The following is a 51,463-nucleotide window of genomic DNA, read 5'->3' as shown; positions in this document are numbered from 1 at the left end:
GGAGCGCAGCGACCGTTTGGCGCAGCCAAACACAGCGAGAGGAGGTGCAGCGAAGCAAACCGTAGGCGCTGCGCCCGGATCGATCCCGGAGCGAAGGAACCCCGAGCCCCAGCGAGCGGGCCGCACGTAGGAGCAAGCCTTTTTGGTTACTTTTTCGGCGTCTGGAAAAAGTGACCCGCCGTAAGGGCGGAACCGTAATCAGCAACACCCGCAACAACGGATATGTACCCAACGAAACTGACAGCGCCGACAGCCAGCCGTCACCCTCCTGACCCCCAAACAAGTTTATAAAGACCCTAACCCTGCCCAAAATCCGTCCGGCGCCCACCCCGCATGCGAATCCAAAAGAACAAAGCCCTGCTCGCCACCCTATTGATCGTCCTCGCAGGCGCAGGTCTGTGGTACGCCCTGAAACCCGCCCCGACCAAACTCGCCACCCCCACGGCCATCCCGGTGCGAGTCATCGCGGTCAGCGAAAAAGACGTCCCCCGCTACACCAGCGGCATCGGCTCCGTACTCTCCCTGCACAGCGTGGTAGTGCGCCCACAAATAGACGGCATCCTCACCAAAATCCTCGTCAAAGAAGGCCAACTGGTCAAAACAGGCGACCTGCTGGCCACCATCGACGACCGCTCCATCCGCGCCAGCCTCGACCAGACCCGCGCCCAACTGGGCGAAAGCCAGGCACAATTGCAAGTCGCCCTGGTCAACCTCAAACGCTACAAACTGCTCACCGTCGACGACGGCATCTCGAAACAGACCTACGACCAGCAACAAGCCTTGGTCAACCAACTCAAAGCCACCGCCCAAGGCAATCAGGCGTCGATTGATGCCGCGCAGGTACAACTTTCCTACACGCAGATCCGCTCTCCGGTCACCGGCCGCGTCGGTATTCGCACAGTCGACGAAGGCAACTTCCTGCGCATGACCGACACCGCCGGCCTGTTCACCGTCACCCAGATCGACCCGATCGCCGTTGAGTTTTCCCTGCCCCAGCAAATGCTGCCGACCCTGCAAGGCCTGATCAACGATCCGCAACGCGCCCAGGTCAAGGCCTACATCGGCGCCGACACTGATGGCGAAACCGGCAACCTGCTCGGCGAAGGTCACCTGACCCTGATCGACAACCAGATCAACGCCAACACCGGCACCATCCGCGCCAAGGCCAAATTCGACAACGCCAGCCAGAAGCTCTGGCCCGGCCTGTTGGTCACGGTAAAAATTCAGACAGCCCTCGACAAAGATGCGCTGGTCGTCCCACCCACCGTCGTACAACGTGGCCTCGACCAACACTTCGTTTACCGGGTGAATGGCGACAAGGTCGAAGCCGTACAAGTGCAGATGGTTTACCAAGGCAGCGGCCAGGACATCATCAAAGGCGTGAAGGCCGGTGACGTGCTGGTCACCGACGGCCAGTCGCGGCTCAAGCCCGGCTCGACCGTGCAAGTGATGACCGAGCCGGCGCAGGTGGTGCAAGCGGAGCCAAAACCATGAAGGCGCACAAAGGCGTCTCCACGTGGTGCATCGATCACCCGGTCGCCACAATCCTGCTGACCATCGCTCTGGTGCTGGTCGGTTTGATTGCCTTCCCGCGCTTGCCGATTGCCCCACTGCCGGAAGCGGAATTTCCGACGATTCAGGTTTCCGCGCAGTTGCCGGGCGCCAGCCCCGACACCATGGCTTCATCCGTGGCCACGCCGCTGGAGGTGCAATTCAGCGCCATCCCCGGCATGACCCAGATGACTTCAAGCAGTGCGCTGGGCTCAAGCCTGCTGACCCTGCAATTCACCCTCGATAAAAGCATCGACACCGCCGCGCAAGAAGTCCAGGCGGCGATCAACACCGCCGCCGGCAAACTGCCCAAGGACATGCCGACGCTGCCCACCTGGAAGAAGGTCAACCCGGCCGACAGCCCGGTGCTGATCCTCAGCGTCAGCTCGACGCAGATGCCCGGCACCGAACTCAGCGACCTGGTGGAAACCCTGCTCTCGCGTCAGATCAGCCAGATCGACGGCGTAGGCCAAATCAACATCACCGGTCAGCAACGTCCGGCGATTCGTGTGCAAGCCTCGGCGGACAAACTCGCGGCGATCGGCCTGACCCTCGCCGACATTCGTCTGGCGATTCAACAGACCAGCCTCAACCTCGCCAAAGGTGCGCTGTACGGTGAATCGAGCATCTCGACGCTGTCGACCAACGACCAGTTGTTCCATCCTGAGGACTACAGCCAACTCATCGTTTCCTACAAGGATGGCGCCCCGGTTCACCTGCGCGATGTCGCCAAAGTCGTCAACGGTTCGGAAGATGCCTACGTGCAAGCGTGGGCCGGTGACCAACCCGGGGTGAACCTGGTGATCTCGCGCCAGCCCGGCGCCAACATCGTTGAAACCGTCGACCGCATTCAAGCCGCCCTGCCCGGCCTCGAAGCGATGTTGCCGGCCTCGGTGCAAGTGAAAACCCTGATCGACCGCACCCAGACCATTCGCGCCTCGCTGCATGAGGTCGAAATCACCCTGTTGATCGCGATCATGCTGGTGGTCGCGGTGATGGCGCTGTTCCTGCGCCAGCTGTCGGCGACCCTTATCGTGTCGGCAGTGCTCGGCGTGTCGCTGATCGCCAGTTTCGCCTTGATGTACATCCTCGGCTTCAGCCTGAACAACCTGACGCTGGTGGCGATCGTGGTGGCCGTGGGGTTTGTGGTCGACGATGCGATTGTGGTGGTGGAAAACATCCACCGGCATCTGGAGGCCGGCGACGACATGCGCGAAGCGGCGATCAAGGGCGCAGGCGAGATCGGATTCACTGTGGTGTCGATCAGTTTCTCGTTGGTGGCGGCGTTTATTCCGCTGCTGTTCATGGGCGGCGTAGTCGGGCGACTGTTCAAGGAGTTCGCCCTGACCGCGACCTCGACCATCATGATTTCCGTGGTGGTGTCGCTGACCCTCGCGCCTACGCTCGCCGCACTGTTCATGCGCAAACCGGTGCACCACGCCCACGACAAACCGGGCTTCAGCGAACGCCTGCTCGGCTGGTATGAACGAGGCCTGCGCCGCGCCCTCGCCCATCAGAAATTGATGATCGGCGTATTCGGTTTGTCGCTGGCAATGGCCATCGGCGGTTACATCTTTATCCCCAAGGGTTTCTTCCCGGTGCAGGACACCGGTTTCGTCCTCGGCACCACTGAAGCCGCTGCGGATATTTCCTACGGCGACATGGTGAAAAAACACTTGGCCATGGCCGAAATCGTCGCCGCTGATCCGGCGGTTCAGGCGTTTTCCCATTCAGTCGGTGTCTCCGGCAGCAACCAGACCATCGCCAACGGCCGCTTCTGGATCGCCCTGAAAAAACGCGGTGACCGTGATGTTTCAGCCAGCCAGTTCATCGACCGCATCCGTCCGCAACTGATGAAAGTCCCCGGCATCGTGCTGTACCTGCGCGCCGGCCAGGACATCAACCTCAGCTCCGGGCCGAGCCGTGCGCAATATCAATACGTGCTCAAGAGTAATGACGGCGCGACCCTCGCGACATGGACGCAACGCCTCACGGAAAAACTGCGCAGCAACCCTGCATTCCGCGACATTTCCAACGACCTGCAACTGGGCGGCAGCATCACCCACATCAGCATCGACCGCAGCGCCGCCGCGCGTTTTGGCCTGACCGCCAGCGATGTCGACGAGGCGCTGTACGACGCCTTCGGTCAACGCCAGATCAATGAATTCCAGACCCAGGTCAACCAGTACAACGTGATTCTGGAACTGGACACCAAGCAGCGCGGCAAGGCCGAAAGCCTCAACTATTTCTATCTGCGCTCACCGCTGAGTGGCGAGATGGTGCCGTTGTCGGCGCTGGCCAAATTTGATGCGCCGACCATTGGCCCGTTGTCGATTGCCCACGACGGCATGTTCCCCGCCGCCAACCTGTCGTTCAACCTCGCGCCCGGCGTGGCGTTGGGTGATGCGGTGATTCTGCTTAATCAGGCCAAGGCCGAGATCGGCATGCCGACGGCGATCAGCGGCAATTTTCAGGGTGCGGCGCAGGCGTTCCAGAGTTCGCTGGCAAGTCAGCCGTGGCTGATTCTCGCGGCGCTGGTGGCGGTGTACATCATTCTCGGTGTGCTTTATGAAAGCTTCGTACACCCGCTGACGATCATTTCGACATTGCCGGCGGCAGGCTTGGGCGCGGTGATCATGCTGTGGATCTGCGGCCAGGACTTTTCGATCATGGCGTTGATCGGCCTGGTGTTGCTGATCGGTATCGTCAAGAAGAACGGCATCCTGATGATCGACTTCGCGCTGGAGGCGCAGCGCCATCGAGGGCTGTCGCCGCAGGATGCAATTTTCGAGGCATGCATCACGCGGTTCCGGCCGATCATCATGACCACCCTCGCCGCCCTGCTCGGCGCGCTGCCGCTGATGCTCGGTTACGGCACCGGCGCCGAGTTGCGCCAACCGCTGGGGATCGCGGTGGTCGGCGGCTTGCTGGTCAGCCAGATGCTGACGTTGTTTACCACTCCAGTCATATACTTGTGGCTTGAGCGGCTGTTTCACCGGCACTCACACCCACCAGCCCCAACGCCCGCACCGGCACTGGCGACCACAGACTGAGGCAGGGTCATGCGCGTTCTGATTATCGAAGACGAGGAAAAAACCGCGGATTATCTGCACCGCGGTCTGACGGAACAGGGTTACACCGTGGATCTGGCCCGCGACGGCGTCGAGGGTCTGCATCTGGCGCTGGAAAGCGACTACGCGGTTATTGTCCTCGACGTCATGTTGCCGGGCCTCGATGGCTTCGGCGTGCTGCGCGCATTGCGGGCGCGCAAGCAGACCCCGGTGATCATGCTCACCGCTCGCGAGCGCGTCGAAGACCGCATCAAAGGCCTGCGCGACGGTGCCGACGATTACCTCGGCAAACCGTTTTCCTTCCTTGAACTGGTCGCGCGCCTGCAAGCGCTGACCCGGCGCAGTGGCGGCCATGAACCGGTGCAAGTGAGCATCGCCGACCTGTGGATAGATTTGATCAGCCGCAAGGCCACCCGCGCCGGCACGCGCCTGGATCTGACCGCCAAAGAGTTTTCGCTGCTGAGCGTATTGGCTCGCCGCCAGGGTGAAATCCTCTCGAAAACCGCGATTGCCGAGATGGTCTGGGACATCAATTTCGACAGCGATGCCAACGTCGTCGAAGTTGCGATCAAACGCCTGCGCGCCAAGCTTGACGGGCCGTTCGACGAGAAACTGCTGCACACCATTCGCGGCATGGGTTATGTGCTGGAGAGCCGTGGTGTCCAGTAATTCGATTGCCCTGCGCCTCAGTGGCATGTTCACGCTGGTGGCGTTGCTGGTGTTTCTGTTGATCGGCGGTGCGCTCTATCAGCAGGTCGATAAAGGCTTGGGCCTGCTGCCGGAAGCCGAGTTGGATGCGCGATACAGCGTGCTCGAATCGGCGCTCAATCGCTTCGGCACCCCGGAGCACTGGGCGAAGATCACCGCCAAGTTGAAGCTGCTCGGCGAAGAGGACAAGCGCATTCGGTTCTGGGTGGTGAGCGGCGATCCGGGTTACGAATACGGTCAACCCGATGCGGCGATTCGTGCCTTCGCCCAAGGCCCGTTGGGCATGCATGACCTGCAGTTGGCCGAGCATCCTTATCCGCTGAAAGTGCTGCTGACCGAGTTGCCGGCCAAGGACCAGCGGCCGCCGCTGCGCTTCATGATCGGCATTGATACCGAGACGTTTCACGAGACTCAGCACAACCTGTTGATCGCCCTGATCGGGCTGGCGATTGTCGGTGTGTTGATGGCCTCGGCGCTGGGTTACTGGGTGGCGCGGATCGGCCTGAAACCGCTGATCAAACTCTCCCATGAAGCCCAACGTCTGGCGCCGCCGCTGCGGGCCGGGCGCTTGCGTTTGTCACCGCTGCCGCCGGAGCTGGAGCAGTTTGTCGACTCGTTCAACTCGACGCTGGAACGGGTCGAACTGGCCTACTCGCGACTGGAGTCGTTCAACGCCGACGTCGCCCATGAGTTACGCTCGCCGCTGACCAATCTGATCGGCCAGACCCAAGTGGCGCTGACCCGTGGGCGCTCTGCCGAACACTACTTTGAAGTGCTGCAATCGAATCTGGAAGAGCTGGAACGGCTGCGTTCGATCATCAACGACATGCTGTTTCTGGCCAGTGCCGATCAGGGCAACAAGGCGACCAAACTCACCTCGACTTCGCTGGCTGATGAGGTGGCGACGACACTGGAGTATCTGGATTTCATTCTTGAAGATGCGCAGGTTGAGGTGCAGGTCAGTGGTGATGCGCTGGTGCAGATCGAGGTCGCGCATTTGCGTCGGGCGTTGATCAATCTGCTGAGCAATGCGGTGCAGCACACCGGGCCAGGTCAGGTGATCGAGGTGCGGATTGAGGTTGAGGAACATCAAGTGAGTATCGGCGTCGCCAACCCCGGCTCGCCGATTGCCAGTGAACATTTGCCACGCTTGTTCGAGCGGTTTTATCGAGTGGATGCGTCGCGCAGTAACAGCGGCAATAACCATGGATTGGGGCTGGCGATCGTCAAGGCGATTGCGCTGATGCATGGCGGGGATGTGTTTGTGCGCAGTGATCGGGGGATGAATACTTTCGGGATGTATTTGCCGTTCTGAAAAGCCCCTCACCCTAACCCTCTCCCGGAGGGAGAGGGGACTGATTGGGGGATGCTGCAGATGTGCACCGACCTGATCTTGATTTACCGAATCCATAATCGACTCGATCTTTCAGGTCGATGTACAACGCCAGACACCTCGGTCAGCTCCCTCTCCCTCCGGGAGAGGGGACTGATTGGGGGATGCTGCAGATGTGCACCGACCTGATCTTGATTTACCGAATCCATAATCGACTCGATCTTTCAGGTCGATGTACAACGCCAGACACCTCGGTCAGCTCCCTCTCCCTCCGGGAGAGGGTTGGGGTGAGGGGCTTTTGACTGACATTGAAATATCGAGTCGAACTCAGGCTTTGAAAAGCCCCCAATCTGCTCCCTTTCCCCCTTGCCCCATTGGGTGAGAGGGCTGGGGTGAGGGGGTGATCTTTGCTTGTGCTGTAACAGTCATTTATGAAAATCGCGCTGTTTCCCGTCGCCCGGCAACCTTATCTTTGCCCGCACCAAACAGCACACTCGCCAAGCGAGAAGGTTTTCAAGATGTCCAACAGTATGGGTATTGCCAGCGCTTTCGTTTTGTCCTCATTGATCCTGTCGCCGTTGGCGATGGCTGAAGAATCCCACGCGTTCGTGGCGCAGAACTCTGCCCGCGCTCAAGCGTATGACCAGCATCAGGCAGAAATGATGGCCAAGGCCAAAGACGCGACGCAGGCCCCTCAGGCTGCAACGTCCCAGGCTCAATCGCTGGAAAAAGACAGCTGAGTCGCGCACCGCACCGTTTCCCTCGACGCGGTTGTTTGGCTCTTCCCGTTCAACCGTCGTCATTCCAGGCCGCTGCCGTTCAGCGGCCTTTTTTCGTTGTGGTCTGAAAGCCGTTTGGTTCGTCTGTAACAACAAGAAACATCGAGCGCCTCAAAATATAGAGGCGCCAGTTGACCCAAGGAGCTCCATTGCACGTGCGTTACCCAGTCCGTTTCACCCCGTTGTTCATTGCAATTGCCGCAACGATTGCCCCTGCCGTTCACGCTGACGAGCCTGCCAAAGAAGGTTTCGTCGAAGGTTCGAGCCTCAACCTCAACGCCCGCAACTACTACATGAATCGTAACCGCTTGCAGCACGCGGACGACAACATCGAGTGGGGCCAGGGCTTTCTCGGGGTCTTCCAATCGGGTTACACCGAAGGCACGGTCGGTTTCGGCATCGATGCCCACGCCATGCTCGGGCTGAAACTCGACGGCGGTGGCGGCACGGACGGTTCGAGCATCCTGCCGGTCCGAGAAAATGGCGGCAAAGCACCGGGAGCTTTCTCCACCGCCGGTGGCACACTGAAAATGCGTGCGTTCGATACCGAGTTGAAGGCCGGTGATCTGTTCCTCACCAATCCGGTGATTGCCGGCGGTGACACGCGCATGCTGCCGCAGACGTTTCGTGGTGTGAGCCTGGCCAACCACAGCTTCGATGGCTGGTTGATCGAGGGCGGTCAGGCCAGCTTCACCAAGCCGTACAACCAGAGCGGTCACACGCGCATCGGCACCTCCTACGGCACCCTGGCCGATGGCGATGAGAGCCAGCACTTGAACTGGGCCGGCGTGGCCTGGAGCGGTGTCGAAGGCCTGACCAGCAGCCTTTACGCCTCTGAGCTGAAGGACATCTGGAACCAGTACTACTACGACCTGGATTACACCTGGCAGTTGAACGATCTGGTCAGCCTCAACCCGGGCCTGCACTTCTATCACACGCAAGACACCGGCGATGCGCTGCTCGGCAATATCGACAACAACACCTACAGCCTGCATTTCACCGTGGGTGTCGGCAGCCACAGCGTCACCGCCGTGTATCAGCGGGTCAACGGCAACACGCCGTTCGACTACATCAGCCAGGGCGACAGCGTTTACCTCGACAACTCGCAGCAGTACTCGGACTTCAACGGCCCGAATGAGCGCTCGTGGAAACTCAAGTACGCCTACGACTTCGCCGGTGTGGGTTATCCGGGGCTGACGTCGGCGGTGTCGTACTCGCGCGGGACGGTGGATCTGACCAAGGTCGATCCTGACGGCAAGGGCTATTCCAACTGGTACAGCGCTGAAGGGCGCAATGCCAAGCATTGGGAGCGCGATATCGATCTCAAATATGTCGTGCAAAGCGGCCAGGCGAAAGACCTGGCGGTACGCCTGCAATGGGCGACCAACCGTGGCGGCAACGGCTACGGCGCGATTGATTCGGACACGGATGAATACCGCGTGATCATCGACTACCCGATCAACGTCTTCTAAGATCAGCAACAAATCAGTTGCGATCTGATACAAATTTTGATTGGAATGTTTTTTGTGGCGAGGGGATTTATCCCCGATGGGCTGCGCAGCAGACCCTTTTTTGGGGCCGCTTCGCAGCCCGGCGGGGATAAATCCCCTCGCCACAGTAGATCTGTTTTAGTGTTATCCCCCGCAGTGTTTGTGCAACTACGCTTATAAGATCCCCTAATCGATAACCCCATCATGATCGCGAGCCGTACCCCTCCGGTTTCGGGCAAGACCGGACGCCCCGAACTGCTGCTGATTTGCGGCAGCTCGCTGACCGTGATCGCGATTTTATGCATCGTCACCTTTCTGCTGATCCGCGAGCACGCCAACGCTCAGGAATCGGCGACCCGCAGCGCCACCACCATCGCCCAGTTGATCGACGCCGATGTGTTGCGCACCGTCGAACTCTACGACCTGACCCTGCAAGGCCTGATCGCCGCCGCCCAGCGCGATGATTTGCGCGATGTCACTCCGCAGGTCCGCCACTTGGCGCTGTTCGACCGTTCCACCACCGCACGTTTCAAGGGCGACATCCTGCTCCTCGACAAGCATGGCGACGTGCTCGCCGACTCTTCGCGGGTCGAACCGAAACCGGGCAATTTCGCCGACCGCGACTACTTCCTTGCCCACGCCTTCAATCGCGATGTCGGCATGTTTATCAGCCGGCCGTTCAAGACCCGTTGCGACTGCGACGAAGCCAATCAATGGCGCATCAGTTTCAGCCGGCGCATTTCCTCGGACACCGGCGAATTCGTCGGGGTGGCGGTGGCGTCGATGAAGCTCGACTACTTCGATCAACTGTTCAAAAGCCTCGACATCGGCAAGGGCAGCACGCTGAACATCATCGACAACGACGGCGTCCTGCTGGCGCAAAAGCCTTATCTGCAAAGCGATTCGATCGGCAAGAGCTTCGGCAATCGGCCCAATGTCATTCGCATACTGCGCGACAAGGACGGCAACGGCAGTTTCAGCAGCACCTCGAGCATGGATCATCAGCAGCGTCTCTATACCTATTCGCGCGTCGGCAACCTGCCGCTGACGGTGATGGTCGCGCTATCCAGCGATGAAGTATTCGCCACTTGGCGCCGCACCGCGATCCTGATCAGCGGCGCCACCGGCGTGCTCTGCGTGGGTTTGCTGTGGCTGACCTGGCTGCTGGCCCGCGAACTGCGCCGACGCCAGCGCGCCGAACACGAACTGGCGCAACTGGCAGCCACTGATGCGCTGACCGGTGTCGCCAACCGTCGGATGCTCGATCAGGCGCTGCGTCACGAATGGTTTCGGGCCCAGCGTTCGGGCAAGCCGATGTCGGTGATGATGATCGATGCCGACCACTTCAAGGCGTTCAATGATCGCCACGGACATCAGGCCGGGGATCAGGCGCTGCGTGAGCTGGCCATGGTGATCACGGCGAATGTGCGGCGGCCGGCGGATCTGGTCGCGCGGTATGGCGGCGAGGAGTTTTCGGTGATTTTGGCTGAGACCGACGGTCATGGGGCGCAGCAGATTGCCGAGCATATTCGACAGGCGGTGGAGCAGTTGCCGTTGGTCGAGGGGGCTGAGCGGCCGATGACGGTAAGTATTGGCATCGCGACCTGGACGTCGGCGAGTGAGATGACGCTGGAGCAGCTGTTGTTTGCGGCGGACAAAGCGTTGTATCAGGCCAAGGAAGGTGGGCGCAATCGGGTGGTAATCGCAACCTGACAGATGTATTGGCCTCAACGGCCCCATCGCTGGCTTGCCAGCGATGGGCCAGATCAGGCACTAGAGAAATTGCAGGCATAAAAAAAGGCCATCCGAGGATGGCCTTCAAAAAACTAGAGAGGTTTTTTACTTACACCGCCGCAACCGGGCGCATGTAAGAGATTGGTGCGGTGCTGGCGTCATCGAACGTCACCACTTCCCAAGCATCTGTTTGCTCAATCAACTTGCGCAACAGCTGGTTGTTCAGTGCATGACCGGACTTGAAGCCTTTGAACTCACCAATCAGGCTGTTACCCAAAAGGTACAGGTCGCCAATGGCATCGAGGATCTTGTGCTTCACGAATTCGTCTTCATAGCGAAGGCCGTCTTCGTTCAACACGCCATCGGCATCGACCACGATTGCGTTTTCAACGCTGCCGCCGAGTGCGAGGTTGTGCTTGCGCAGGTACTCGATATCACTCATGAAACCAAAGGTACGGGCGCGGCTGACTTCTTTTACGAACGAAGTGCTGGAAAAATCCACGCTTGCACTTTGGGTGCGGTCCCGGAAAACCGGGTGATCGAAATCGATCTCGAAGCTCACCTTGAACCCTTCGAAAGGGACGAAAGTGGCGCGCTTGTCGCCATCTTCCACTGTCACTTCACGCAGGATGCGGATGAATTTCTTGGCGGCGTCCTGTTCTTCCAGGCCTGCCGATTGAATCAGGAATACGAAGGGTCCAGCGCTGCCATCCATGATCGGGACTTCGGACGCGGAGAGCTCGACGTAGGCGTTATCGATGCCCAGGCCAGCCATGGCCGAGAGCAAGTGCTCTACCGTGTCCACTTTCACGTCGCCGTTAATCAGCGTCGTCGACATAGTGGTTTCACCGACGTTTTCCGCGCGGGCAGGGATCTGCACCACAGGGTCGAGGTCAGCGCGACAAAACACAATGCCAGTGTCGACAGGCGCAGGCTTGAGGGTCAGATAGACCTTCTCACCGGAGTGCAGGCCTACACCTGTGGCACGGATAATATTTTTCAGTGTGCGTTGTTTAATCATGGCTTGGGCCGCTTCAGCGCAAATTGCGAACTGGTATCAACAAAGGCTGGCGATGATAGCAGACCATGCCTTTGCTGAACACCAATCACCTTCATAGCCCTGATACATTCCATCAATCGGCCTGACGACGCAGGAATGCCGGGATGTCCAGGTAGTCCAGATCATCTTGCGGATTCATCTTCGCGGCAGCCGCAGCACCGGCCTGAGCCTGGTTGCGCATGACGGTCGGACGGTCCAGATCACGGTAGTTGACCGCTGGCGCTTCCTGACGGGCCGCAGCCGGTTGTTGCACCTGAGCGGAAGCCATGGAAGTGTGAACGGTGTTGTCGATGATCTTTACAGGCTTCTCGATTTTCGCGCCCAGACCGGTGGCAACCACAGTCACGTGCAACTCGTCACGCATGTCCGGATCGATAACGGTACCGACCTTGACCATCGCGTGCTCGGAAGCGAAGGCTTCGATGATGCTACCCACGTCGGAGTACTCACCCAGGGACAGGTCAGGACCGGCGGTGATGTTCACCAGAATGCCGCGTGCGCCCTGCAGGTTCACGTCTTCCAGCAGCGGGTTGCGGATGGCCGCTTCGGTGGCTTCACGTGCACGGTTCGGACCGCTGGCGCAGCCAGTGCCCATCATCGCCATGCCCATTTCGCTCATCACGGTACGCACGTCGGCGAAGTCGACGTTGATCATGCCCGGACGCTTGATGATGTCGGAGATACCGCGAACGGCACCGGCCAGTACATCGTCGGCCTTGGCGAAAGCCGACAAGAGGCTTGCGTCTTTACCGAGGATGGTCAGCAGCTTCTCGTTAGGAATGGTGATCAACGAGTCGACGCTTTCGGACAGCATGCGGATGCCTTCATCGGCGATCTGCATACGCTTGCGGCCTTCGAACGGGAACGGACGAGTCACGACCGCAACGGTCAGAATGCCCATTTCCTTGGCCACTTCGGCGATGATCGGTGCAGCACCGGTACCGGTACCGCCGCCCATGCCAGTGGTGATGAACACCATGTTGGTGCCCTGCAGCACTTCGGCAATACGCTCGCGGTCTTCCAGAGCAGCCTGACGGCCGACTTCAGGGTTCGCGCCGGCGCCGAGGCCTTTGGTCACGCCAGTGCCCAGTTGCAGGATGGTACGCGCGCCGATGTTTTTCAGCGCTTGAGCATCGGTGTTGGCGCAGATGAATTCAACGCCTTCGATGTTGCTCTTGACCATGTGGTTGACAGCGTTGCCGCCGCCACCGCCGACACCGATAACTTTGATTACCGGGCTTGCGGGGATGTTGTCTACGAGTTCGAACATTTTCCCTCTCCTTACATTCTCTAGTTTTTTCGCCTACTGCATTTTTGTCGCGGTGCATCTACTGCTACTGCTTGCCGCTCGAAGCTTGACGCTTCCAGCTGCTTTTAAAAGTTGCCTTGAACCCACTTCTTCAATCGGTCCAGCAACGGCGCCTGTGGCTCTTCGTTGCTGTAGCTGTCGCGGCTGCCGATGCCCGAGAACGAGATCCCGTCGGACTGCTTTTGCAGGCCGTACATCAACAAGCCAACGCCAGTGGAATAAATCGGGTTGCGCACTACGTCATCCAGACCTTTGACGCCGTGCGGCACGCCCAGACGAACCGGCATGTGGAAGATTTCTTCGGCCAGTTCAGTGGCGCCTTCCATTTTCGAGGTGCCACCGGTGAGGACGATGCCGGCCGGGATCAGGTCTTCGTAGCCGCTGCGACGCAGCTCTGCCTGAATCAGCGTGAACAGTTCGTCATAACGCGGCTCGACCACTTCGGCCAGGGCCTGACGTGACAGTTCGCGCGGTGGACGGTCGCCGACGCTTGGCACCTTGATGGTTTCACCGGCACCGGCCAGTTTCGCCAGGGCGCAGGCGTAGCGGATTTTGATTTCTTCGGCGTACTGGGTCGGAGTGCGCAACGCCATGGCGATGTCGTTGGTCACCTGATCACCGGCAATCGGGATCACCGCGGTGTGACGAATCGCACCTTCGGTGAAGATCGCGATGTCAGTGGTGCCGCCGCCGATGTCGACCAGGCACACGCCCAGCTCTTTTTCGTCGTCGGTCAGTACCGAGTAGGCCGAGGCCAGTTGCTCGAGAATGATGTCGTCGATTTCCAGACCGCAGCGGCGCACGCATTTTTCAATGTTCTGTGCAGCGTTGACGGCGCAGGTGACCACGTGAACCTTGGCTTCCAGACGCACGCCAGACATGCCCAGTGGCTCACGAACGCCTTCCTGGTTATCGATCACGTAATCCTGCGGCAGGGTGTGCAGCACACGCTGGTCAGCCGGGATCGCCACGGCCTGGGCGGCGTCGAGGACGCGCTCAAGGTCAGCCGAGCTGACTTCGCGATCACGGATCGCGACGATGCCGTGGGAGTTCAGGCTGCGGATGTGATTGCCCGCCACGCCAACGAACGCCGAGTGAATGCGGCAGCCCGCCATCAGTTGGGCTTCTTCGATCGCGCGCTGGATCGATTGCACGGTGGATTCGATGTTGACCACCACGCCCTTCTTCAGGCCACGGGACGGATGGGTACCGATCCCGACGATTTCCAGCGAGCCGTCGTCGGAGACCTCGCCGACCAGCGCCACCACCTTGGAGGTGCCGATATCGAGACCGACGATCATTTTGCCGCTTTGCACGTTTGCCATGGGTCCTGCCTCTTCTTAATTCTTTGCGACAGCGGGTTTGTCTGTCGTCGGCGCTACAGGTTCCCGCCAGCCAACAGCAAGGCCGTTGGCATAGCGCAGATCGATGCGCGCAATGTTCGTAATCTGGTCTTTAAGCGTCTTGTCATAGATGGCGATAAAGCGGCGCATCTTTTCCACCAGGTTGCCGCGTCCCAGCAGCAACTCGATGCCGGTGCCGGAACTGCCGGCACCGGTGGTCAGGAACCAGCTGCCGCGTTCACGCAATTCCAGGCGCGCAATCGAGAAGCCCAACGGCCGCAGCATCTGGCTCAGCACCTGATACTGCTGCATCACTTGCTGCTGGGCCCGTTGTGGGCCGAACAGCTGTGGCAGGTGTTCGTAGTTCGCCAGCTCCTTGGGCGTAAACGCCTGGCCCTGGTTGTTCAGCAACGACTCGTCACCCCATCGCGCCACAGGCAGTTGCTCTTCGAGGCGGATCACCACTTGATCCGGCCACACCCGACGCACTTCGGCGTGGGCGATCCAGGGCATCTGCTCAAGCTCGGTGCGCATCCCGGCCAGGTCGATGGTGAAGAAGCTCGACGCCACAAACGGGGCGATCCGCTGCTGCACCGCTTGCTGACTGATGTAGCTCAGGTCGCCCTGCACGGCGATCTTGGTGATCGGCCGGTCGGCGTACGGCAGCAAACGCGTTGCCCCTTCGTACGTCCCAAAGCCCAGCACAACCAACAGCACCGGCCAGAACAGGCTTTTCAGAAAACCAAAATTGGCTTTCGGCAGGCGCGCGGACATCGGCTCTTTCGCCACCATACGGCTGGCACCCCGTGGCACCGGCTTGCGGCCGGGTGCGGGAGGCTGATGTCGGAGCTGAGCGCCTTGCATCGTCTTAACCTCTAGCGTCTTCAACACTGGCGGCCAGAATGGCCAGTACCAGTTGCTGGAAATCCAGACCGGCCGCACGGGCCGCCATCGGCACCAGACTGTGATCGGTCATGCCCGGTGCGGTGTTCACTTCGAGGAACCAGAACTGCCCGTCAGCGTCCTGCATCACGTCCGCCCTGCCCCAACCGGCGATACCCAGCGCCTCACTGGCCTTGGCCGTGAGCTCCATGAGTTCCTGTTCCTTGGCGGCATCCAGCCCGCAGGGAATGCGGTACTGGGTATCGTTGGCGATGTACTTGGCGTCGTAGTCGTAGAACGTGTGCGGTGTACCCAGGGCGATCGGAGGCAACACCTGGTCACGCAGGGTGGCGATGGTGAACTCCGGACCTTGAATCCATTGCTCAACCAAAACTTGCGAATCGTAGGTACTGGCCGCTTTCCATGCGTCGATCAACTCGGACGCAGAACTCACTTTGGCCATCCCGATACTTGAACCTTCATGCGCCGGTTTGACGATCAAAGGGAAGCCCAGTTCCGTCGCCGCCGAAATACAATCGGCTTCGCTGCACAGCACGGCGTGACGCGGCGTCGGAATCCCGAGGCTGTGCCAGACCTGCTTGGTGCGCAGTTTGTCCATCGCCAGTGCCGAAGCCAGAATGCCGCTGCCGGTGTACGGAATGCCCGCCACTTCGAGCAGGCCCTGCATGCTGCCGTCTTCACCGCCACGGCCGTGAAGAATGATGAAGGCACGGTCGATTTTTTCGCTGAGCAGACGTTGCAGAATGTCGTCGCCAACGTCGATGCCGAACGCGTCCACGCCAGCGCTTTGCAGCGCGTCGAGCACGGCATTACCGGATTTCAGCGACACCTCACGCTCGGCGCTCAAGCCGCCAAAGAGCACGGCAACGCGGCCGAAGTCTTTCGGCGCGATCGTGGAAAACAACTTGGCGTAGGCAGCAGTCATTTCAACTTCCCCTCGACCGACGCCGCCACGGCGCCAGCGAACAATTCACTTTTCAACAGCTTCGGCGCGAGACCGCCGATATCACCAGCGCCCTGGCACAGCAGGATGTCGCCGGCACGCAGCAGCGGCTTGACCAGCGGTGCCAGATCAACGCCACGCTCGATGTAGATCGGGTCGAGCTGACCGCGCTGGCGGATGCTGTTGCACAGCTTGCGGCTGTCGGCACCGGGGATCGGCTCTTCACCGGCCGGATAGACTTCCATCAACAGCAGCACGTTGGCGTCGGCCAGTACATTGACGAAGTCGTCGTACAGATCGCGGGTGCGGCTGTAACGGTGCGGCTGATAGACCATCACCAGACGGCGCTCCGGCCAGCCACCGCGCACGGCTTTGATCACGGCCGCGACTTCGGTGGGGTGGTGACCGTAGTCGTCGACCAGCATCACGTGGCCGCCGTCCACCGGCAGTTCGCCGTAGACCTGGAAGCGTCGACCGACACCCTGGAAACCCGACAGGCCCTGCACGATGGCTTCATCGCTGACGCCCTCGTCGGACGCGATGCAGATGGTCGCCAGCGAGTTGAGCACGTTGTGGTTGCCCGGCATGTTCACGGAAACATCCAGCGGCTCGCGGTCAGGGCGCAGCACGGTGAAGAAGGTCTGCATGCCTTGCTGGCGCACATTGATCGCGCGGATGTCAGCGTCTTCGCTGAAGCCGTAGGTCACGGTCGGACGTTTCACCAGCGGCAGGATTTCGCGCACCACCGGGTCGTCCAGGCACATCACCGCCAAACCGTAGAACGGCAGGTTGTGCAGGAACTCGACGAAGGTTTTCTTCAGTTTGTTGAAGTCGCCGTCGTAGGTCGCCATGTGGTCGGCGTCGATGTTGGTAACCACGGCCACCAGCGGTTGCAGATGCAGGAAGCTCGCATCGCTTTCATCGGCTTCGGCGATCAGGTAGCGGCTGGTGCCGAGCTGGGCATTGGTGCCCGCAGCATTCAGACGACCACCGATGACGAAGGTCGGATCCAGACCACCGGCGGCGAACACCGAAGCGATCAGGCTGGTAGTGGTGGTTTTGCCGTGGGTACCGGCGACGGCGATGCCGTGGCGATAGCGCATCAGTTCAGCGAGCATTTCCGCACGCGGCACCACTGGAATGCGGCGCTCAAGCGCAGTCGCCACTTCCGGGTTGGAGGTGTTCACAGCGCTCGACACCACCAGTACATCGGCGGTCGCGGCGTTCTCGGCGCGGTGGCCGATGTAGATGTGTGCGCCGAACGATTCGAGACGCTCGGTGACCGGCGAAGCTTTCAGGTCGGAACCGGACACTTCATAGCCCAGGTTCAACAACACTTCGGCGATACCGCACATGCCCACGCCGCCGATGCCGACGAAGTGGATGCGACGGATGCGGCGCATTTCCGGTTGCGGCATGGCTTTCTGATTCTCAACCATGGGCCACCTCCAGACAGGTATCGACCACGCTACGGGTGGCATCGGGTTTCGCCAGACGGCGGGCCGCTTGGGCCATATCTTCGAGTCGTTGCGGTTGCATCAAGACCTCTGTCAGGCGCGCGGCAAGGTCCGCGGCACCAGTCGTTCTTTGCGGCATCAGGAAGGCAGCGCCTTCACGGGCCAAATAATCGGCGTTGCGAGTCTGGTGATCGTCGATCGCGTGGGGCAAAGGCACCAGCATCGAGGGCAGACCGGCGGCAGCCAGCTCACTGATGGTCAACGCGCCTGCACGGCACACCACCAGGTCAGCCCAGCCATAGGCTTGGGCCATGTCTTTGATGAACGGCTGCACCTGCGCATCGACGCCGGCGGCGCGGTAGCGCTCTGCAGTCACTTCATCGTGGTTTTTGCCGGCCTGATGAAACACTTCCGGGCGCAAATCGGCAGCGACTTGGGCCAGAGCTTCAGGCAGCAATTTGTTCAACGGTTCTGCGCCCAGGCTTCCGCCAAGGATCAGCAAACGCGCTTTGCGACCGGCCAGGGCTGGTCGCGATGTGTCGAGGAACAGCTCGCTGCGCACCGGGTTTCCGGTGGTACGGCGGGTGTCCGACAGAGTAAAGGTGTCGGGGAACGCTTCACACACTCGGGCGGCGAACGGCACCAGCAACCGATTGGCGGTGCCGGCGACGGCGTTCTGCTCGTGAACGATCACCGGCACGCCGGCCAGTTTCGCGGCGAGGCCGCCAGGGCCAGTCACATAACCACCGAAACCGACCACACACACTGGCTTCAAGCGACGAATGATCGCGCGCGCCTGCCACACCGACTTGAGCAGCATGAACGGCGCCTTGAGCAGCGACAGCTTGCCCTTGCCACGCAGGCCGGTAGCGTTGATGCGGTGCAGTTCAAGACCTGCCGCCGGCACCAGTTCGTTCTCGATCCCGCGTAGCGTGCCGAGCCAGTGCACGGTGTAGCCACGCGCCTGAAACTCGCGGGCACAGGCCAGCGCCGGGAACACGTGGCCGCCGGTTCCGCCGGCCATGATCAATACGTTAGCGCCCATGATTCGGCTCCTCGGCGAAGTCGCTCTCATGGAATTCCATCTCTTCACTGCCCAGGTGGGTTCGACTCTCCCACTCGATCCTCAGCAACAAGCCGAGACAGGCACAGCAGATCACCAACGAGCTACCGCCGTAACTGAGGAACGGCAAGGTCAGACCCTTGGTTGGCAACAGACCGACGTTCACACCGATGTTGATCAGGAACTGACCAATCCACAGGAACGACAGGCCGTAAGCCACATAAGCGGCAAAGAACTGTTTGGCCTTCTCGGCCCACAAGCCGATGTACATGCCGCGAATACACACGAACACGAACAGCGCGACGGTGCACAACGAACCGACCGCACCGAGTTCTTCAGCCAATACCGAGAACACGAAGTCGGTGTGCGCTTCCGGCAGGTAGAACTGCTTCTGCACGCTGTTGCCCAAGCCCACGCCCAGCCACTCACCGCGACCGAACGCGATCAAGGCTTGCGACAGTTGATAGCCGGCGCCGAACTGGTCAGCCCACGGGTCAGCGAAGTTGGTCAGACGCGCCATTCGATACGGCTGCATCTGAATCAACAGCACCACGGCGCCGACCGCCAACACCACCATCAGCGAGAAGCGGAACAGCCCGACCCCGCCGAGGAACAGCATCGCCGCCGCAGCACCCATCATCACGACGGTGGCACCGAAGTCCGGCTCCATCAGCAACAGGCCGGCCATCGGCAGCAACACGATGAACGGCTTGAAGAAGCCCATCCAGCTCTCGCGCACTTCCTTCTGACGCCGCACCAGATAACCGGCGAGGTAGATCACCACGAACACTTTGGCGATTTCAGACGGTTGCACGTTGAAGAAGCTGAAACCGATCCAGCGCATCGAACCGTTCACTTCTCGGCCGATGCCGGGAATGATCACCATCACCAGCAAGCCGAACGCACCGAGCAGCATCAGCCAGCCGAGACGTTGCCAAGTGGCGATCGGAATCATCATGGTGATGACACACGCGCCCAGGCCCAGCACCACATAAATAAGGTGGCGGATCATGTAATACAGCGGACTGCCCGACTGTGCGGCTGCCACTTCAGTGGACGCCGAGGCGATCATGATCAACCCGAGACCAAGCAGCGCCAGGCAACCGGCAAGCATCGGGAAATCCAGGTCGATGCCGCGCCCGGTGATGATCGGCGACGGGTACGGCTTGATGATATTGAACAGGCTCATGCCAGATCCTCCACAGCGCGGACGAACTGGTGACCACGGTCTTCATAATTCTTGAACATGTCGAAACTGGCGCAGGCCGGCGACAGCAGCACCACGTCACCCGGTTGGGCGGCGGCGCGGCATTGCGCAACGGCGTCGACCAGCGAGGTCGCGCGAATCAATGGCACGGCATCACCGATGGCTGCGCCGATCTTGTCGGAGTCGCGCCCCATGAGGATCACGGCGCGGCAGTTGGCCGCCACCGGATCACGCAAATCGTTGAATTCGGCACCCTTGCCATCACCGCCGGCGATCAGGATGACCTTGCCGTCGATGTCCGCACCGAGGCCTTCGATGGCCGCCAGAGCGGCGCCAACGTTAGTGGCTTTGGAATCGTTGTAGTACGCCACGCCGTCGAGATCACGTACCCACTGGCAGCGATGTTCGAGACCGGCAAAGGTGCGCAAGGCCGAGAGCATGGCGTCGAACGGCAAGCCCACGGCATGCCCCAGCGCCAGCGCCGCAAGGGCATTGGACTGGTTATGCGCGCCGCGAATCTTCAGCTCACGCACCGGCATCAGGTTCTGGAATTCGAACGCGAGGTACTTCTCGCCATCTTCTTCGCGAATACCGAAGGCCTTGAAATCCGGTTTGCTCAGGCCGAAGGTCCAGCACGGCTGGCCCTCGCCCATCAACGGACGGGTCAGCGCATCCTGACGGTTGACCACGAACTGCCTGGCACCCCGGAAGATCCGGTGCTTGGCCAGGTGGTACGCCGGCAGACCGCTGTAGCGATCCATGTGGTCTTCGCTGATGTTCAGCACGGTCGCCACTTCGGCGTTGAGCTGGTCGGTGGTTTCCAGCTGGAAACTCGACAATTCCATCACGTACAGCTCGACGTCGTCGCTGAGCAGATCCAGCGCCGGAGTACCGAGGTTGCCGCCGACGGCGACGCGTTTGCCGGCCGCAGCCGCCATCTCGCCGACCAGGGTGGTGACGGTGCTTTTCGCGTTGGAACCGCTGATGGCCACGATCGGCGCCCGCGCGTTACGCGCGAACAGCTCGATGTCGCCGGACAGTTTCACGCCACGGGCCGCAGCGGCTTGCAGGGCCGGGGTCGCCAGCGCCAGGCCGGGGCTCACGTAGAGCTCGTCGGCACGGCAGAGGAATTCGACGTCCAGCTCGCCACAACGCACTTCCACGTGCGGATAGTCACGCTTGAGCGTGGCCAGTTCCGGTGGATTTTCCCGCGTGTCCGCCACGGCAAACGACGTGCCCCGGTTCGCCAGGAAGCGAACCAGGGACATGCCGCTCTTGCCGAGGCCGACAACGATGCGGAAGTGGTCAGAAGCGATCAGAGACACTCGTTCTACCTCAGCTTCAGGGTGGCAAGGCCGACCAATACGAGAATCACGGTGATGATCCAGAAACGGACGATCACGCGCGGCTCGGGCCAGCCCTTGAGTTCAAAATGGTGGTGGATCGGTGCCATGCGGAACACACGGCGACCGGTCAGCTTAAAGGACGCAACCTGAATGACGACTGACAGGGTTTCCATCACGAACACACCGCCCATGATGAACAGGACGATTTCCTGACGGACAATCACCGCGATCGTGCCCAGTGCCGCGCCGAGTGCCAGGGCACCGACGTCGCCCATGAACACTTGCGCCGGGTAGGTGTTGAACCAGAGGAAGCCCAGACCGGCACCGATCAGCGCACCGCAGAACACGATCAGCTCGCCCGCGCCCGGTACATAAGGGATCAGCAGGTATTCAGCGAATTTCACGTTACCCGACAGGTAGCAGAAAATCCCCAGACCGCCGCCAACCATCACGGTCGGCATGATTGCCAGACCGTCGAGGCCGTCAGTCAGGTTGACCGCGTTGCTCGAACCGACGATCACGAAGTAGGTCAGCACGATGAAACCGAGGCCCAGCGGAATGCTGTAGTCCTTGAGCATCGGCAGGATCAGCGTGGTTTCCACCGGGGTGGATGCGGTCATATAAAGGAAGATCGCTGCGCCGAGGCCGAACACCGACTGCCAGAAATACTTCCAGCGGCTCGGCAGGCCACGTGAGTTCTTCTCGATGACTTTACGGTAATCGTCGACCCAGCCGATGGCGCCGAACAGCAGGGTCACCAGCAACACAGTCCAGACGTAGCGGTTGCTCAGGTCAGCCCAGAGCAAGGTGCTGACGCCGATCGAAGACAGAATCAGTGCGCCGCCCATGGTCGGTGTACCCGACTTGGACAGGTGCGATTGCGGGCCGTCGTTACGCACGGATTGACCGATCTGACGGTTCTGCAGGGTGCGGATCATCCACGGGCCATAGCACAGCGACAAAACCAGCGCGGTCAGCACACCGAGGATCCCGCGCAGGGTCAGGTACTGAAAGACCGCGAAGCCTTTGTAGAACTGTTGCAGATACTCCGCTAGCAGCAGCAGCATTAATGTTTCTCCAGACTGGACCCGCACAGAGCCGCAACGATGTTTTCCATCGCTGCACTGCGCGAACCCTTGATCAAAATAGTGGTGTTTGTGTCCTGCTCGGCGTCGAGGGCCTGGATCAGCTCGGCTTGCGTGCCGAAGTGATGCGCCTGTTCACCGAATGCGTTCACGGCGTGAACCATGTTTGGCCCGACAGCGTAAAGCACGGAAACCTTGCCCCGGGCGTACTCGCCCACGTCGCGGTGCCCCTGCTCCGCCCAATCGCCCAACTCGCCGATATCTCCGAGCACCAGGACGGTGCGGCCGGAAAAGCCGGCGAGTATATCAACGGCCGCGCACATTGAGGTGGGGTTTGCGTTGTAAGTGTCATCGATCACGCGCATACCGTTTTTCGCCAGTTGCGCGACGGTGCGACCCTTGACCGGTTGCACGGCGCCAAGCCCGGTGGCAATGCCGAACAGCGACACGCCCAAGGCGTGAGCGGCAGCGGCGGCGGCCATGGAATTGGCGACGTTGTGGACGCCGAGCAGGTTCAACTGAACGCGCTCGACACCTTCAGGTGTGTGCAGATTGAAGGCCGGGCAACCACGGGCATCAGTGGTCAGGTCGCTGGCGTAAAAATCCGCCTGAGTGTTGCTCAGGGCGAAAGTCAGCACTTTGCGCGCGCCGGCTCGGGTCTTCCAGATGCCGAAGGCCTTGTCATCGAGGTTGAGCACGGCGATGCCATCAGCCGCCAGACCGTCGATGATTTCGCCTTTGGCTTCGACGATTTTTTCCGGCCCGCCAAACTCACCGACGTGCGCGGTGCCGGCATTGTTCAGGATCGCTACGTGCGGCTTGGTCAGGCCGACGGTGTAAGCGATTTCACCCAGACGCGAGGCGCCCAGTTCGATGACCGCCGAGGTATGTTCCGGGGCCAGTTCGAGCAGGGTCAGCGGTGCGCCGAGGTCATTGTTCAGATTGCCACGGGTCGCCAGCACCGGGCCGCGCGTGCGCAGGATGCTCGCGAGCATCTCCTTGACGGTGGTCTTGCCGCTGGAACCGGTGATCGCGGCGACTGGCTGAGTGAAAGCAGCGCGGTTCAGCGCGCCCAACTGGCCGAGAGCCTGACGGGTGTCTTTGACCAGCAGTTGCGGCAGCGTGCTGTCGGCGACTTCGCGCTCGACCAACGCAGCCACCGCGCCTTTGGCGGCGACGTCGTTCAAATAGTCATGACCGTCGAAGCGCGGGCCGGTCAACGCAATAAACAGTTGGCCTGGCTGGATCGCACGACTGTCGATGCTGACGCCGTCGAAACTGGCATCAGCAGCGATCAAACGCGCATCGAGCGCATTGGTCAGCTCGCTGAGTTTGAGGGCCTTAAGCATGGGCCACCTCCCAAGCGGTCAGGGCGTGATCGGCCTCGACCAGATCAGAGAAGGCATGGCGTTCGCCGTTGATTTCCTGATAGTCCTCGTGACCTTTACCGGCCAGGACAATCACGTCATCGGCGGACGCGCCGGCGATCAGTTGAGCAATCGCCTGACCACGGCCGGCGACGAAGGTGACTTTATCCACCGCCGTGAAACCGGCGCGGATGTCATCGAAAATCACCGCAGGATCTTCGGTGCGCGGGTTGTCGTCGGTGACCAACACTTGATCAGCCAGACGCTCAACCACTTCGGCCATCAACGGACGCTTGCCGCGATCACGGTCGCCGCCGCAGCCGAACAGGCACAGCAGTTGACCTTTGACGTGCGGGCGCAATGCGCTCAGGACTTTTTCCAGCGCATCCGGGGTGTGGGCGTAATCGACGACCACCAACGGCTGCGTACCACCGCCCAGACGCTGCATGCGTCCGGCCGGGCCTTCGAGTTTCGGCAACACTTTGAGAATTTCGTCGAGCGCGTAATCCAGACCGAGCAAGGCGCCGACCGCAGCGAGTACGTTGCTCAGGTTGAAGCGACCGAGCAAGGTGCTGCGCAGATGATGTTCGCCCTGCGGCGTGACCAGCGTGGCGCGCACGCCGTGGTCGTCGAACTGTGCTTCGCGGCAATACAGATAGGCGCTGCTGTCGAGCATGCTGTAGGTAATCAAGCGCGACTCACGTTTTTCAGCGGCCAGTTGCCGGCCGAAATCGTCGTCGAGGTTGACCACGCGGCACTTCAGATCATTCCAGGCGAACAGCTTGGCCTTGGCCTCGGCGTACGCCTCCATGGTGCCGTGATAATCCAGATGATCGCGGGACAGGTTGGTCATCACCGCCACGTCGAATGCCAAGGCAGTAACGCGGCCCTGATCCAGACCATGGGACGACACTTCCATGGCCACGGCTTTGGCACCGGCCTTTTTCAGGTCGCCCAGGGTCGCTTGCACGGCGATCGGATTCGGCGTGGTGTGCAGACCGCTCTGCAGCGCGCCATAGAAGCCGGAACCGAGGGTGCCGACGATGCCGCAATGCTGGCCGAGCAGATCCAGCGCCTGCGCAACCAATTGGGTCACGCTGGTCTTGCCGTTGGTGCCGGTGACACCCACGAGGTTCAGGTGATGACTTGGCTCGCCATAAAAACGCCCGGCGATGTCCGACAGCTGCGCAGCCAGGCCTTTGACCGGGATCAGCGGCACGTCGGTGATCGGCAGCACAGTGGCGCCTTCGACTTCATAAGCTACAGCGGCAGCACCGCGTTGCAGTGCATCAGCGATGTGCGCACGGCCATCAAATTTGCCGCCCGGCACGGCGAGGAACAGATCGCCAGCGCGTACGTTACGGCTGTCCAGCGCCAATTCACGGATCAACAGATCGTGGCCGGCGTGGGGGAATATCTTGTTCAGACTTAATGACATCAGCCGCGCCCTCCATTGGCTTTCAGCGGTATGACCGGGGTGGCGTTGGCCTGTTGTGTCGCCGGCAGATTGTCCGGGGTCACGTTCATCAGACGCAGGGTGCCGGACATCACACGGCTGAACACTGGCGCCGATACCAGACCACCGAAGTAGCCGGCCTTGGACGGTTCGTCGATCACCACAACAATGGCGTAACGCGGATCGCTCATCGGGCCGAAGCCGGCGAACAGCGAGCGGTACGAGTTCTCGGCGTAGCCCTTGGTGCCGACCGACGTTTTACGTGCAGTACCCGACTTGCCCGCCACGTGATACGCCGGCACCTGCGCACGGAATACACCGCGCGGCGCCTCGATCACTTGGGTGAGCATGCCTTGCATGGTTTTCGCCACGGCTTCCGGCAGCACTTGGGTGGTCTGCGGTGGCTTGTCGGTTTTGATCAGGGTCAGCGGCGCGAGACGACCGTTGTTAGCCAGCGCCGAGAACGCGTGAACGAGCTGAATCGCGGTCACCGAAATACCGTAGCCGTACGACAGCGTTGCAGTTTCAGCCTTGCGCCAATCACGGTAGTTCGGCAGGTTGCCGACACGTTCGCCCGGGAATCCAAGGCCGGTGTCCTGGCCGAGGCCGACTTTCTGCGCGAGGCGGAAAATCGTTTCGCCGCCGATATCGAACGCGACCTTACTCATGCCGACGTTACTGGAATTGATCAGAATGCCGGTCAGATCGAGTACCGGACCTTCGCTTTTGGAAACGTCCTTGATCGTGTATTTGCCGATCTGCAGGGAGCCCGGATACACCTCGACGGTGTCGCTCGGTTTCCAGCGGCCGGTTTCGATTGCGGCAGCCATCGAGATGGCTTTCATGGTCGAACCCGGTTCGAACACGTCGATCATCGCGCGGTTACGCATCATCGCCGGTTGCAGGTTGCGACGGTTGTTCGGGTTGTAGGTCGGCTGGTTGACCATGGCCAGAATCTCACCGGTCTTGACGTCCATGATCACCAGACTGCCGGCCTTGGCGCCGTTCTCGATGATCGCGTTACGCAGTTCGCGGTTGGCCAGATATTGCAGACGCAGGTCAATGGACAACGCCAAGGGCTTGCCGGCCTTGGCGTTTTTGGTGACCTGGACATCCTTGATCAGCCGTCCGCGCCGATCCTTGATGACCTGTCGTTTGCCCGGCACCCCGGCGAGCCATTCGTCATAAGCCAGTTCGACACCTTCGCGACCGTGGTCATCGATGTCGGTAAACCCGACCATGTGCGCGGTGACTTCACCGGCCGGATAGAACCGGCGGAATTCTTCGATGCCGTAGACGCCCGGCACTTTCAGATCGAGCACAGCCTGACCCTGCTCGGGGGTCAGCCCGCGCACCAGGTAGATGAATTCTTTGTTGGCCTGGGCTTCGAGGCGTTCGGTCAGGGCTTTCGGGTCCTGGCCCAGCGCGGCGGCGAGTGCCGGCCACTTCTCTTTGGCCGTCTGCATTTCCTTGGCGTTGGCCCACAGCGTGGTCACCGGAGTACTCACGGCCAAAGGCTCGCCGTTACGGTCGGTGATCAGACCCCGGTGAGCCGGAATCGGAATGTGACGCAGACTGCGCGCGTCGCCCTGACCTTTGAGGAAGTCACGGTCAACCACTTGCAGGTCGATGATGCGCCAGCAGATCGCCGCGACCATCACACCGAGCAGCGCGACCATCAGGCGGAAACGCCATGGGAACAGCGCGCCTTCGAGTTTCATCATGGCGCCACCATCTTCACGTCAGCCGCGCCGGGGATGTGCATTTTCAGTTGTTCGGTGGCCAGCACTTCGATGCGGCTGTGCGCGGTCCAGGTGCTCTGCTCAAGAATCAGACGGCCCCACTCGGCCTGCGCCTTGTCGCGCACGCTGAGTTCGTTGTAAAGGGTGTTGAGCAACTGCCGGTTCCAGTGCGCGCTGTACGACACGGCGATGGCCGACACGAGCACGCCGATAAACAGCAGCAGCATCAGAAAGCTGCCGCCGGGCAGTGGCTTGGCGAAAAGCTTGCTCACCGCAGCTTCTCCGCGACGCGCATGACAGCGCTACGGGAACGTGGGTTGGCTTTGAGTTCGGCGTCGGAGGCCGTCTGCGCTTTGCCATGGACTTTGATTTTCGGTTCGAACGCGACGTGGCGAACCGGCAGGTTGCGCGGCAGGTTGTCGGCTTCGCCTTTCACCAGCTTGCGCATGAACAGTTTGACGATGCGGTCTTCCAGCGAGTGGAAGCTGATCACGACCAAGCGACCGCCAATTTCCAAGGCGTCCAGCGCCGCTTCGAGGCCGGCTTCCAGATCGCCCAGTTCGTTGTTGACGTGAATACGCAAACCCTGGAATGCACGGGTGGCCGGGTTCTTGCCCTTTTCCCACGCCGGGTTGGCGACTTTCAACACTTCAGCCAGGTCGGCAGTGCGCTCGAACGGCTTGATGTCGCGACGCTCGGCGACGGCGCGAGCCATACGACCGGAGAAACGTTCTTCGCCGTATTCCTTGAACACCCGGGCGATTTCCTCAGCCGGCGCGGTGTTGACGAATTCTGCAGCGCTGATGCCCCGGGACGGGTCCATGCGCATGTCCAGCGGGCCGTCATTGAGAAAACTGAAACCGCGCTCGGCGTCGTCGAGCTGCGGCGAAGACACGCCGAGGTCGAGCAAAATACCGCTGACCTTGCCGCTCAGACCTTGCTCGGCAACCACCGAACCGAGTTCGGCAAAGCTGCGCTGCACAACGACAAAGCGGCCGTCTTCGGCCGCTAGCGTTTGCCCGGTGGCAATCGCTTGTGGATCTTTGTCGAACCCGATGAGCCGACCGTCGGTGCCGAGCTGGCTGAGGATCAGTCGGCTGTGGCCGCCGCGTCCGAACGTGCCGTCCAGATAGCAGCCATCAGGACGTACGGCGAGAGCCTCGACAGCTTCGTCAAGCAGTACGGTGATGTGGTTAAAGCCGCTATCAATAGTCACAGGATCAAATCACGCAGTTCATCAGGCATCGCGCCCGGTTGTTGAATGGCAGCAAGGTCGGCGGCAGATACCGCGTTCCATGCATCCTCGTCCCACAATTGGAACTTGTTCAGTTGGCCCACCAGCATCGCGCGCTTATCCAGCTTGGCGTACTCGCGCAAACGCGGTGGAACCAGAAAACGGCCACTGCCATCGAGCTCGAGGTCGACGGCGTTGCCGATCAATAAACGCTGCAAGCGACGGTTCTCTTCGCGAAGCGAAGGGAGTGCGCGCAACTTGGTTTCAATAATTTCCCACTCGTCGAGCGGATAGACACACAGGCACGGATCAACGGCATCAATGGTGACGATCAACTGGCCAGAACTACGCGAATCGAGCTCGTCACGGTACCGGCTCGGCATGGCGAGACGGCCCTTTGCATCGAGACTGATAGCGTTAGCTCCGCGAAACACGTCTGCGTTTCTCCAATTTTTATCGTTTTGAGCTCAAAAAACCCACTTCATGCCACTTTCCGCCACTTGCGCACACTATAGGAATGCGCCCACCACACCGTCAAGGCGCGGATTAAAGGAAAACCCTTACAGAACGGAGATTTAGGAGCATAAAAGAAGGAGTAACGACAATCTGGCGCTGACTTTGGACCTATAACTTGATGCAGCACTGATAGCTGCGCTCGAAAGTTAAAGTAATTTGTTAAGAGTAAGATTTTTTCGGTATTACAAAAGCGCTTCTGCTGTTGATTGAAGCGAGGTGGGAAATGGCTATTACTGCGCGTGCCGCTGCCGAACTTTCAGAACAGGCCTGCTGATATTACACAGCCCTGTTGCCAATGATTCAAGCAGGGAAAGAAAAAGGTGGAGAGTCGATCTGTAAGCCGGGTTCTGTCTTGAACAGTCATTCGTCTACGATGGCCATCACTGGACATCTTTAGCAACCTACCCGGTCCCAGCGCGGGCCACGCCTTGGGACCCTATTTGGTCTTGCTCCAAGTGGGGTTTACCTAGCCACGAACTGTTGCCAGACGTGCGGTGCGCTCTTACCGCACCTTTTCACCCTTACCGGCGCCGAAGCGCTTAGGCGGTTATTTTCTGTGGCACTTTCCGTAGGCTCACGCCTCCCAGGCATTACCTGGCACTTCGCCCTATGGAGCCCGGACTTTCCTCCCCCCCCTAATTTTCATAGAGGGCAGCGACTGTCCGATCGACTCTCCGCCGCGAAGGTTAACGGCAGAGCGCCCGAAGAACAAGCGCTAATAGCCGCAAAACCTGTCCGATCGACGGGTTACTCGCCCTTCTGTTTATCCAGCGCGACCTGATACAGCACGTTTTTGCGCTCGCCAGTGATCTGCGCAGCCAAGGCCGCGGCACGCTTGAGCGGCATCTCTTCGAGCAACAGATTGAGGATGCGCATCGCCTCGCTGCTGACGGCGTCTTCAGACTCCGGCGCGGTCCAGCCCGCGACCAGCACGACGCACTCGCCACGCTGCTGATTACTGTCGGATTCAACAAATGCGCGCAACTCGGCCAGCGGCAAGCCTTTCAACGTCTCGAAGGTCTTGGTGATTTCACGGGCGAGCAAGGCCTGACGCTCACCCCCAAACACCGCTTCCATATCCTGCAGACACTCAAGAATGCGGTGCGGCGCCTCGTAAAAAATCAACGTGCGCGGCTCTTCTTTAACTGCCTCAAGGCGCGCCTTGCGCCCCACCGATTTGGCCGGCAGGAAACCTTCAAAGATAAAACGGTCGGACGGCAGCCCCGCCGCCGACAGCGCTGCAATCAGCGCACAGGCACCTGGCACCGGCACCACATTGATCCCGGCAGCACGCGCCTGTCGGACCAGGTGATAACCCGGATCGGAAATCAGCGGCGTGCCGGCATCGGAAATCAGCGCGACGTTATCGCCCGCGAGCAGACGGGTAATAAAGCGGCTACCTTCATCTCGTTCATTGTGTTCGTGACAAGCGGCCAGCGGCGTGGAAATACCGAAGTGCTGCATCAGGCGCGCCGAGTGACGGGTGTCTTCGGCAGCGATCAGCGCCACTTCACGCAGGATTTTCAGTGCCCGGGCGCTGATGTCGTCCAGGTTGCCGATGGGCGTCGCCACCACATAAAGCGAGCCAGCAGCGGAATTCAAAGGACCTGGAGCAGTCAAAGCGCACACCTCGTGTTCGGTAAAAGCGGGCATTGTAGCGCGTCGCGCGACGGGCGATACGCCTGAGCCAAACCCGGTTTTGCCCGCAGTTGTGTGCTGTCGCAACATTTACTCCAGCTAAATTGCCCGTTTCACGCCACTAACATCGCGCCCCGGCCAGTGCTTGGGTACAATTCGACGCTAATTTGATCGAGTATCAGGAACACTTACATGATCGCTTGCCTGCGGCTGTTCACTGCCCTCTGCCTCGCTGCCTTGTTGGCGGCTTGTGCCAGCTCCCCTTCCTCCAGCCTTGGCGAACTTCCACGGACTCCGGATGCCAGCATCGAGCAACTGCTCGAACAGGCTACCCAGGCGAAAACCCCGGAAAAAGCTGCCCTGCTGCGCCTGAGCGCGGCGGACCTGGCTTATCGCCAAGGTAATGCCGGACAGTCCGCGCAAATCCTGCAACAAGTGCCGATGGAGCAACTCAAGCCCGGCCAGCAGATTTTTGCCAGCACCTTGAATGCTGAACTGGCGATGACGCGCAATCAGCCGAAAGCTGCGCTGACTGCCCTGAGCCATCCAAGCCTGCAGCACTTGGGTGAAATGCCTGAAGAGCAACAAGTGCGCACCGGCACCGTTCACGCCCGCGCCCTTGAAGCCGACGGTCAGACCCTCGCCGCCGCGCGCGAACGCGTGTTCATCGCACCGATGCTGCAAGGCGAAGCCGCGAGCAAGAACCACGAAGCCATCTGGACACTGATTGGCTCGCTGCCGACCGACCAGTTGCAACCTAACACCACCGACGATCTCGGCGGCTGGATGGGTCTGGCACTGGCCGTGAAATCCGCCGGCACGCTGGAACAGCAGCAAGCCGCGATCGACACCTGGCGCGCACAGAATCCAAAACACCCGGCCGCGATCAATCTGCCGCTGCCACTGACCAAACTCAAGGAACTGGCCAGCCAGCCACTGAGCAAAATCGCCCTGCTGCTGCCGCAAGACGGCCAGTTGGCAGCGGTCGGCAAAGCACTGCGTGAAGGTTTCATGGCGGCGCACTACCAGGCGCAACAGGCCGGGCAGAAGCCACCCGCCATCGTCTTCTACGACAGCTCCAAGCTGACCTCGATAGATGAGTTCTACCGCAAGGCTCAGGCTGACGGCGTGCAACTGGTCGTCGGCCCGCTGGAAAAACCACTGGTCAAACAATTGAGCACTCGCCCACAACTGCCGATCACCACACTCGCGCTGAACTACAGCGAAGGCGATCAAGGCCCGGCGCAACTGTTCCAGTTTGGTCTGGCCGCTGAAGACGAAGCTCGCGAAGTCTCGCGCCGCGCCCGTGCCGACGGTCTGCATCGCGCCGCCATCATGGTGCCGAAAGGCGAATGGGGCGACCGCGTACTGCGTGCTTTCAGCCAGGACTGGCAGGCTAACGGCGGCAGCATCATTGCCATTGAGCGCGTTGATCAGCCGGTGCAACTGGCTCAGCAGATCGCCGAGATGTTCCAGTTGCGTCAGAGCGAAGCCCGCGCCAAAAGCCTGCAAAATGCTGCCGGTACCAACGTAGCAGCACAGCCTTCGCGTCGTCAGGACATCGAATTCATCTTCCTTGCCGCAACGCCGCAACAAGCGCAGCAGATCAAGCCGACCCTGAACTTCCAGTACGCCGGTGATGTTCCGGTTTACGCGACCTCGCACGTTTACAGCGCCAGCGGCGACGTGAATCAGTACAACGACATGAACGGCATTCGCTTCTGCGAAACCCCATGGTTGCTGGACAACAGCGATCCACTGCGCCAGCAAGTGGTTGCACAATGGCCGCAAGCAGCGGGCAGCCTCGGCCGCCTGTACGCGATGGGCGTTGATGCCTATCGTCTGGCGCCACGCCTGGGCCAGCTCAAGGCCCTGCCGGACAGCCGCATCGACGGTGAGTCGGGCAGCCTCGGCATGACCCCGACCCAGCGTGTTGTGCGGCAGTTGCCTTGGGCGCAGTTCGTCAGCGGCCAGGTTCAACGCCTGCCGGACACCCAGCGCTGATGCCTGACAGGTCACGCTCGCAAAGCGGTAAAGATGCCGAGCGCCGGGCGCTCGAGCATCTGCAACAACAAGGTCTGCGCCTGTTGGCGCAGAACTGGTTTTGCAAACGTGGCGAGCTTGATCTGGTCATGCTTGATGGCGATACAGTAGTATTCGTTGAAGTTCGTTACAGAAAAAACACCCAATGGGGTGGCGCGCTCGCTAGCATCGATGAGCGCAAGCAGCAGAAACTGATTTTCGCCGCACAGTATTTTCTTCAGCGCGAGTCGCGTTGGGCCAACTCCCCCTGCCGCTTCGACGTGGTGGCCATCGACAGCCATCCGGATCAGCTGAACTGGTTGCAGAATGCTTTCGACAGTTGATCGTCGGCGTTGCGACCCGGACAATCCCACCGACAAATTTTGCTCTTTGCTTTGCGGGCTGCACATTCATGTGCCGAACAGCCGCGCTACTTAAGGTCACACAGATGGACATGCAATCCCGAATTCGCCAGCTTTTCCAGGCCAGTATCGACACCAAGCAACAGGCGATGGACGTACTTGCACCGCACATCGAGCAAGCCAGCCAGATCATGGTCAACGCCCTGCTCAACGAAGGCAAAATGCTTTCGTGCGGCAACGGTGGCTCGGCCGGTGACGCCCAGCACTTCTCTTCGGAGCTGCTCAACCGCTTCGAGCGCGAGCGCCCGAGCCTGCCGGCCATCGCCCTGACCACCGACACGTCGACGATCACCTCGATCGCCAACGACTACAGCTACAACGAAGTGTTCTCCAAGCAGATCCGCGCACTCGGTCAGCCAGGCGATGTCCTGCTGGCGATTTCGACCAGCGGCAACTCGGCGAACATTATTCAAGCGATCCAGGCCGCACATGATCGCGAAATGATTGTCGTAGCTATGACCGGACGCGATGGCGGCGGCATGGCGTCGCTGCTGTTGCCCGAGGACGTCGAGATTCGCGTACCGGCCAATGTCACTGCACGTATTCAAGAAGTCCACTTGCTGGCGATCCATTGCCTCTGCGATCTGATCGACAGCCAACTGTTCGGGAGTGAAGAATGACCCCTAATCGCCTTGGCCTTCTGGCCTTGACCCTGTGCCTCGGCATCAGCGGCTGCACCTCGGTGGTGAACGCCAGCCGTGAAGCACCGATCGACGACGACCGTGGCACGCGCACCTTCGGCAGCAAGATCGACGACTCGCTGATCGAAACCAAAGTGGGTGTGAACGTGGCGAAGGCCGACCCGGCTCTGGACAACGATTCGCACATCGTCGTCACCAGCTTCAACGGCGTCGTGCTACTGGCCGGTCAAACGCCGCGCGCAGACCTGAAAGCCAAGGCTGAGCAGGCGGCAGCTGCCGTTCAGCGGGTAAAAACCGTGCACAACGAACTGCAGGTCATTCCGCCGTCCGGTTTCCTGGCTCGCCAGAATGACACCTGGCTGACCTCCAAGATCAAGACGCAGATGCTCACTGACGCCAGCATTCCCGGCTCGCGCATCAAGGTAGTGACCGAGAACGGTATCGTCTATCTGCTGGGCCTGCTGACCAAACAGGAAGCCACCCAGGCGACCAACCTGGTGCAAGGAGTTTCCGGCGTACAGAAAATCGTCAAACTCTTCGAATACATCGACTGATACACATCTCTGCGTAGGAGCTGCCGAAGGCTGCGATCTTTTGATCTTGCTTTAAAAGATCAGGATCAAAAGATCGTCCGATCGCGGCCCGAGCCTTCGGCAGCTCCTACAGTTTTGAGATGTATGTGGAGTTTTAAGATGCGCATGCAGTTTTGAGACGCGCATGAAAAAGGCGATCCATCCGGATCGCCTTTTTTTATTTCACCACTTTCAAGCTTGGCCGGCCGCTAGGGCGCGGTGGCTCGCTGTCCGGTGGCGGCAAGTCGTCATCCGACTCGATCTCTTCCTCGTCATCCATCGGCGACTCGAGATCAAACACCATGCCCTGACCATTCTCCCGGGCGTAGATACCCAGAATCGCACTGATCGGCACGTACAAGCTGTGTGGAACACCACCGAAGCGACCTTCAAAGGTCACCACGTCGTTGTCCATGTGCAAGTGCCGTACGGCACTTGGCGAGATGTTCAGGACAATCTGCCCGTCACTGGCAAAACCCTGCGGCACTTGCACCGCCGGGTATTCGGAATTGACCAGCATGTGCGGGGTGCAATCGTTATCAACAATCCACTCGTAGAGCGCGCGGACCAGATAAGGTCGACTGGAGTTCATAGCGGCTCCTTAAGCCTTAGCGCATATCGCGTTCGACACCAGACAGACTCGCCTGGAATGCCTCACGCGCAAACGAGCGCTCCATATAATCAAGCAGCGGCTTGGCTGGCCGCGGCAGTTCAATACCCAGAATCGGCAAACGCCAGAGTATTGGCAATAGGCAGCAATCCACCAGACTTTGTTCCTCACTGAGGAAAAACGGCTTGTCGGCAAACAGCGGCGACACGCCAGTCAGGCTTTCGCGCAATTCCTTACGCGCCACGACCCGCGCAGCCTCCTTGCTTTTCGGATCCAGAATCAGATCCACCAGCCCACACCAGTCGCGCTGAATACGGTGAATCAGCAAACGGCTGTTGGCACGCGCCACCGGATAAACCGGCATCAAGGGCGGGTGCGGGTAACGCTCATCCAGATATTCCATCACCACGGTCGACTCCCACAACGCCAGGTCACGATCGACCAGCGTGGGCAGACTTCCGTAAGGGTTCACCTCAATCAGTTTAGGCGGCTGACGACCAGCCTCCACATAAATGATTTCGGCGCTGACACCCTTCTCTGCAAGCACGATGCGCACTCGGTGGGAATAGTGGTCGGCGGGGTCGGAGTAACAGGCCAACCGATTGGTCACGCCCATGGCGATCCTCCTCGCTTGTTGAATTTGTCGGAACCGGAAAAACGCGCGCGCCCAGAGGGCGCCTCCCGCAATGCCTGGCTAGCCAGACGTTGCGTTGTCGGAGGCGCCCTTGGGCGCGCGCGATTAACAGCAATGCTTGAAGCGTATCAGTGCACGTCTTTCCAGTATTCACGCTTGAGCAGGTAGGCGAACACAAAGAAGAACGCCAAGTACAGCAAGACGTAAGTACCGATGCGCTGATGTTGCAGCTTAACCGGGTTAGCCGAGTAAGCCAGGAAGGTTACCAGATTCTTGACCTTCTCATCGAACTGCTCTTCGTTCAGAGCACCGGATTTCGGCACGATGGTCAATTGATCGCACGCTTCATGGGTCAGCGGCGTGCCGGTCAGCGGGTCATATTGCTTCTTGCCGTCTTCGACGATCTGCACCTGTTTGCAGCCCACGACCTGACGACCTTGCAGACCGACCAGCACGTTAGGCATGCCGACGTTCGGGAAGACCTTGTTGTTCACACCCCAAGGGCGTGCAGGATCTTCGTAGAACGACTTCAGGTAACCGTAGAGCCAGTCAGTGCCACGCACGCGGGCAACCAGCGTCAGGTCTGGTGGCGCTGCGCCGAACCAGGTTTTGGCGTCGGTTGGCTGCATGCCGATGGTCATGTGATCGCCGATCTTCGCACCGGTGAACACCAGCTTCTCCAGCATCAATTCGTGCGACACACCGAGGTCATCGGCAACGCGCTCGTAACGCTGGAACTTGGCACTGTGGCAACCCATGCAATAGTTGGCGAAAGTACGCGCACCGTCCTGCAGGGCCGCTTTATCGGAGACGTCAATGTCGACTTTTTCCAGCTCCGGACCACCGTGTTCAGCAGCGAACGACAAGACAGGCAACGCAGCAAAAATCAGAGCAAAAAATAACTTTTTCATCAGCCAGTCACCCTTTCCGGAACCTTTTTGGTCTTCTCGAGCCTGGTGTAGAACGGCATCAGAATGAAGTAAGCGAAGTACAGGAAGGTGCAGACCTGCGACAGCAAGGTTCGCTCCGGCGTCGGCGCAAGCACACCGAGAATGCCGAGGATGACGAACGAAATGCAGAACACCACCAGCCAGATTTTGCTCATCCAGCCTTTGTAGCGCATCGATTTAACTGGGCTGCGATCCAGCCACGGCAACACAAACAACACCGCAATCGCCGCGCCCATGGCGATAACGCCCATGAGTTTGTCCGGGATCGCGCGCAGGATTGCGTAGAACGGTGTGAAGTACCAGACCGGCGCAATATGCTCTGGAGTCTTGAACGGGTTGGCTTGCTCAAAGTTTGGTTTTTCGAGGAAGTAGCCGCCCATTTCCGGGAAGAAGAACACAATAAAGCAGAAGATAAACAGGAACACCACGACACCGACAATGTCTTTCACGGTGTAGTACGGGTGGAAGGCGATGCCGTCCAGCGGGATGCCGTTTTCATCTTTGTGCTTCTTGATGTCGACGCCATCAGGGTTGTTCGAGCCGACTTCGTGCAGCGCCAGAATGTGCAGTACCACCAGACCGAGAATCACGATCGGCAGCGCCACAACGTGCAAGGCGAAGAAGCGGTTCAGGGTGATCCCCGAGATCAGGTAGTCACCACGAATCCACTGAGTCAGGTCGTTACCGATGACCGGAATCGCACCAAACAGCGAGATGATCACCTGGGCACCCCAGTACGACATCTGGCCCCATGGCAGCAGGTAACCCATGAACGCTTCAGCCATCAGCGCCAAGTAGATCAGCATGCCGAAGACCCAGACCAGCTCACGCGGTTTCTGGTACGAACCGTAGAGCAGACCACGGAACATGTGCAGATAAACCACGATGAAAAATGCCGAGGCACCGGTCGAGTGCAGCAGACGCAGGATCGAGCCGTACTCGACGTCACGCATGATGTATTCAACGGAGGCGAAGGCTTCTTCCGCCGACGGCGTGTAGCTCATTGTCAGCCAGACGCCGGTGACGATCTGGTTGACCAACACCAGCAACGCCAGCGAGCCGAAGAAATAGAAGAAGTTGAAGTTTTTTGGCGCGTAATACTTGCTGAGATGGTCTTCCCACATTTTGGTCGCGGGGAAGCGCGCATCAACCCAATCCATGAACTTGCTCATCACGCTTTCTCCGTATCGACGCCAATGACAATCAGGTCATCGGTCTCATAGGAATGCGGGGGAACTGGCAGGTTCAAAGGCGCAGGTTGCGACTTGTAGACGCGGCCAGCCAGATCGTAGTGGGAACCGTGGCAAGGGCAGAAATAACCGCCTACCCAGTCTTTGCCCAGATCCGCAGGTGCCACTTCGGGACGGAAGGTCGGTGAGCAACCCAGGTGTGTGCAGATCCCGATCAGCAGCAGAATTTCTGGCTTGATCGATCGCACTTCAGGGTCGACATAGGTGGGTTGCGTGGAGTTTTTGGAAGTTGGATCGGAGAGTTGGCCCTCGATCTTCTTGAGATTCCCCAGGATTTCCGCAGTACGGCGGACAATGAACACCGGCTGGCCGCGCCACTCAGCAATCATCTGCTGTCCTGGCTCGATCTTGCTGACATTCACTTTCACCGGTGCACCGGCGGCTTTCGCCTTGGCACTGGGAAACCATGACCCCACGAACGGGACCGCAGCCCCCACCGCTCCTGCAGCACCCACCACGGATGTGGCTGCTACCAAGAAGCGACGCCGGCCTGCATTCACGCCGTCATTGCTCATTCAGTCCTCTCCCATCAGCTTTTGTGGCCTGTTAAATCAGGCATCTACTAAATAAATCAATGTTACTTATAAAAATTTTGCCGAATGGTAATGAAAAGCCCCAATTCTGACAAGGGAATTACCCGGAGCTCTTACCCTCAAGCCTTGCAGTATAGGGGGTCTACGGAAGTGGCAAGTTGTCGCAGCGCAATTCTTTGATAAATCACAGGCATAAAAAAACGCCCGCTTCCGTGAGGAGGCGGGCGTTCTTTTTGAACGTGGAAGCGGAATTAACGCTTCGAGTACTGCGGACGCTTACGCGCTTTACGCAGACCAACTTTCTTACGTTCAACTTCACGGGCGTCGCGAGTAACGAAGCCAGCTTTGCGCAGAGCGCCACGCAGGGTTTCGTCGTAGTCCATCAGAGCGCGAGTGATGCCGTGGCGGATTGCGCCAGCTTGACCACTTACACCACCGCCGATCACGGTGACGTAGATGTCGAACTTCTCGACAGTCTCAGTCAGCTCCAGCGGCTGGCGAACTACCATGCGGGCAGTTTCGCGGCCGAAGAAGTTTTCCAGCGAACGGTTGTTGATGGAGATGTTACCAGTACCCGGACGCAGGAAAACGCGTGCGGTTGCGGTCTTGCGACGGCCAGTGCCGTAATTTTGAGTCGCCGACATAATGTACTATTCCGTTAAAACTTCAGTTCTTGGGGCTGCTGAGCAGTATGTGGGTGTGCAGCGCCCGCATAGACTTTCAGCTTACGGTACATGTCGCGACCCAGTGGGTTTTTAGGCAGCATGCCTTTAACCGCGGTCTCGATCACGCGCTCAGGGGCTTTAGCGATCAGCTTTTCAAAGTTGATCGACTTGATGCCGCCCGGGAAACCGGAGTGGGAGTAGTACATTTTGTCAGTGGTTTTAGCACCGGTAACACGAATCTGCTCAGCGTTGATTACGACGATGTAGTCGCCGGTGTCAACGTGAGGAGTGTACTCAGGCTTGTGCTTGCCACGCAGACGGCTCGCGATTTCGGTGGCCAGACGACCCAGGGTCTGACCAGCAGCGTCGACGACAAACCAGTCGCGCTTTACTGTTTCTGGTTTAGCAGTAAAAGTTTTCATTCTTTATAGCCTCAGGGGCCGCCCTGTAAATTAGACGGCGGATCTTACTGAATAGTGCGTACTTTGACAAGTCAAAGGCAGCCGGATACAGACGCTTTCGGGGGCTCGGGTCGGCGCGTCCGTTCAACGGCAAGATTCTTCGGCGGCGGCGCATCACTTCCACTGCAGAAAGAGGTCGGCAATTATGCAGATTGCGAAAAATATTTCAACCTGCTTTTATGATTGTTTTGCCCAAGGAGCACCCGATGGACTATCGCCAGCTAGGCCGTACCGACCTGAACGTGAGTGCAATCTGCCTCGGCACCATGACTTGGGGCGAGCAAAACACTGAAGCTGAAGCCTTCGCGCAGATCGAACGCGCCAAGGAAGCCGGGATCAATTTCATCGACACCGCCGAGATGTACCCGGTGCCGCCGAAAGCCGAAACCTACGCCACCACCGAGCGCTACATCGGCAATTACTTCAAAAGCCGCGGTGATCGCGCCGACTGGATCCTCGCCAGCAAAATCGCCGGCCCGGGCAACACCATCGACTACATCCGCGACAAAAACCTGCGCCACAACCGCCAGCACATCACCGCCGCAGTGGATGCCAGCCTCGAGCGCCTGCAAACCGACTACATCGACCTGTATCAATTGCACTGGCCGGAACGCAGCACCAACTTTTTCGGACAACTGGGCTACAAGCACAAGATCGAAGCCAACCTCACCCCGCTGGAAGACACGCTCGAAGCACTCGACGAGCAAGTGAAGGCCGGCAAGATCCGCCACATCGGCCTGTCCAACGAGACACCGTGGGGCACCATGCGTTTTCTCGCACTGGCCGAAGCCCGTGGCTGGCCGCGCGCGGTGTCGATCCAGAACCCGTACAACCTGCTCAACCGCAGTTTTGAAGTGGGCCTGGCGGAAATCGCCATCCGCGAACAGTGCGGCTTGCTCGCTTATTCGCCGCTGGCGTTCGGTTTCCTCTCAGGCAAGTACGAAGGTGGCGCACGTCCGCCGAAAGGCCGCCTGAGCCTCTATAGCCGCTTCAGCCGCTATTTCAACGCGCAATCGGAAGCAGCCTGCAGCCGTTACGTCGCACTGGCCCGTGAGCACGGCCTTGATCCGGCGCAGATGGCGTTGGCGTTCGTGACCCAGCAACCGTTCGTCACCAGCAACATCATTGGCGCGACGACGCTTGAGCAACTGGACAGCAACATCGCCAGTTTCGATCTGAAGCTTTCCGATGAAGTGCTGGAAGGGATTGAGGCGATTCACAAGGATCATCCGAACCCAGCGCCTTGATCAGCCGCTAAAAGCTTCGCGGGCAAGCCTTGCTCCTACAGAGAATCAAAATCCCGTAGGAGCAAGGCTTGCCTACGAAGGCGCCCGCCGCCTCACCACAACATCAGAGTGACCGCGCAATGATCTCTTTCATGATTTCATTGGTACCGGCATAAATCCGCTGTACGCGCGCATCCGCCCACGCCCGGGCCACCGGGTATTCCCACATGAAGCCGTAACCGCCATGCAACTGAACGCACTCGTCGAGCACCTTGCATTGCAGGTCGGTGCCCCAGTATTTGGCCATCGCGGCCGTCGGCACATCGAGCTTGCCTTGCAGGTGCAGTTCCAGACATTTGTCGACGAAGACTCGGCCGATCTGAATTTCAGTGGCCATCTCGGCTAGCTTGAAACGGGTATTCTGGAAATCGGCAATTGCCTTGCCGAAGGCTTTGCGATCACGGGTGTAATCCAGCGTCCACTGCAACGCCGCTTCCGCTGAGGCCAGCCCGCCAATCGCTACCGTCAGGCGTTCCTGCGGCAACTCCTGCATCAGATAGGCAAACCCTGCTCCCGCCTGCCCCAGCAGGTTTTCCTTGGGCACGCGCACGTCCTGGAAGAACAATTCCGAGGTGTCCTGCGCCTTCATGCCGACCTTCTCCAGGCGTTTGCCCTTTTCGAAGCCCGGCGTATTGGCCTCGACCAGAAACAGGCTGGTGCCCTTGGCGCCGGCCTTGGGATCGGTCTTGGCGACGACGATCACCAGATCGGCGAGAAAGCCGTTGGTGATGAAAGTTTTCGAGCCATTGATCACGTATTCGTCACCGTCGAGCACGGCAGTGGTTTTCACGCCTTGCAGGTCGGAACCGGCACCCGGCTCGGTCATGGCGATGGCCGTGACCATTTCGCCCGAGACCAGTTTCGGCAGGTACTTATGCTTCAGCGCCTCACTGCCGTAGTGCAGGATGTAAGGAGCAACAATATCGGAATGCAGCGAGAAACCGATGCCGGTCAGACCGAGCCGGCCGACCTCCTCAATCACCACAGCGCTGTACAAAAAGTCCGCCCCCAACCCGCCGTATTCCTCCGGCAGATGCGAGCAGAGCATCCCCGCCTCCCCTGCCTTGTTCCACAGATTACGGTCGATGTGGCCTTGTTTCTCCCACTGCGCATGGAACGGCACGGCCTCTTTTTCGAGGAAGGTTCGTACGCTGTCGCGAAATAATTCGTGCTCGGAGCTGAACAAGGTTCTGGGAATCATGCGGCACCTTTGTTTCTTGTTGGAGGGAGATGACCCTCAGAGACTATGCCTCCCCTCCGACACAGGACACTGGACACATCCGACAAAAAATAAGACGATCCAGCCGTCTGGTGACCACTTTCCCTTATAAAAACAAAACAAAAGTTGAATTATGTCCAAGCAAGTCTCCACGCCCTTGCGGCGCGTCAGCATCCTGGCGATCGACCAGGTTTTCGCCTTCACCCTCATGCAAGCCAAGGATTTTTTCCATGTGGCGAGCCTGCGTTACGGCAAGCAACTGGGCCACGGCCTGACGCCGGCGTTTGAAACGCGCCTCGTCAGCCCCGACGGCAAACCGGTGAAAAGCTTCAGTGACGTAGTCATCCCGGTGGACGGCGGTCTGGAAAACACCGATATCATCATCCTCCCGGCGTTCTGGGATGACTTCGATACGTTATGCAGCCGTTACCCACAAATCCTGCCCTGGCTGCGCGAACAACACGCTCGCGGCGCGGTACTGTGCGGCGAAGCCACCGGCGTGTTCTGGCTGGCCGAGGCCGGATTGCTCAATGGCAAGGAGGCGACCACCTACTGGCGTTTCTTCAATGCCTTCGCCGAGCGTTTCCCCCGGGTGCACCTCAATCAGGACAAGCACCTGACCGACGCTGACAATCTCTATTGCGCCGGCGGCACCACATCAGCCTGCGACCTTTACATTTATCTGATCGAGCGCTTCTGCGGGGCCAACGTCGCCCAGGCCGTGGCCCGCGACATCCTTTACGAAGTGCAGCGCAATTACTCCCCGGGGCGCATTGGTTTTGGCGGGCAGAAGCTGCATCAGGACGTGATCATCCTGCAGATTCAGCATTGGCTTGAAGAGCACTTCGCCGACAAATTCCGCTTCGAAGATGTGGCGCGCGAGCATGGCATGAGCATTCGTAACTTCATGCGTCGCTTCCAGACTGCGACTGGCGACAAGCCCCTGCATTACCTGCAACGCCTGCGTATCGAGACGGCCAAGGGCCTGTTGTCCGGTAGCCGCAAGAGCATCAAGACCATCAGTTATGAGGTCGGTTACGACGACGCGAGCTTCTTTGCGCGGTTGTTCCGCCAGCACACCGAGCTGTCGCCGAACCAGTATCGGCAGCAGTTCCAACAGGCTGCCTAACCCTCTGTCCACACACAAACCCTGTGGGAGCTGGCTTGCCAGCGATGGCATCGTGTCAGGTGATACTTATTTCTCTGACGAACCGCTATCGCTGGCAAGCCAGCTCCCACAGGGATCACAGTACATTCGGATTTTTATGCCGAAATCCGCTTAAGGCTTGTGCGCCCGCGACAGGAATTCGTGCGATTGCATTTCCAGCAGACGGCTCAGCGTGCGCTGGAATTCGAAATTCAAGCGGCCGCCGGTGTACAGATCCTTCAGCTCGACTTCAGCAGAAATGATCAGCTTGACGTTACGGTCGTAGAACTCGTCGACCATGTTGATAAAGCGGCGAGCGATGTCGTCAGTGGTGACGCTCATCTGCTCGACACCGCTAAGCAGCACGGCGTGGAAGATTTTGCCCAGTTCGATGTAATCGTTCTGGCTACGCGGGCCGTCGCACAGTTCGCGGAAGTCGAACCAGGCCACGTCATCACAAGTGCGCAGGGCACGAATCTCACGGTTTTCGATGATCAGCACATCGTTCTCGACCGCCGCAGTGCACTCCGGCGTCAGCGCGCGGAAGCTCTTGCGCAGGCTTTCGTGGGACGCTTCGTCGAGCGGGAAGTGGAACAGCTCCGCTTGTTCGAGGTGACGCAGACGGTAGTCGACACCGCTGTCGACGTTGACGATCTCGGTGTTCTGCTTGATCAGCGCGATGGCCGGCAGGAAACGCGCGCGTTGCAGGCCGTCCTTGTACAGTCCGTCCGGGACGATGTTCGAGGTCGCGACCAGGGTCACGCCATTTTTGAACAGTTCTTCCATCAACGTGCCGAGGATCATTGCGTCGGTGATGTCGGAAACAAAGAATTCATCGAAGCAGATCACCCGCGACTCGTCGGAGAAACGCTTGGCAATGATGGTCAGCGGGTTTTTCTCGCCGCCGAGGGTCTTCATCTCTTCGTGCACGCGCTTCATGAAGCGGTGGAAGTGGGTGCGGGTCTTTTCCTTGAACGGCAGCGCTTCGAAGAAGGTGTCGACCAGGTAAGTTTTGCCGCGACCTACGCCGCCCCAGAAATACAGACCCTTGACCGGCGTCTGATCCTTTTTGCCAAACAGTTTGCTCAGCAGACCTGGCTTGTTCTGATCAGCCGCGATCAGATCGTCGTACAGACGCTGCAAATGACGCACAGCAGTTTCCTGCGCGGCGTCATGGAAGAAGTCCGGGCGTTTCAGATCAGCTTGGTATCGTTCTAGGGGCGTCATAATTCGTTAGCAAGGCAACAAAAACGGGCCGTCACTGTAGCGACGGCCCGTGGGAATGGCAATCGGCCCTTGGTCGGACCGTGCCGCCGATTAGTCCTGAACCGGGGTCAGCGCAATGCGCAACGCCTCGATGGCCGCGTCCCGCGCAACAGCGTCGGCGAACGCCGGGCTGTCGCCGACACACTCGCCTTCCAGCCAGACGCTGAAACTCAGGTCTTCGCTGCGCACGTCCAGCGGTTGGCCGGACTGCAGTTGTTTGGTCACTTGCCCTGCGGTTTTACCGTCGGCGAAGTTGCGCGACAACAGCAATTGCTCACCATCGGCCGCCAGCAGACGGAAGCGGAAGCTGCCGTCGTCTTCACGGAAGCTGACGAAGCGTGCGGCTTTTGCAGCTTTCTTCTTGGTGGTTGCGGCAACCTGAACTTGATTGACGAACGAACGCAGGCCAACCGCTTCGCGCAGTTCGTTGAGGAACGGCGTCGCCACAGCACGGGCCTTCTTGGCGCCGATTTGCAGAATGTCTTCCAGATCAGCCGGGCGCTCGATCAACTGGTGATACTTGTCGCGCGCTTCGCCGAGATCGTTGTCGAGCAACTGGAACAGACGGTTCTTCGCCTCGCCCCAACCCAGACCACCGAGCAGTTCGCTGCGGAATTCGTCAGCCTGCGCTGGCGTGGCGAACGCCTGGAACAGGGTGAACAGGTGCGAGTTGTCCGGATCCTTGGCTTCACCTGGCGCTTTCGAGTCAGTAACGATCCGCGAAATCGCGTCCTTCATTTCTTTGGCGCTGGAGAACAACGGGATGGTGTTGTCGTAGCTCTTCGACATCTTGCGACCGTCGAGGCCTGGCAATGTCGCCACGCTTTCTTCGATCAGCGCTTCGGGCATGGTGAAGAATTCTTTGCCCTGACCGAACAAGTGGTTGAAGCGCTGGCCGATATCACGGGCCATTTCCACGTGCTGGATCTGGTCACGACCGACCGGCACTTTGTGCGCGTTGAACATCAGGATGTCCGCGGCCATCAGCACCGGGTAGCTGTAGAGGCCCATGGTGATGCCAGCGTCCGGGTCTTCACCGGTTTCGACGTTCTTGTCCACCGACGCCTTGTAGGCGTGCGCACGGTTGAGCAGGCCCTTGGCGGCAACGCAGGTCAGCAGCCAGGTCAGTTCAGGGATTTCCGGGATGTCGGACTGGCGGTAGAACGTCACGCGGTCGACATCGAGCCCACCGGCCAGCCAGGTCGCGGCGATTTCCAGACGCGAGCGCTGGATGCGCAGCGGGTCATCGCATTTGATCAGGGCGTGGTAGTCGGCCAGGAAGTAGAACGAATCGGCATTGCTGTCACGGCTGGCAAGGATCGCCGGGCGGATGGCGCCGGCGTAGTTGCCCAGGTGCGGGGTGCCGGTGGTGGTGATGCCGGTGAGGATACGGGTACGGTTCGTCATGGGTAATCGCTTGTCAGACTGCAATCAATTCGAGAGACGCGGCAGGAGCAGATCCTTGAGATCGGTCAGCTTGCCATGAAAAAAGTGTCCGCATTCTGCCACTTTCAACAGCTCATGGGGGCGCTGGAGTTTTTCCGACCAGTCGTAAACCAGCTGCGGATCGATGACTTCGTCGGTTTCCGGCTGGATCACGGTGAGTTCGCCGTGTTGCGGCAGTTGATCCTGCTCGCCAAGACGCATGACCGCCGGGGCGACCATGAACAGGTGCTTGAGCTGTACGCCCTGCGCTTCGAGACGACCGCCGAGACTTGCTGCAACAAATCCGCCAAAGGAGAAACCGAACAGGGTCAGCGGCAGATCCGGGTGTTTTTCCCGCAGCCATGCCGCAGCCGCCTGGGCATCGTCGACTTCACCGGTGCCCATGTCGTGCGAACCTTCGCTGGCGCCGACGCCACGATAGTTGAAACGCAAGGTGATCAGACCGGCGTCGCGCGCGGTGCGCTGCAGGGTCGAGACGACCTTGTTGAGCATGGTGCCGCCCTGCACCGGGTTCGGATGGCAGATCAGCGCGATGCCGCGCGGCTGCTCATTGTCGAGGTACAAGGCTTCGATTTGGCCGACTGGGCCGGCAATCACTACAGGGGTTTCACGCATCAGCAAGGAAGGAACTCCGTGACCTCGAATCGGGTCGACTCGTCTAGCAAATTGTCTGTGCCAATCTATTGCGAGTGAATCGCGGTATACAGCGCAGGTTCGAGCCGTTAACGTAAAGCAAAGCCGTTTATAGAGGAAGGACTCGTGGAACACTCGCTCTTAGTTTGGTTGTTACCGACTCTTGCCCTGGTTGTGGGTGTCGCCATTGGATTCCTGATCGCGCGCGTTGTGCCAAGCGCCGCGCCGAGCCGCACGCAGCGTCAACTGGATGATATCCAGGAGCGTTTCGACAGTTATCAAAACGAAGTGGTCACCCACTTCAACAGCACCGCGACGCTGGTCAAGAAACTGACCCAGAGCTATCAGGAAGTGCAGGATCATCTCGCCGAGGGCGCCAACCGTCTGGCCCTGGACGAGCAGACCCGTCAACGCCTGATCGCCGCGCTGCACGCCGACGCGGTACAGACCCCGCGCGAACGCCTGACGCCACCGCGCGATCAAGAGCCGCCGCGCGACTACGCACCGAAAACCCCGAATGCACCGGGGATGCTCGATGAGCATTATGGTCTGAAGAAGTAATCAGCCTTCGCTGCAAACAAAAGCCCCCGGACAGTGAAGTGTCCGGGGGCTTTTTTGTATCTGATGACTTGGCAGCCCCCAAAACCCGCAGGAGCTGTCGAGTGAAACGAGGCTGCGATCTTTTGATCTTGTGATCTTGTATTTAACCGCCAAGATCAAAAGATCGCAGCGTGCCGCAGCTCCTACAGGAACAAAAATGCCCGATCACCGGATCGGGCATTTTTTCATACGGGCAATCGTTTACGGATACTGCTGAACCGTGCCCGGCTGTTGTTGCTGCGGAGCACCATACTGCTGCCCCGGAATCGCCTTCAGGTTGACCTCGACCCGACGGTTCTGCGCCCGGCCATTGACGTCACCGTTGCTGGCGATCGGGTTATCCGGACCGGCACCACGCGCCGACAGATTGGCACCGCTGACGCCTTGAGAGGTCAGGTAGGTCGCCACGCTCTGCGCACGACGCTGCGACAGGTCCATGTTGTGCTGGCGGCTGCCAGTGCTGTCGGTGTAGCCGACGATTTCAATCTGGTTCTGGCTGAATTCCTTCAGCGAGCCCGCGAGGTTGTTCAGCGGCTGGTAGAAGCTGGAAGCGATGTTCGCCGAGTCGGTGGCGAAGGTGATATTGCCCGGCATGATCAGCTTGATCTGATCGCCCTGGCGCTGCACTTCAACACCGGTGTTGGCCATGCTCGCGCGCAGTTTTTTCTCTTGCTGGTCGGCGTAGTAACCGTAGCCGGCTGCCGAGGCACCCACCACGGCCGCGCCGATCAGCGCGCCCTTGCCACGATTGTCGTGACCGATGGCGGCACCGGCCAGAGCTCCCGCCAGAGCGCCGAGACCACCGTACTTGGCGGTTTTGCTCATGCCTTGCGAGCCGCCGTCGGCCTGGCCCTGATTGTCATACGGGTTGGGCGAGGCGCAGCCGGACAGCACGGCCACGGCAGTAGCGACAATAATCAAACGACGCGTGGTGAACATGGAAAGCTCCTACTTTTGCATTCTATGGTGGCCATTTGGCAATGGACCTGTGCGGGCGTTGGATCATGACAATGCCGAAAAATTCCGCCGACAACCCGTGACAAAATATTTAGGCACGCACAAACGGGTTCTCGCGCATTTCATCGCCCAGACGCGTATCCGGACCATGGCCAGTCACAACCGTGGCGTCTTCATCCAGGGTGTACAGCCGTTGCTTGATTGAGCGGACAATGGTCGCCTGATCGCCGCCCCACAAATCCGTGCGCCCTACGCCGCGACGAAACAGCGTGTCGCCGGCAATCAACAGCTTAGCCTCGGAAAACCAAAAGCTCATGGAACCTGGCGTATGCCCCGGCGTATGCAGCGCCACGCCGCAGCCACAGGCCAACTCCTCATCGTCGCTCAACCAGCGATCCGGCGATGGCACCGGCACGTAAGGCACGCCGAACATCTGGCATTGCATCTCCAGGTTGTCCCAGAGGAATTGATCTTCCTTGTGCAGATGCAGGGTCGCGCCAGTTTTCTCCTTCATCTGCCCGGAAGCGAGAAAGTGATCGAGGTGTGCGTGGGTGTGGATGATGCTCACCACTTTCAGACCCAACGCATCCAGGCGCGCCATGATCAGATCGGGGTTTCCGCCCGGGTCGACGACAATGGCTTTCTTGGTGATCGGGTCGCCGATGATGGTGCAGTTGCACTGCAAAGGGCCGACGGGGAAGGTTTCGCGGATGAGTGAAGACGTTACAGCTGACATGAAAATCCTCGACAGACGGCAAAGGGCGTTAGCTCAGGATTCTACTGCACAGGCCGATATAGAACGCCAGGTCAGTAATTTGACGCCACCAATCAGAAAATAGTGGCCCAATGATGTCAAATGTATAAATTCTGGTGCAAAATCGCCTTCTTTTTTGTAGCGGTCGCATTCAGGAAGGGCCGCATAGTATTCAGGAAATCCCTATGCCGACGCCCAAGACTTACTCCTTCAGTTTCCCTTCCTCACTGACCGGCAATGCTCTTGTCGACAGTCTCATTTCCGGCACTTACTGGCTGGGATCGAACTGGAGTCCGTTTGGGCCAACCAACCTGAGCTATAGCTTCATGGCGCCGGGTACCTCGTACTTCGTCACCAATTACAGCCCTGACAATGAATACAATGCGCTCTATGAACTGACGTCGGGTCAGAAAAATGCGGTGATCACTGCATTGGGTTCGTGGAGTGCGGTTGCCAACCTCAATTTCACGCTGACCAGCGATGCGCTGACCAACGTCGGTGATCTGCGTTTCGGCGGCTACCGACTGATGGATAACAAGACCGCAGCGTGGGCTTATTTCCCTGACGACACGCCGGTTGCCGGCGATGTCTGGATCGGTCCACAAACCAACGATCCGAATCCGGGCAAAGGCACTTACGACTACATGACCTTCGTGCATGAAATCGGCCATGCACTGGGTCTCAAACACCCATTCGATACCAGCCCAACCAACAAGACTCTGCTCAATCCGCAGTTTGACGACGTTCACTTCACGGTGATGAGTTACAACAGCAACTATTCCTATCAGCCGACAACGCCGATGATCCTCGACATCATCGCGATTCAGAGTCTGTATGGCGCCAACATGCAGTGGCAGACCGGTGACAACGTCTACAAATGGGACGCCAACCAGTCGATCTTCGAGACTATTTGGGATGCCGGTGGCAATGACACCATCGATGGCAGCAATCAGCTGGCTGCCGTCTCGATCAACCTGAACGAAGGCGCCTACAGCCAGATCGGCAAAACATTCATGGACCTCAACAGCAATACCGCCATCAATGACGGGCTCGGTATTGCGATGGGCGCCAAGATCGAAAATGCCGTTGGCTCGGCCTTCAACGACACGTTGATCGGTAACGATCTGGATAACACCCTTAACGGTATGGCGGGTGCCGATGCCATGACCGGGGGTAACGGTAACGACACTTACTACGTCGATAACGTCGGCGATACCATCGTTGAACTCGCGACGGCCGGTTCAGGCATCGACACTGTCATTTCGTCGATCAGCTACACCTTGGGCAACAACCTCGAAAATCTCACGCTGGCCGGCTGGGGCAACCTGAACGCGACCGGTAACGGACTGAATAACGTGCTGACCGGCAATGCCGGCAACAACATCATGGACGGTGGCGTGGGCGCAGACACGATGATCGGGGGCGCCGGTAACGACACCTACTACGTCGACAACATCATGGATACGGTGATCGAGACCAGCACCGTGCCAAACGAGATCGACAATGTCATCTCCTCTGTCGGTTTTGCGCTGGGGGCCAACGTTGAAAACCTGACCCTGACCGGTACCGACAACATCAATGCGGTTGGCAACAACCTCAACAACATCCTCATCGGCAACAGCGGCAACAACTCGCTGAGCGGCGGAGCGGGCCTGGACACCATGATCGGTGGTGCCGGCAATGACGTGTACAACATCGATCAGGCCGGTGAACTGGCGCTACTGGTTGAAAACGCGAACGAGGGTTCAGATGTCCTGAACATCACCTACGCCGCCACACCGCAGACCAATGTCATCGATCTCAACCAGACCAGCCTGCAGAACGTTGAAAACGTACTGTTGACCGGTGCTGGTGCCTTCACCGTGGTCGGCAACGACCTGGACAACATCCTGGTCGGCAACGCCTACAACAACACCCTTCAAGGTGGCGCCGGCAATGATCAACTGGACGGCGGCGCAGGTATCGACACACTGGTCGGAGGCACCGGGGACGACATCTACACCGTCGATAACGCTGCCGACATCATCGTTGAGGCGACTGGCGAAGGTCATGATCTGGTCAAGGCCTCCGCGAGCTATACCCTGGCAGCCAACGTCGAAGACGGTCTGCTCTTGGGCAACGCCTCACTGAATCTGACCGGCAATGACCTGGACAACACCCTGACCGGCAACAACGGCAACAACATCCTCAATGGTGGGACAGGCGCCGATACGATGATCGGCGGTGCAGGCAACGATATTTATTATGTCGATAACATCGGCGACAAGGTCATTGAGCAAAATTTTTCGCTGACAGAAATCGATACCGTCATGTCGACGATCGATTACACCCTGGGTGACAACCTGGAGAACCTGACCTTGTTGGGCTCCGCCAATATCAACGGCACCGGCAACTGGTTCAACAACACCCTGATTGGCAACAGCGGCAATAATACCCTCAACGGTGGGGCGGGTGCCGACACCATGATCGGTGGTGCGGGCAACGACACCTATGTCGTCGATAATATCAATGACCTGGTGGTCGAGACCGGGTTCAAGAACAACGGCATTGATACCGTTCAATCCTCCATCAGCTACACCTTGAGCGATAGTGTCGAAAATCTGACCCTTACCGGCTTCGCCAACATCAACGCTGTCGGCAACGCTGAAGATAACGTGCTGATCGGCAATGCCGGCAACAACATCCTGGTCGGCGGCGCTGGTATCGATACGATGATCGGCGGTGCAGGCGATGACGTCTACAACATTGACGACCTCCACGAGCTTGACCTATTGGTCGAAAATGCCAACGAGGGTACGGATGTTCTGAACATCACCTACAACCCTAATCGCTTGGAAACACTTGTCGACCTGACCAAGAACAATCTGCAGAACGTCGAAAACGTGCTGCTGACCGGTGTCGGCGAATTCAGGGTGATTGGTAACGCCTTGAACAACATCATCGTCGGCAACGCCAGCAACAACATCCTTGATGGCGGCCTCGGTGCCGATACCATGACCGGCGGCGACGGCAACGACACCTATTACGTCGACAACGTCGGCGACACGATTGTCGAGCAGG

The 51,463-nt window shown here is 59.4% G+C and carries 45 protein-coding genes and 1 other RNA gene; 15 read left to right on the top strand and 31 right to left on the bottom strand.

The annotated features are described in order from the left end of the window. The first annotated feature begins 333 nt into the window (after positions 1–333). The 7 genes from EJA70_RS16095 to EJA70_RS16065 all read left to right on the top strand — a co-directional run bounded on the left by EJA70_RS16095 (position 334) and on the right by EJA70_RS16065 (position 10,645). Positions 334–1,494 (top strand): efflux RND transporter periplasmic adaptor subunit, encoded by a 1,161-nt coding sequence (locus EJA70_RS16095; protein WP_158831960.1) that lies wholly within the window; start codon positions 334–336, stop codon positions 1,492–1,494. Further along, positions 1,491–4,604 (top strand): multidrug efflux RND transporter permease subunit, encoded by a 3,114-nt coding sequence (locus EJA70_RS16090; protein ID WP_158831958.1) that lies wholly within the window; start codon positions 1,491–1,493, stop codon positions 4,602–4,604. The genes EJA70_RS16095 and EJA70_RS16090 overlap by 4 nt, the downstream gene beginning before the upstream one ends. A gap of 9 nt (positions 4,605–4,613) precedes the next feature. Then, positions 4,614–5,291 (top strand): heavy metal response regulator transcription factor, encoded by a 678-nt coding sequence (locus EJA70_RS16085; protein WP_007916978.1) that lies wholly within the window; start codon positions 4,614–4,616, stop codon positions 5,289–5,291. After that, complete coding sequence (locus tag EJA70_RS16080; protein ID WP_158831956.1) at positions 5,281–6,645, top strand: heavy metal sensor histidine kinase; 1,365 nt, start codon at positions 5,281–5,283, stop codon at positions 6,643–6,645. Before EJA70_RS16085 ends, EJA70_RS16080 begins: the two co-directional genes overlap by 11 nt. A 536-nt stretch (positions 6,646–7,181) precedes the next feature. Beyond that, positions 7,182–7,403, top strand: a complete 222-nt coding sequence (locus tag EJA70_RS16075; protein WP_158831954.1) for a hypothetical protein — start codon at positions 7,182–7,184, stop codon at positions 7,401–7,403. 194 nt (positions 7,404–7,597) lie between these two features. Continuing rightward, entirely contained in the window at positions 7,598–8,914 is a 1,317-nt protein-coding gene (locus EJA70_RS16070; protein WP_158831952.1) for an OprD family porin, read from the top strand. A 222-nt stretch (positions 8,915–9,136) separates the two neighbouring features. Next, the gene (locus EJA70_RS16065) at positions 9,137–10,645 is read left to right on the top strand and encodes a sensor domain-containing diguanylate cyclase (RefSeq protein ID WP_158831950.1); all 1,509 of its coding nucleotides are present in this window, start codon (positions 9,137–9,139) and stop codon (positions 10,643–10,645) included. A gap of 130 nt (positions 10,646–10,775) precedes the next feature. On the opposite strand, the gene lpxC is transcribed toward EJA70_RS16065, so the two are convergent. From lpxC to rsmI, 18 genes are all read right to left on the bottom strand, one after another. Continuing rightward, positions 10,776–11,687 carry a UDP-3-O-acyl-N-acetylglucosamine deacetylase gene (gene lpxC / locus EJA70_RS16060; protein WP_008082763.1) on the bottom strand — a complete coding sequence of 304 codons (912 nt, stop codon included), beginning with the start codon at positions 11,685–11,687 and terminating at the stop codon, positions 10,776–10,778. 112 nt (positions 11,688–11,799) lie between these two features. Then, a complete protein-coding gene (gene ftsZ, locus EJA70_RS16055; protein WP_158831948.1) occupies positions 11,800–12,996 on the bottom strand; it encodes a cell division protein FtsZ in 1,197 nt (398 codons plus the stop codon). A 104-nt stretch (positions 12,997–13,100) separates the two neighbouring features. Next, positions 13,101–14,360, bottom strand: a complete 1,260-nt coding sequence (gene ftsA / locus EJA70_RS16050) for a cell division protein FtsA (protein ID WP_008082764.1) — start codon at positions 14,358–14,360, stop codon at positions 13,101–13,103. A 15-nt stretch (positions 14,361–14,375) separates the two neighbouring features. Further along, positions 14,376–15,242, bottom strand: coding sequence for a cell division protein FtsQ/DivIB (locus EJA70_RS16045; RefSeq protein WP_158831946.1), 867 nt, complete (start codon positions 15,240–15,242; stop codon positions 14,376–14,378). Positions 15,243–15,246: 4 nt separating this feature from the next. After that, complete coding sequence (locus tag EJA70_RS16040) at positions 15,247–16,206, bottom strand: D-alanine--D-alanine ligase (protein WP_008082769.1); 960 nt, start codon at positions 16,204–16,206, stop codon at positions 15,247–15,249. Beyond that, on the bottom strand, positions 16,203–17,663 hold the full coding sequence (murC, locus tag EJA70_RS16035; RefSeq protein WP_158831944.1) for a UDP-N-acetylmuramate--L-alanine ligase: 1,461 nt from the start codon (positions 17,661–17,663) through the stop codon (positions 16,203–16,205). Before murC ends, EJA70_RS16040 begins: the two co-directional genes overlap by 4 nt. Beyond that, on the bottom strand, positions 17,656–18,726 hold the full coding sequence (gene murG / locus EJA70_RS16030) for an undecaprenyldiphospho-muramoylpentapeptide beta-N-acetylglucosaminyltransferase (protein ID WP_158831942.1): 1,071 nt from the start codon (positions 18,724–18,726) through the stop codon (positions 17,656–17,658). Before murG ends, murC begins: the two co-directional genes overlap by 8 nt. Continuing rightward, complete coding sequence (gene ftsW / locus EJA70_RS16025) at positions 18,716–19,933, bottom strand: putative lipid II flippase FtsW (RefSeq protein WP_008082773.1); 1,218 nt, start codon at positions 19,931–19,933, stop codon at positions 18,716–18,718. Before ftsW ends, murG begins: the two co-directional genes overlap by 11 nt. Further along, a complete protein-coding gene (gene murD, locus EJA70_RS16020) occupies positions 19,930–21,276 on the bottom strand; it encodes a UDP-N-acetylmuramoyl-L-alanine--D-glutamate ligase (RefSeq protein ID WP_158831940.1) in 1,347 nt (448 codons plus the stop codon). Before murD ends, ftsW begins: the two co-directional genes overlap by 4 nt. A gap of 5 nt (positions 21,277–21,281) precedes the next feature. Continuing rightward, entirely contained in the window at positions 21,282–22,364 is a 1,083-nt protein-coding gene (gene mraY / locus EJA70_RS16015) for a phospho-N-acetylmuramoyl-pentapeptide-transferase (protein ID WP_008082775.1), read from the bottom strand. Further along, positions 22,364–23,731 carry a UDP-N-acetylmuramoyl-tripeptide--D-alanyl-D-alanine ligase gene (gene murF, locus EJA70_RS16010; protein WP_158831938.1) on the bottom strand — a complete coding sequence of 456 codons (1,368 nt, stop codon included), beginning with the start codon at positions 23,729–23,731 and terminating at the stop codon, positions 22,364–22,366. The genes mraY and murF overlap by 1 nt, the downstream gene beginning before the upstream one ends. After that, on the bottom strand, positions 23,724–25,187 hold the full coding sequence (locus EJA70_RS16005; protein ID WP_158831936.1) for a UDP-N-acetylmuramoyl-L-alanyl-D-glutamate--2,6-diaminopimelate ligase: 1,464 nt from the start codon (positions 25,185–25,187) through the stop codon (positions 23,724–23,726). The genes murF and EJA70_RS16005 overlap by 8 nt, the downstream gene beginning before the upstream one ends. Beyond that, on the bottom strand, positions 25,187–26,926 hold the full coding sequence (locus tag EJA70_RS16000) for a penicillin-binding protein 2 (RefSeq protein ID WP_178116865.1): 1,740 nt from the start codon (positions 26,924–26,926) through the stop codon (positions 25,187–25,189). Before EJA70_RS16000 ends, EJA70_RS16005 begins: the two co-directional genes overlap by 1 nt. Then, on the bottom strand, positions 26,926–27,219 hold the full coding sequence (gene ftsL / locus EJA70_RS15995) for a cell division protein FtsL (protein WP_007917008.1): 294 nt from the start codon (positions 27,217–27,219) through the stop codon (positions 26,926–26,928). The genes EJA70_RS16000 and ftsL overlap by 1 nt, the downstream gene beginning before the upstream one ends. Continuing rightward, positions 27,216–28,163 carry a 16S rRNA (cytosine(1402)-N(4))-methyltransferase RsmH gene (gene rsmH / locus EJA70_RS15990; RefSeq protein ID WP_008082779.1) on the bottom strand — a complete coding sequence of 316 codons (948 nt, stop codon included), beginning with the start codon at positions 28,161–28,163 and terminating at the stop codon, positions 27,216–27,218. The genes ftsL and rsmH overlap by 4 nt, the downstream gene beginning before the upstream one ends. Next, positions 28,160–28,615, bottom strand: a complete 456-nt coding sequence (gene mraZ, locus EJA70_RS15985) for a division/cell wall cluster transcriptional repressor MraZ (RefSeq protein WP_007917012.1) — start codon at positions 28,613–28,615, stop codon at positions 28,160–28,162. Before mraZ ends, rsmH begins: the two co-directional genes overlap by 4 nt. A gap of 402 nt (positions 28,616–29,017) precedes the next feature. After that, an RNA gene (gene rnpB / locus EJA70_RS15980) (RNase P RNA component class A) lies at positions 29,018–29,371 on the bottom strand. Between the two features lie 73 nt (positions 29,372–29,444). Then, entirely contained in the window at positions 29,445–30,350 is a 906-nt protein-coding gene (rsmI, locus tag EJA70_RS15975; protein ID WP_158831932.1) for a 16S rRNA (cytidine(1402)-2'-O)-methyltransferase, read from the bottom strand. A gap of 177 nt (positions 30,351–30,527) precedes the next feature. On the opposite strand from rsmI, the gene EJA70_RS15970 reads away from it, so the two are divergent. From EJA70_RS15970 to EJA70_RS15955, 4 genes are all read left to right on the top strand, one after another. Continuing rightward, complete coding sequence (locus tag EJA70_RS15970) at positions 30,528–32,339, top strand: penicillin-binding protein activator (protein WP_158831930.1); 1,812 nt, start codon at positions 30,528–30,530, stop codon at positions 32,337–32,339. Then, complete coding sequence (locus tag EJA70_RS15965; protein WP_158831928.1) at positions 32,339–32,701, top strand: YraN family protein; 363 nt, start codon at positions 32,339–32,341, stop codon at positions 32,699–32,701. Before EJA70_RS15970 ends, EJA70_RS15965 begins: the two co-directional genes overlap by 1 nt. Positions 32,702–32,805: 104 nt before the next feature. Beyond that, entirely contained in the window at positions 32,806–33,399 is a 594-nt protein-coding gene (locus tag EJA70_RS15960) for a phosphoheptose isomerase (RefSeq protein ID WP_007917022.1), read from the top strand. After that, a complete protein-coding gene (locus EJA70_RS15955; protein ID WP_007917023.1) occupies positions 33,396–33,974 on the top strand; it encodes a BON domain-containing protein in 579 nt (192 codons plus the stop codon). Before EJA70_RS15960 ends, EJA70_RS15955 begins: the two co-directional genes overlap by 4 nt. A gap of 196 nt (positions 33,975–34,170) precedes the next feature. Here EJA70_RS15955 and EJA70_RS15950 read toward each other — a convergent pair whose 3' ends face one another. From EJA70_RS15950 to rplM, 7 genes are all read right to left on the bottom strand, one after another. Then, positions 34,171–34,584: a ClpXP protease specificity-enhancing factor gene (locus tag EJA70_RS15950; RefSeq protein ID WP_007917024.1), complete on the bottom strand. Its 414-nt coding sequence runs from the start codon at positions 34,582–34,584 to the stop codon at positions 34,171–34,173. Between the two features lie 16 nt (positions 34,585–34,600). Beyond that, positions 34,601–35,218 (bottom strand): glutathione S-transferase N-terminal domain-containing protein, encoded by a 618-nt coding sequence (locus EJA70_RS15945; protein ID WP_007917025.1) that lies wholly within the window; start codon positions 35,216–35,218, stop codon positions 34,601–34,603. A 146-nt stretch (positions 35,219–35,364) separates the two neighbouring features. Further along, positions 35,365–36,147 carry a cytochrome c1 gene (locus EJA70_RS15940; protein WP_158831926.1) on the bottom strand — a complete coding sequence of 261 codons (783 nt, stop codon included), beginning with the start codon at positions 36,145–36,147 and terminating at the stop codon, positions 35,365–35,367. Beyond that, positions 36,147–37,358, bottom strand: a complete 1,212-nt coding sequence (locus EJA70_RS15935) for a cytochrome bc complex cytochrome b subunit (RefSeq protein ID WP_008080276.1) — start codon at positions 37,356–37,358, stop codon at positions 36,147–36,149. Before EJA70_RS15935 ends, EJA70_RS15940 begins: the two co-directional genes overlap by 1 nt. After that, complete coding sequence (gene petA, locus EJA70_RS15930) at positions 37,358–37,951, bottom strand: ubiquinol-cytochrome c reductase iron-sulfur subunit (protein WP_003228055.1); 594 nt, start codon at positions 37,949–37,951, stop codon at positions 37,358–37,360. The genes EJA70_RS15935 and petA overlap by 1 nt, the downstream gene beginning before the upstream one ends. Before the next feature lie 269 nt (positions 37,952–38,220). After that, on the bottom strand, positions 38,221–38,613 hold the full coding sequence (gene rpsI / locus EJA70_RS15925) for a 30S ribosomal protein S9 (RefSeq protein ID WP_008080273.1): 393 nt from the start codon (positions 38,611–38,613) through the stop codon (positions 38,221–38,223). Between the two features lie 14 nt (positions 38,614–38,627). Beyond that, a complete protein-coding gene (rplM, locus tag EJA70_RS15920; RefSeq protein WP_007917032.1) occupies positions 38,628–39,056 on the bottom strand; it encodes a 50S ribosomal protein L13 in 429 nt (142 codons plus the stop codon). Positions 39,057–39,301: 245 nt separating this feature from the next. Here rplM and EJA70_RS15915 point away from each other — a divergent pair, with 245 nt between their 5' ends. Then, positions 39,302–40,342 carry an NADP(H)-dependent aldo-keto reductase gene (locus EJA70_RS15915; RefSeq protein ID WP_008080271.1) on the top strand — a complete coding sequence of 347 codons (1,041 nt, stop codon included), beginning with the start codon at positions 39,302–39,304 and terminating at the stop codon, positions 40,340–40,342. Between the two features lie 103 nt (positions 40,343–40,445). Here the strand turns inward: EJA70_RS15915 and EJA70_RS15910 are convergent, their stop codons facing one another. Next, on the bottom strand, positions 40,446–41,582 hold the full coding sequence (locus tag EJA70_RS15910) for an acyl-CoA dehydrogenase family protein (protein ID WP_158831924.1): 1,137 nt from the start codon (positions 41,580–41,582) through the stop codon (positions 40,446–40,448). A gap of 250 nt (positions 41,583–41,832) precedes the next feature. Between EJA70_RS15910 and EJA70_RS15905 the strand changes: the two genes are divergently transcribed. Then, positions 41,833–42,729 carry a GlxA family transcriptional regulator gene (locus EJA70_RS15905; RefSeq protein ID WP_177323306.1) on the top strand — a complete coding sequence of 299 codons (897 nt, stop codon included), beginning with the start codon at positions 41,833–41,835 and terminating at the stop codon, positions 42,727–42,729. 150 nt (positions 42,730–42,879) lie between these two features. Here EJA70_RS15905 and zapE read toward each other — a convergent pair whose 3' ends face one another. The 3 genes from zapE to EJA70_RS15890 form a co-directional block, all read right to left on the bottom strand. Next, complete coding sequence (zapE, locus tag EJA70_RS15900; protein WP_045123300.1) at positions 42,880–43,974, bottom strand: cell division protein ZapE; 1,095 nt, start codon at positions 43,972–43,974, stop codon at positions 42,880–42,882. 90 nt (positions 43,975–44,064) lie between these two features. Next, entirely contained in the window at positions 44,065–45,420 is a 1,356-nt protein-coding gene (locus tag EJA70_RS15895) for a tryptophan--tRNA ligase (RefSeq protein ID WP_158831922.1), read from the bottom strand. 24 nt (positions 45,421–45,444) lie between these two features. Beyond that, the gene (locus tag EJA70_RS15890) at positions 45,445–46,074 is read right to left on the bottom strand and encodes an alpha/beta hydrolase (RefSeq protein WP_158831920.1); all 630 of its coding nucleotides are present in this window, start codon (positions 46,072–46,074) and stop codon (positions 45,445–45,447) included. A 144-nt stretch (positions 46,075–46,218) separates the two neighbouring features. Here EJA70_RS15890 and EJA70_RS15885 point away from each other — a divergent pair, with 144 nt between their 5' ends. Then, positions 46,219–46,653, top strand: coding sequence for a YhcB family protein (locus EJA70_RS15885; RefSeq protein WP_008086953.1), 435 nt, complete (start codon positions 46,219–46,221; stop codon positions 46,651–46,653). Positions 46,654–46,893: 240 nt separating this feature from the next. Here EJA70_RS15885 and EJA70_RS15880 read toward each other — a convergent pair whose 3' ends face one another. Both EJA70_RS15880 and EJA70_RS15875 read right to left on the bottom strand, forming a co-directional pair. Beyond that, the gene (locus EJA70_RS15880) at positions 46,894–47,631 is read right to left on the bottom strand and encodes an OmpA family protein (protein ID WP_158831918.1); all 738 of its coding nucleotides are present in this window, start codon (positions 47,629–47,631) and stop codon (positions 46,894–46,896) included. A gap of 109 nt (positions 47,632–47,740) precedes the next feature. Next, positions 47,741–48,385, bottom strand: a complete 645-nt coding sequence (locus EJA70_RS15875; protein ID WP_158831916.1) for an MBL fold metallo-hydrolase — start codon at positions 48,383–48,385, stop codon at positions 47,741–47,743. A gap of 203 nt (positions 48,386–48,588) precedes the next feature. Here EJA70_RS15875 and EJA70_RS15870 point away from each other — a divergent pair. Then, positions 48,589–51,463 (top strand): M10 family metallopeptidase (locus tag EJA70_RS15870; RefSeq protein ID WP_256677691.1); only part of this gene is annotated, 2,875 nt, incomplete at its 3' end.

The organism is Pseudomonas sp. PB103, from assembly GCF_009764635.1.
Taxonomy (GTDB): domain Bacteria; phylum Pseudomonadota; class Gammaproteobacteria; order Pseudomonadales; family Pseudomonadaceae; genus Aquipseudomonas.
This window is presented reverse-complemented; position numbering and strand designations above follow the sequence as displayed.

Coding starts and splice junctions, on each gene's coding strand:
- EJA70_RS15945 (WP_007917025.1), bottom strand. CDS start 35,218: ATGGGCGTGACCAATCGGTTGGCCTGTTACTCCGACCCCGCCGACCAC.
- EJA70_RS15950 (WP_007917024.1), bottom strand. CDS start 34,584: ATGAACTCCAGTCGACCTTATCTGGTCCGCGCGCTCTACGAGTGGATT.
- EJA70_RS16085 (WP_007916978.1), top strand. CDS start 4,614: ATGCGCGTTCTGATTATCGAAGACGAGGAAAAAACCGCGGATTATCTG.
- EJA70_RS16045 (WP_158831946.1), bottom strand. CDS start 15,242: ATGCAAGGCGCTCAGCTCCGACATCAGCCTCCCGCACCCGGCCGCAAG.
- EJA70_RS15970 (WP_158831930.1), top strand. CDS start 30,528: ATGATCGCTTGCCTGCGGCTGTTCACTGCCCTCTGCCTCGCTGCCTTG.
- EJA70_RS15910 (WP_158831924.1), bottom strand. CDS start 41,582: ATGATTCCCAGAACCTTGTTCAGCTCCGAGCACGAATTATTTCGCGAC.
- EJA70_RS15965 (WP_158831928.1), top strand. CDS start 32,339: ATGCCTGACAGGTCACGCTCGCAAAGCGGTAAAGATGCCGAGCGCCGG.
- EJA70_RS15915 (WP_008080271.1), top strand. CDS start 39,302: ATGGACTATCGCCAGCTAGGCCGTACCGACCTGAACGTGAGTGCAATC.
- ftsZ (WP_158831948.1), bottom strand. CDS start 12,996: ATGTTCGAACTCGTAGACAACATCCCCGCAAGCCCGGTAATCAAAGTT.
- EJA70_RS16005 (WP_158831936.1), bottom strand. CDS start 25,187: ATGTCATTAAGTCTGAACAAGATATTCCCCCACGCCGGCCACGATCTG.
- EJA70_RS15940 (WP_158831926.1), bottom strand. CDS start 36,147: ATGAAAAAGTTATTTTTTGCTCTGATTTTTGCTGCGTTGCCTGTCTTG.
- EJA70_RS16095 (WP_158831960.1), top strand. CDS start 334: ATGCGAATCCAAAAGAACAAAGCCCTGCTCGCCACCCTATTGATCGTC.
- EJA70_RS15875 (WP_158831916.1), bottom strand. CDS start 48,385: ATGTCAGCTGTAACGTCTTCACTCATCCGCGAAACCTTCCCCGTCGGC.
- zapE (WP_045123300.1), bottom strand. CDS start 43,974: ATGACGCCCCTAGAACGATACCAAGCTGATCTGAAACGCCCGGACTTC.
- EJA70_RS16090 (WP_158831958.1), top strand. CDS start 1,491: ATGAAGGCGCACAAAGGCGTCTCCACGTGGTGCATCGATCACCCGGTC.
- rplM (WP_007917032.1), bottom strand. CDS start 39,056: ATGAAAACTTTTACTGCTAAACCAGAAACAGTAAAGCGCGACTGGTTT.
- EJA70_RS16040 (WP_008082769.1), bottom strand. CDS start 16,206: ATGACTGCTGCCTACGCCAAGTTGTTTTCCACGATCGCGCCGAAAGAC.
- ftsW (WP_008082773.1), bottom strand. CDS start 19,933: ATGAGCCTGTTCAATATCATCAAGCCGTACCCGTCGCCGATCATCACC.
- ftsA (WP_008082764.1), bottom strand. CDS start 14,360: ATGGCAAACGTGCAAAGCGGCAAAATGATCGTCGGTCTCGATATCGGC.
- EJA70_RS15895 (WP_158831922.1), bottom strand. CDS start 45,420: ATGACGAACCGTACCCGTATCCTCACCGGCATCACCACCACCGGCACC.
- EJA70_RS15880 (WP_158831918.1), bottom strand. CDS start 47,631: ATGTTCACCACGCGTCGTTTGATTATTGTCGCTACTGCCGTGGCCGTG.
- rpsI (WP_008080273.1), bottom strand. CDS start 38,613: ATGTCGGCGACTCAAAATTACGGCACTGGCCGTCGCAAGACCGCAACC.
- murF (WP_158831938.1), bottom strand. CDS start 23,731: ATGCTTAAGGCCCTCAAACTCAGCGAGCTGACCAATGCGCTCGATGCG.
- murG (WP_158831942.1), bottom strand. CDS start 18,726: ATGGGCGCTAACGTATTGATCATGGCCGGCGGAACCGGCGGCCACGTG.
- rsmI (WP_158831932.1), bottom strand. CDS start 30,350: ATGCCCGCTTTTACCGAACACGAGGTGTGCGCTTTGACTGCTCCAGGT.
- mraY (WP_008082775.1), bottom strand. CDS start 22,364: ATGCTGCTGCTGCTAGCGGAGTATCTGCAACAGTTCTACAAAGGCTTC.
- EJA70_RS15955 (WP_007917023.1), top strand. CDS start 33,396: ATGACCCCTAATCGCCTTGGCCTTCTGGCCTTGACCCTGTGCCTCGGC.
- EJA70_RS16065 (WP_158831950.1), top strand. CDS start 9,137: ATGATCGCGAGCCGTACCCCTCCGGTTTCGGGCAAGACCGGACGCCCC.
- murC (WP_158831944.1), bottom strand. CDS start 17,663: ATGGTTGAGAATCAGAAAGCCATGCCGCAACCGGAAATGCGCCGCATC.
- EJA70_RS16000 (WP_178116865.1), bottom strand. CDS start 26,926: ATGAAACTCGAAGGCGCGCTGTTCCCATGGCGTTTCCGCCTGATGGTC.
- EJA70_RS15935 (WP_008080276.1), bottom strand. CDS start 37,358: ATGAGCAAGTTCATGGATTGGGTTGATGCGCGCTTCCCCGCGACCAAA.
- petA (WP_003228055.1), bottom strand. CDS start 37,951: ATGAGCAATGACGGCGTGAATGCAGGCCGGCGTCGCTTCTTGGTAGCA.
- lpxC (WP_008082763.1), bottom strand. CDS start 11,687: ATGATTAAACAACGCACACTGAAAAATATTATCCGTGCCACAGGTGTA.
- EJA70_RS15960 (WP_007917022.1), top strand. CDS start 32,806: ATGGACATGCAATCCCGAATTCGCCAGCTTTTCCAGGCCAGTATCGAC.
- EJA70_RS16075 (WP_158831954.1), top strand. CDS start 7,182: ATGTCCAACAGTATGGGTATTGCCAGCGCTTTCGTTTTGTCCTCATTG.
- EJA70_RS15890 (WP_158831920.1), bottom strand. CDS start 46,074: ATGCGTGAAACCCCTGTAGTGATTGCCGGCCCAGTCGGCCAAATCGAA.